We start from the raw sequence: 57,671 nt of genomic DNA, 5'->3' as shown, positions 1-57,671 counted from the left end.
AATTGGAGCTTATATACTTTCAGCCCTTGCTTTTGTTATTTTGGGATTCACCGGCTATTTTGAAAAACTCATTCGTTTAATTCCTGCGAGTGTTGCATCAGCTTTGTTGGCTGGCATATTACTACAATTTGGTATTTCTACTTTTAGTAATATGAGCATCGACCCATTACTAGCAATTACTTTATTTTTTATCTATCTAATCACCAAGAGATTGTCTCCTCGCTATGCGATTGTGAGTGTTTTGCTTTTTGGTATTATCTTTTTAATGCTGCAATCACGTATCGATTTTTCAGGATTAAGCCTTACACTAACTACACCAATATTTACAGCACCAGCATTTTCACTTAACGCCCTATTAAGTGTTGCAATACCATTATTTTTAATTACGCTAACTGGCCAATATATGCCCGGTTTATTAGTGTTACAAAATGATGGTTTTAAAACTCGGGCCAAACCTATTCTTATTGTGACAGGAATTGGTTCAATGCTCATGGCACCATTTGGTTCACATGCATTCAATTTAGCGGCAATCACAGCTGCGATTTGTACTGGTAAAGAATCACATGAACAACCCAATCGACGTTGGATAGCAGGAATTGCAGCGGGTATATTTTATATTTTGGTGGGTATATTTGGTTTAAGCCTTGCAGCATTATTCGCAGCTTTTCCTCAACCATTTATTAGCACACTAGCAGGTTTGGCTTTACTTGCGACGATTGCGGGTAGCTTAGCCAATGCCATTCAAGATAATCACCATCGTGAAGCCGCACTGATTACATTTTTAGCAACGACAGCTAATATTCAATTATTTGGAATTGGAGGAGCATTTTGGGGTTTGGTATTAGGACTCATCGCCCATTGGATACTTAGCTCGACTGTAAAAAAATAATCCGAATGATTTTTTCTAAAATAACATTATGTCCAGCATAATGTTATTTTACGTTTTCAGCGTTACCTCAACCAAAGTCATGATTCTTCGTTCACTGATTCGATAAAAATATAATGTAACTGTTCGATGATTTGTCTCATTTCTTGCTCACTCAATGCTGCAAACCCAAAACGAATGTAAAAATGAGGCTTGGTTGAGTCTGAGAATAACGAACCAAAACTATACTCTGAATCAATATGTAAACTGGACAGCAAGTCAGCATAATGTGGCTGATAAGATAAATTAAATTTTATCCATAATGCCATACCACCTGCCGGTGTCGTTAACTCTACATTATGCTGAAAAATTTGTTGAAATAACTGCACAGCAAAATCACGTCGCGATTGATATATTTTACGCATTTTTCTAGTATGCCGTTTAATTTCACCTTGCTGCATAAGTTCAGCAATTGCCAACTCGGTGATTGAATTCCCTTGTTTATCAATTAACAAAATGTCCTGACACATCGCTTGAATAATCTTGAGATTGGCCACCACATATCCAACTCTTAAACTTGGTGCAAAAACCTTTGAGAGTGAGCCAATGTGTATAACATTTTCAGAATTAGGCAAACTCATTAAAGGTGGAATTGGACGACTGTCATAATGAAATTCGTGATCATAGTCATCCTCAATAATATAAAAATCAAAAGATTGAGATAGTTCCAATAGCTTTAAACGACGATCCATCGACATGGAAACCGTAGTTGGATATTGGTGATGTGGAGTCGTATAGACCGCTGCAACATCATGAGTTTGCAGTAGCTCAACAAGATGTTCTGTATCTAAACCATATTGATCCAATCGCACAGGAATAACCTGATAATAATTAGATAAGAAAGTATCTAATGCTGGTGGATAAGACCACTGCTCTACAATAATCACTCGGCCTTGTAGTTGTTGCTTAGCCAAAACACGAGCTGCAAGAAAAATGCCCATTTGACTGCCACGCACAACACAAATATGCTCAACTGTCGCAGAAATAAAACGTTCCATAGACAGCATAGCTAACAATGCTTGTCGTAACTCTAGACTGCCCTGAGGATCTGCATACCCCATAATTTGTTGACGAGTAACCTGAATCAAAGCCCGACGATATGCACGAGAAAAAAGCTCATAGGGAATGAGTCGAGTATCGGGTATACCATCATTTTTAATACTCAGTTCTGGTAACCTTGGAGTAGATTCATCCCCCACAGTTAAGGTCTGCACTGTAGGCTTTAGTTTTGCTTGCGATTTCAAATCTGGCAAATGCCCAGATACAAATGTACCCTGCCTAGATTTAGAAATTAACCAACCTTGTGCTTCTAAATCTTCGTAAACCAGCTGCACGGTTTTACGATTAATCTCTAGCTCCTCAGCCAAAGTACGTGAACCAGGTAAACGAGTACCTAAGGCGAGTCGACCAGATAAAATTTCCTGAATAATCTGATTGGCCAATTTTAAAAAGAGTGTTTTTTCTTTTCGGGCTGAGAGATGAAATCGAACTTTCCAAGGCTGTTGCATAGCATTCTGGACCATATAAGTTTTTAAAACTGGATATTTTAAACCCTCCAAGGATTTCCTATTCTGACCCTGTTGTATTTACAAATCAACTCAATAGGACATGTTATGGAAACGGCATTACTTAACAAACAGCAATTAATGCAGAAAGCTCAGAACAGTATGCAACAGCTTTTTCAAGACGAATCTTATAGTGACCAACAAAAACTCGCACTGACCTGTCGTATTTTATTTGATCATGGCCATGACGCAGGTCTTGCTGGACAAATTACCAGTCGTACTGATAAAGGCAATACTTTCATCACGCAGCGATTCGGTTTAGGTTTCGATGAAATCACAGCAAATAATCTCCTTGAAGTAGATGAGGACTTAAAACCTCTCAACGGTGAAGGTATGGCAAATCCTGCAAACCGTTTTCATACTTGGATTTATAAACAACACCCTGAAGTAAATTGCATTATTCATACCCATCCAACACATGTTGCTGCATTGTCTATGCTTCGTGTGCCATTGGTCATTTCACATATGGATACCTGCGCCCTATATGAAGATTGCTCATTTGTCGGAGAATGGCCTGGTGTCCCTGTAGGGAATGAAGAAGGGATTTTAATCTCTGGAGCTCTAGGTACAAATCGTGCAGTTTTGTTATCTCATCATGGTCAGTTGGTTACTGGTAAAACAATTGAAGAAGCCTGTAATTTAGCTATTTTAATTGAGCGTGCCGCACGCCTACAGCTTTTAGCAATGGCAGCAGGGCAAATTCAACAGATTCCACACGAACTTGCAAAAGAAGCCCATGACTGGGTCTCAACTCAAAAACGTAATCAAGTCAACTTTGCTTACTACGCACGCAAGGCATTAAAAACTCACAAAGACTGTTTAGAGGGATAATCTCATGAAACTCAACGGTATTATTGCTTATCCCATCACACCTTTTAAAGCAGACACACAAGAGCTTGACTTTGATGCGCTCACCATCACGCTTAATAGTTTACTTGAGCAAGAATGTGATGCGATTGCACCTCTAGGTAGTGCAGGTGAAAGTGCCTATTTATCTTGGTCTGAATGGCAACAGGTTGCTGAAAAAAGTATTGAAGTTGTGAACCATCGAGTGCCTGTGATTTTAGGTATTTCAGAACTGACGACCCAAATGGCCATCCAGAAAGCAAAAATGGCTGAACAGCTAGGTGCTGATGTGATTATGGTTCTTCCTATTTCTTATTGGAAACTCACCGATGAAGAAATATATGAGTATTATCAGCAAATTGCCGCTGCAACAAAATTGCCGATTATGGTCTACAACAACCCAGCGACCAGTGGCGTAGACTTGTCACCAGAACTGATTGTAAAAATGTTCCAAGATATTGAAAACATATGTATGGTCAAAGACAGTACGGGTGATATTCAGCGTATGCATAAATTCTATGAATTAACGCAAGGCAAATTACCTTTTTACAATGGGTGTAACCCACTCGCATTAGAAGCGTTTTGTGCTGGTGCAAGTGGCTGGTGTACAGTTGCACCAAACTTATTAGGCAAGCTCCCTCGCCAGCTTTATCAAGCCATAAAAAGTGGTGATTTAGCACAAGCCCAAACGCTGTTTTATAAACAACTTCCTGTATTACGTTTCGTTGTACAAGGCGGTCTACCGAAGACTGTAAAAGCAGGCTTAAATGAGCTAGGTTTTAGCGTTGGAGATCCACGCAAGCCATTACAAAGCGCAACCCCAGCAGAAATTGAACACTTAAAAACCTTAATCAAACAAGCAACAACTGCCTAAGCCCAAAATACACACCATATAGTGAGGCCAAGACCTTGCTATATGGATGCCTAAAATAATCAAAATGCTCAATTTACGCTCTTGTATCAGTCGAATTTTCAAGTAAAACTCAGTATTAAACCTGTCTTTTGCTGAGTAAAAATAATCACATGTCTGAGATAGTATTTTCAATTATTTTATTTGCGGCATTACTCCATGCAACCTGGAATGCGGTAGTTAAATCGGCACCGAATAAATATTTAACGACTGTATTGGTCACAGGCACGGCTGCATTATGGGCATTAGTTTTATTGCCTTTTTTTCCTGTACCTAGCCCACAAAGTTGGCCATTTATTGCAGGTTCAGTCATTTTACAAATTATATATTTTGTTTTATTAGCAAAGACTTATCAGATTGCAGATATGAGTCAGGCCTATCCTTTGATGAGAGGTAGTGCTCCATTAATTGTTGCCCTGTCTAGTATCGTATTATTTAACGATCAGTTAAATAGCATGGCTTGGGGCGGAATAATAATCCTGTGTATTGGAATATTATTTATGCTCTGTACTAAACACACTATACAAGGTAAAACTTTAATACTTGCGCTGTCGAATGCTGTCGTCATCGCTAGCTACACCCTACTCGATGCAATAGGAGCACGCTATTCTGGCTCAGCTATTGCCTACTCACTCTGGATTTTTTTACTCACAGGACTATGGATGCTCAGTAGTCTGGCCTTAAATCATCAAACTAAGCACTGGCAATACCTCAAAAAATATTGGTACTTTGGTATTTTAGGTGGTATTTGTACAATCGGGTCTTATACCTTAGCACTTTGGGCGATGACCCAAGCCCCTGTCGCAATGATCGCAGCATTACGTGAAAGCTCTATTTTATTTGCCTTAATCATCGCAATTTTTGTACTCAAAGAAAAAGTAGGCCTGATACGCCTACTTTCCGCAGGTATTATTGTACTGGGTATACTCATCCTGCGGCTGGCCTAAATACTTTATCCCAATTCAGTTTCATGCAAAAAATGCGTGTGGTGTGGCGCACGTTTCGTCTTTGTCCACTCTTCTAACATTTCTGTTTTCATTTCTTCAGTAATTCGTGCAATTTTATCAGCAGCATGTGGATCGTTATAAGTCAGTTCAAGCCGATGGCCATTAGGATCAAAAAAGTAAATCGAGTGAAAAATCCCATGATTTGTTACACCAAGTACTTTCACACCATTTTGCTCTAAATGATCTTTTGCAGCGAGTAAGGCTTCCTGATTAGCAACTTCAAAAGCAATATGCTGCACCCACTGTGGCGTATTTTCATCACGCCCCATTTCAGGTTGCGTAGGTAATTCAAAAAATGCCAAAACATTGCCTTGCCCTGCATCTAAAAACAAATGCATATAAGGGTCAAAAGCTTTGGTTGAAGGAACATGATCCTCCGCAAAAGCTAAAATAAAATCCATATGCAACATCGTCTTATACCACTGAACCGTCTCTAGTGCATCTTTACAACGATATGCTACATGATGAATTTTTTGGATTGCAAATGTCATAAAAAACTCCTTTTTTATTCCTGTTATTGCGCATCAACTTGCTGTTCTGGTGCCGCCTGTATAAAGGCTGGAATCGTCATACAGTGTTGATAAATAGATTGAATTTTGGAAAATTTACTTAAGTTGATATCAAAACGCAGTGCGTTATAGACTTGGGGAATCAGACAACAGTCTGCAAAGCTTGGCTGTTGACCAAAACAAAACTGACCATTTGATTGTGTCAGCTGTGTCTCTAAAGACTGAAATCCTTGCTCAACCCAATGTTGATACCATTGCTGTTTTTGTTTTACATCCATGCCCACTTCATCAACTAAATATTGCAATACTCTTAAATTATTCAGTGGATGAATATCACAACAGATTGCCTGAGCGAAACTACGAACCTGAGCACGCTCGGCATAGTCAAAAGGTAACAATGCTGGTGATGAATAGCGTTCTTCTAAATATTCTAGAATGCTCATCGACTGTCCCAATGTTACCGAATCATCAACCCAGGTCGGAACCAATTCACTGGCATTGATCTGGCGGTAAACTGCACCATGCTGCTCCCCACCATTTTTGAGTAAATGGACAGGGATAATGCTATAGTCTATCCCCTTAATATTGAGTGCAATTCTGACTCTATAAGCTGCCGAACTGCGAAAATAGCTATACAGTTGCATGATGAAATTGCCTTATTTGACAGGGAAATTAAAATCAAGTGCTGCTAAAACTTGATTTCGTACTTCCCCAAAACCGACACGGATACCGTCTTTTTCTGCATAACCCTTCATAACAATACTGTCACCATCTTCAATAAAACCACGACTTTTTCCATGGCTGAGCTGTAAGGGTTTAGTATTGTTCCAAGTCAGTTCTAACAAGCTGCCATAGGCATTTGGTGCTGCACCAGAAATGGTGCCTGACCCCATTAAATCACCTACCTGCAAATTACAGCCAGAAACCGTATGATGTGTCAGTTGTTGTGCCATCGACCAGTACATATATTTAAAATTGGTTTGGCAAATAACATCTGCTTGAGTCTCCCCAACAGGAATAATTTCTACGGATAAATTGATATCAAAACTGTTATTTTGATGGTCTTCTTGTAAATAAGCCAAAGGTTGAGGAGCTTGCTGTGGACCTGCTGTTCTAAAAGGTTCAAGTGCCTCTAAGGTCACAATCCAAGGAGAAATTGCACTCGCGAACGTTTTTGAGTTGAATGGGCCAAGGGGAACATATTCCCATTGTTGAATATCCCGTGCAGACCAATCATTCAGAAGTACCATACCAAAAATATGTTCCCAAGCCTGCTCAATTGCTACTGGCTGGCCCAATGAAGTATTTTTAGCGACCACAAATGCTGTTTCTAATTCAAAATCTAATTTTTGACTGGCAGCAAAGGTCGGTCTTTGCTGATCAGCAGCTTTAATTTGTCCTGAAGGTCGAATGATCTCTGTCCCACTCACCACCACTGAACTCGCACGACCATTGTAACCTACAGGTAATTCGCTCCAATTTGCCAATAAAGCATTTTTCGGATCACGAAACATACATCCCACATTTGTTGCATGCTCTTTTGAAGAGTAAAAATCAGTATAACCAGCAACTTGAATTGGTAAATGCAAACAAACCTCAGCCTGTGCAAACAGCACTTTTTTGAGTAGTGCATGATCTTGTTGCAGCTTAGGATTATCTTTAGAAAATAAGCTTTGTAACGCACGGCGTACACGAGACCACTGTTGCTTACCTGCAGCAATAAATGCATTTAAATTAGGCTGAGAAAAATATTGAGTTGTGGTTTCTAAGCCCAGTAAACCACCTTGTTCCAGAGCAGCCAGATCAATAACCCACTCTCCCAAAGCAACGCCAACTCGCCTTGGACCATCTATACGCTCGCTAAAAATACCATAAGGTAGATTGTGCAGTGTGAAATCACTATCTGTAGCAATCTCAATAAATGAAGTAAGTGACGTATCTATCATGAGCGTTCCTTGTCTTATCGCTTTTTTACTATGACTAGCATTGATTTATTTCATCATACGCACTTTTTATAATTACGCAATACATAATAAAATTACAAATAATGTAATTTATGTCTAATTTCTATTGAACGTTTAGCGTCGTTTTGAGATATAGTAAAACCCGATCGTATTATGCAATACATAATTTTACATGGAGTAATTATGCATATGGATAAAAATAACACAGTGCCTAATCAAAGCTCTGGCCAACTCAAAGCAGGCTTAAGTAGTCGACATATTCAACTTATTGCACTTGGTGGTTCAATTGGTACTGGGCTTTTTCTAGGTATTTCTCAATCCATAAAAATGGCGGGTCCTTCCGTTATATTAGGTTATGCGCTAGCAGGATTAATAGCATTCTTAATGATGCGTCAATTAGGTGAAATGGTGGTAGAAGAACCTGTTAGCGGTTCATTTAGCCATTTTGCACAAAAGTATTGGGGCCCTTTTGCTGGTTTTATTTCTGGCTGGAATTATTGGGTATTAAATATTTTAGTCTGTATGGCTGAGCTGAGTGCTATAGGGCTTTATGTTCAATACTGGTGGCCCGAGATCCCAACTTGGGTATCTGCACTAGCTTTCTTTCTCATTATTAATGGAATTAATCTACTGCATGTAAAACTGTTCGGAGAAATGGAATTTTGGTTCTCAATTATTAAAGTTGTTGCCATTTTAGCCATGATTGGTTTCGGTTCATATTTGCTTGCAACAGGAACAGCTGGACCACAAGCTGGGTTTAGTAATCTCTGGGCATTAGGTGGCTTCTTTCCTAATGGTGTGCAAGGCTTAGTCATGGCAATGGCCGCGATTATTTTTGCCTTTGGAGGCATTGAATTGGTGGGAATTGCGGCGGCAGAGACTCATCAGCCTGAGAAAACATTACCCAAAGCAATTAATCAAATCGTCTACCGAGTACTATTATTTTATATCGCAACACTAACTATCTTATTGGCTTTATTCCCATGGAATCACATTGCTCAAGGTGGCAGTCCATTTGTTATGATCTTCGCCACATTAGACAGTGTTGGTGTGGCAACAGCGCTTAATTTTGTCATTTTAACTGCTGCTGTTTCGGTTTATAACAGTATTTCTTATTGTACCAGCCGTATGTTGTTGAGTTTGGCTCAACAAGGTAATGCACCGAAAGCTTTAGCACGTATTAATCAACGAGGCATCCCAACCAATGCTGTACTGGTTTCAGCTCTTGCCAGTGCAATCTGTGTCGTGATTAATTACATCTTCCCTGAAAAAGCCTTTGGCCTATTAATGATGTTGGTTGTTGCTGCGATTGTAATTAACTGGGTGATGATTTCATTAACTCACCTTAAGTTTCGTCAACATATGCAACAACAAGGACGAGCATTAAAATTTGCCAGTTTTGCTTATCCACTGAGTAATTATTTGTGTATCGTCTTTATGTTGGCAATCTTATGTGTCATGGCAATCAGTCCAGACATGCAAATTGCAGTATGGATGTTACCTGCTTGGGTTCTCTGTTTAACAGCCGCTTACTTTATTAAAAAACGGCAAAAGAGTATCTCAAATAATATTATTTTAGATTAGAAGCAAAACCATACGATACGCCTTACATATAAATAAAGCCTTTGTTCTCTATATTACAGAGGCTTTTTTATACTTAGAAGATCACAAATAAAATTATGAATTATGTAATTTAATTATGTATTGCATAACAAAATGGTTTTTAGTAAGCTTTATTCAACAGCTTAATATGCATAGTCCTAATACCATAAAACAGCTTAGAGCGACGGAATTACATTACACATGTGATGCTCAAGTATACAAAAAGTGGACTTCACATATTAGGTGCGCCGAGAGGCAATAACCAACTGATAGGAAAAATATAAATGGATATTTTAGAGAACCCTTTAGAACTGTGCGGATTTGCATTTATTGAGTTTGTGTCTAAAGATGGCGAACTTGATCAGATCTTTAAAACGATTGGTTTTACCAAGGTAGCTCAACATAAATCTAAAAATGCACATTTATGGCGACAAGGTAATATTAATATCATTTTGAATTATCAACCTGAATCGTATGCCTCTTTCTTCTTTCAAGAACATGGGCCTTCGGCTTGCGCAATGGGGTTTAAAACACTTGATGCAGCAAAGGCATTTGATCGAGCCATTCAGCTAGGTGCAGAACCAATCCACTCTAAAGTTGGTCCTATGGAACTTAATATCCCAGCAATTAAAGGTATTGGTGGAATGCCGATTTTTTTAGTTGACCGTGATATTTATGAAAATGACTTTATTTTCTTTAATGATGTTGACCGTCATCCTGTCGGTGTAGGCCTAAACGAAATTGATCATCTCACTCATAATGTTTACAAAGGTCGAATGGAATACTGGTCAAACTTCTACGAGAAAATCTTTAATTTCCGTGAAATTCGCTATTTCGACATTAAAGGTGAATATACAGGTTTAACCTCCAAAGCACTGACTGCTCCAGATGGTCTTATTCGCATTCCTCTTAATGAAGATTCAGATAAAGGCAACGGTCAAATTGCTGAATTCCTCACAGACTTCAACGGTGAAGGTATCCAACATATTGCCTTTATTACTGATGATTTATTAGCAACATGGGACAAATTAAAAAGTCTAGATCTTAAGTTTATGACTGCCCCACCCAATACATATTATGAAATGTTAGAGGAACGCCTACCAGAGCATGGTGAACCAACTGCAGAATTACAAAAACGTGGTATTTTGCTTGATGGACAAACCAAAGATGGACAAAAAAAATTACTGTTGCAAATTTTTTCTGAAAATATGATTGGTCCTGTATTTTTTGAATTTATTCAACGTAAAGATGATGATGGTTTTGGTGAAGGTAATTTTAAAGCGCTTTTTGAATCGATTGAACGTGATCAAATCCGTCGTGGCGTATTAAATACTGATATCTAGTGAATAACCATACCATGCCTAAATACTAAGTAGAGTATTTAGGCATATTTATTCCAAACTCATCATTATAAGCCTCATAGATTAGGGATATATATCAATCACGATATGGTTATCCACCAACTGCCAAATCTTATCTATATCTACATTTCGGACTGCAATACATCCTAGAGTCCAATCCTTTTGAGGTAAATAACTCATCAACCTTGGCGTTAGCTCTAAATTAAAAAAGCCTGACATCCTGTCAGGCTTTTTCATATTCAGTCTTAGGGTCAACTCCTGTCATCCCTCACTATCCTGGTGCTGAACTTATCATTGTTGTTTTATGTTTTGGAACATCCTGTTCTCTATGTGTTCATAATATGTAAATGTGAAAAATCTGTATAGCAGCTAAAATCCCTATTCTGTGTCAGCAAAAGCTTACACCAATCATCTATACTCTATTTCACAATCTTCAACATCAAGTCAAATATGTGGCTGATTTCTTGTCTTGACACATAAAGCAATAATACATGCAGCGATTGCACTCAATATAGCAGCACTCATTAAGTTTTGCTGTAGCCCCATATGATCAACAATAAACCCACCTGTAAATGCTCCCAAGCCAATTGATAAATTAAACATTGATATATTAAAGGCTGATGCGATTTCAACTTGTTTAGGCGCAGCACGCATCATCCATGTCATTAATGATACGGACACACCACCATATGCCATCCCCCAAACCAATAACAGTACAATGCTAATAGACTGAGAGTTTCCATAGGCAGCAAATAACAACAAAGAGAGGCCAGTAAATACTGAGATTGTACATAATGTTTGCCACAAATATTTCTGGGCAAAATAACCTGCGGTGAAATTACCTAATATGCCAAAGAAGCCATAAACTAAAAGTAATGTACTAATATGTTGATCTGAAAATTGAGATACGGATTGCAGTAATGGTCGAATAAACGTATACGCAGAGAACTGAGCCATAACCATAAAAACAGTAATCGCTAAACCAAATAAAATATTCTTTTGTTTAAGCACTCTTAAGCTAGAAGACCAATGTGTAGTAGGATCAGTTGCTAAAGATGGTAATGACCAGTACAACATCAAAAATACAATCGCCACCATAACGGCAATACAAATAAATGCAAAACGCCAGCCCCATAGGTCGCCTAAATAAACACCCAAGGGAACACCAAGTACAGAAGCAGCAGCAATACCACTAAAAATAATTGAAGTTGCTAAACCCACTGCATGTAAGGGAACTAAACGAATGGCTAGACTACCAGCCATACACCAAATTCCGCCCATTGAGATACCAAACAATATACGAGCAAATAACAACCAATGAAAATGAGTTACCCATGCAGCCATTAAATTTGAGCCGAGTAACAACAGCATAAAAAATAATAATAAACCACGCCGATTAATGCGGTTAAAAAAGAGCACAACACAAGGGGCAGTAATTGCAGCAATCCATGAAGGCAATGAAATAATTAAACTACTCTGCCCAACGGATTGATCTAAACTATGTGCAATAGGTGTCAGCAAACCAATAGGTAATATTTCCGCACTCACAACTGCAAAAATTGCTAGCGCCACAGATATCACTGCCAACCAAGCACGGTAACCAACTGGTTGAGGTGAGTTGACCATATTTTCTCTACTCATGTTTTCTTTGTTCATCAGACACACAAAGGAATTGAATCCGCTTGCTTTTAAAATCACTTCAGGGTTTAAGATAATAACAAATGAGATTAGTCACATACTATTTGATCATTGCGATACAGTTTGAGACTTAAGTTTGAATCCAAATTGGAATAAGTATGAATAATGCTTGTCACTTAATCAGAAAAATTCATAGAAAACAAAGTAACTTATAAAATTAGCAGCAATTCCAAAGTGATATGTTATTCAGAAGTTTTTTTAAAACATCAGCATTTGCTGTATTTTAAGATGTCACCACAATACTCTAGGTTTCATGTGGAACACTATCAAGCCAAACATCCTCAATGATTTAATAAAAACTGATTAATACTCTGTACACCTAACTGTAATAATTTCAACTTATCACAGTCATTCTCCAGTGCTAAATAGCTTTCATTGTCCAATGCAGTTAAACAATATTCTATTCCTTGGTGACTATTAAAAATTGGGAAACCGACTGCATTGATTCCCACCAATAAATCACCTTTCACTACAGATTGTTTTTCAGCAATAATCTTCTGTTTCATAATCAAAAAATCGTCCCAATTTGCAGGAACAATTGTGCGAGCATAGGGACTTTCTTGTTGCCATTCCGTTTGCATCATTGGCTTAATCATGGTTTCAGGCATATAAGAAGCAAATAAACGGCCTGCAGCTGAATTGAGCAAAGGCATTACCGATCCAACTTTAGTCACAATTGAAATGGCTTGATTTGACTCAAGAGACTGAATAACCACAGGACCTTGAGGTGACCATTTACAAATTTGAATACCACAACCCACCTGTGCTTGTAATGCATAAATAAGATGTTGTACCAATTGCAATCGATCAGTATGTTGAATACAACTGAGTCCTAAACGCCATGCTTGATCACCTAGGGCATACTGTCCATCATCAAGTTGCTGCGCATAATTCATACGAATTAAACTCACCAAATAACGGTGGACTTTAGCAGGATGCATCGCAAGTTTTTCAGACAATTGCTTTAAAATAATAGGCTGATTATGTTCCAACAAAGCATTTAATACAGACAATCCAACCTCCAGTGACTGTACACCACCGGATATTTTTTCTTCACTCATTTAAATGCCCTTTCAGTACAACAGCTCATTTTTTAGTTTGTCCAATATGATAACAGCCCACTATAGGGCTGTATATCATTTGTTAATTTAGTTATGGCGAAATGTTAATTAAATTTCTTTCTAAAATAAGCAAGAATTTGATCGCGATATTTAAATGCAACTACCAACCATAAAAACCAGAATGGAGCGATATACATACCAATTCGAGTATCTTCTTCAAATAATAATGCAACTAAGGCAAAGCCAAAAAATACTAAACATGCATAAGACAGTGTAATACCAGCGGGCATTTTATATTTAGAGCTTTCATGCAAATCTGGACGTTTCTTACGATAGGACAAATATGCGCATACCATGAGTCCCCAAACGAACAAAATCAAAATCGCGCATAGCGTAGAAAGTAGCGTATAGAGCTGCATTACACTTGGAATAATGACTAAGAGTAAAACACCAATCAACATTCCTATTGCGGAGAAAAATAGACTAGAAAAAGGAATTTTTTTGGTATTCAGCTTCTCAAATACATGTGGGGCATCCTTTTGACAAGCTAAGCCAAATAGCATTCGACTAGTACTAAAAATCCCGCTATTGACCGCAGATAAAGCTGAGGTTAACACCACAAAATTCATGAGTGCGGCAGCAATATGAATACCTGCCAAAGTGAATACCTCAACAAATGGGCTTTTATCTGGAGAAACATATTGCCATGAAGTAATTGAGATAATACAAATCAACGATAATATGTAAAACAACATAATACGTAATGGGATGGAGTTAATCGCTTTTGGTAAGTTCTTCTCAGGATCTTTGGTCTCACCTGCTGTAATCCCTAATAACTCAACCCCCATAAATGAAAAAATTGCGATTTGGAAGCCAGCAATGAACCCAAACGCACCATTAGGGAAAATTGTTCCTTGTTCTACAATGTGTGAAAGTGACGCTGTTACTCCGTTTGGTGAAGTAAAACCAGTAAAGATCATACTAAATCCAACCACGATCAATACTAAAATCGCTAACACCTTGATTACAGCAAACCAAAATTCTACTTCACCAAAGTTCTTCACAGAAAATAAGTTTACACAAACCAAAAACAGCAGAGAACAAACAGCAGGAATCCATAAACTCAAATCAGGGAACCAAAACTGAATATACCCACCAATCACAACGACATCGCCAATACAGCTAATTACCCAACAGAGCCAATAACTCCATCCCAGGAAAAAACCTGCCCAATCCCCTAAATACTCACTGGTAAAATCTACAAATGAGTTATAACTGCTGTTTGATAATAATAATTCACCAATTGCTCTCATCATGAGGAACATAAAGAAGCCAACAACCATATAGGTCAAGATAATTGATGAGCCAGATAAATGAATTGTTTTACCTGAACCCATAAATAAACCTGAACCAATTGCTCCACCGAGAGCAATGAGCTGAATATGTCGGTTATTTAATCCCTTATGTAACTCTGGTGGTGCCTGTGCTAAATCATGTTGTGACTTCTCTGCGTCCATTAAACCCTACCTACAATACCAAACCTTGATGAAATACATCATCTTCTGGGCGCACAGTATAACGCCATACGCAATGGGTTTTAGAATAATAACGAGTTGAAAAAATTAGACCTTAGCCAAAATACCATAGCTAAAACCAATCAATTTATTGTTTTTATAAGTAGAGAAGCCTTTCCATTTGCAAAGCTGTGCTGAAGAAGTGATTTAAACCATCATTAAGGTTCATACTCTGTTAAATACCTCGGTATATTATAGCGTTGGCCATTATATATTAGGACATGACTTCGTTTGTTTTCTATATGGCCTGTCTGTTTACAATCATCATTAACCCAACGATAACTTTCATTTCGTTCTTTGCTATTTACTCTTAAATCGAACATGCCTTGATGTTGAGTGTTTAATACAATGAGGACACTACTTCTACTGTGATTATCGGCATTACAACGTCCATCATTCTCACCTTGATCTAATCCTACTCTCAGATTATTTAAAATTTTCCGATGATTTTTCAAATCATATAAATTCAATATATTGTAGGAATAAGGATTAACTGAAGATGAATTAGCGAAATTAATTCTTAATCCAATTGCTCTTAATTTTGGGTGTAACTGATACGCTGCGGTATCAATCCTTATATCTTGCAGCATCATTGCATCAGAGGTATAGCTATTGGGATCTATATAATGATCAAGTAGTTTCTGTTGTTGAATATCGGCAGTCAGTAAATGTAGCTGATAACTTTGCGCATGTTCAGAATCTTCATTAATATCAAGTTCCCCCTGCTGATAAACAATCAAGGCCTGATCTTGTTGTTGTGGGAGCACCTTACAATCTGCAAGATGTCCTTGAGGGCTAGTCAAGTGAGCTTGTTTTAAAATTGAATTGGTAAAATTAACATCCTCACATGGGGTAGCATAAACCCATTGCCCAACACTAGATAATAATGCAACTAATCCTAATTTAAATTTCACCTGCATTTGTTACTTTCCATTTTAATTATGATTCATACATAACAGATCATGGCTCAAACTCAAAATTATTAATTTCTTCCCACCAATAAATAACATTCAACACTCATGATTTTGAAAACAAACACATATTTTAAAGTCTATTGGTAACCATTAAAATTTGAGTCTCAGATCATATTTAAATGTCAAAAGTTACGTTGCAAATTCAGTGGAATTACAGCACTATCAAACTAATCTTTTCACTCTCTTACGATCTTATTGCCCCACACAGCAGGACGCTGTTTCCTTTAAAATGATTCAGGGTGAGTCATGAACAACCAAAATTATTATCAAACCATTTTTGACAAGGCTGGCGATGCCATTTTTATACATGATGTCGATAGCGCTAAAATTATGGATGCCAATCAAGCAGCAGAACAGCTTACGGGGTTTACACGCTCTCAGTTATTAACTATGGGGGTTGAAGATATTAGTGCGCATAGCCAAGGATTTAATTTCCCCCATGCTATGAGTAGAATCCGTCAAACTGCGCGCAGTGGTGTGATTAAATTTGAATGGATCTTACAATCTACAACTGGAAAACAAATCCCCGCTGAGGTGTGTTTAAAAATCATCTATATAGATCAGCAAGCCAAAGTCTTAGCTTTGGTTCGAGATATCAGTGAAATCAAACAATATCAATATGCATTACAATCGAAAGATGAATATTTTAAATGCTTATTAGAAAGCTCAGCAGATGGAATTGCTATTTTAGATACTCAAGCCAAACTCTTGTATGCGAGCCCCTCGCTTGAAAAAATCACAGGTTATCGTAACCGCCTTGCGTTAAAGAAAAATATACTTCATTTAATTCATCCTGAAGACCGTGCCCAGGTACGACAATTTTTATATCGAGAATTGTTTCATCCGCAAGAACAAACTCAGCATTTAAACTATCGTTTTTTACATCATAGTGGTCAATGGCGTAATCATGAAGCGAGCTGTAAAAACCTATTACTTGACCCTAATATTCAAGGCTTTTTAATTAATTATCGAGATATTACTGAGCGTATCGAAGCAGAAAATATGGTACGTACACGTGAAAAACAATTAGGGCACATGTCACGTTGTAAAACGATGGGAGAGTTATCAACAGCATTAGCCCATGAACTTAACCAACCTCTAGCAGCACTGACAAACTATATTACTGGTAGCATTTTACGCATACAAAATGGACTGGCAAATAATACAGAGACCTTAGATGCCTTGAATGCTGCACTTGAACAGGTACAACGCGTAAGTAATATTATTCGTAGCATGCGACAGTTTTTAAAAAAGGGCGAAGCCAACTTTAAGATATTACAGCTCAATCAATTGATTCATCTTATTGCGCCATTAATTGAACTTAAGGCAGAACAAGGCAAAACTAAAATTTATTATGAATTGTCACCAACGCCTATTTATATTTATGCAGATGAAACCTTATTTAGTCAGGTTGTTATTAATTTAGTTTTCAATGCCGTAGATGCTCTTCAACATCATACTGAAAATGGTGAAGTTTATATTCGAACTTGGCAACACCAAGACCTCGCTCGAATGAGTATTGCTGATAATGGTCCAGGTTTAAATGGCCAAAATCCTGAACAACTTTTTGAATCTTTTTATTCGAGTAAAATAGACAGTATGGGGATTGGCCTTACCCTCTCCCGCAGTATCATTGAAAATCACCAAGGTTATTTATGGGTCTGTGAAGGAACACCTGGCGCCATTTTTAACATTTCTTTAAAAGCACAAGGACGTGAATAATGCATAACGAATTAATTGAACCAATTGTTTATGTCATTGATGATGACCAAGATGTATGTGACTCATTAACTTGGCTCTTAGGCAGTGTACAGTTACAAGTTAAAAGCTTTAACAGTGCGCATGAATTTCTTTCCTATTCTCGTCCAGAAACACCAGCTTGTCTTATTTTAGATATACGGATGCGAGGAATGAGTGGCCTACAATTACAGGCCCAATTATTAGAACAAGGTATTTATATTCCCATTATTTTTATGACTGGCCACGGCGATATTCCAATGTCAGTAACTGCTATGCGGCAGGGTGCATTTGATTTTTTGGAAAAACCCTTCAACCCACAACACATGTTGAATCAAATCCAAATCTGTTTACAACAAGCTGAAATTGATTTTAAAAAACAGCGACAACTCAAATGTAATTTACAAAAACTCAATAGCCTCTCTCCACGTGAACGTGAAATTGTGGAACTATTGGTTGATGGACTTGCCAGTAAGCAAATCGCACAGCAACTCCAAATTAGCCATAAAACCGTAGAAATTCATCGTGCACATATTCGCCAGAAATTAGAAATTGAATCGGTTGCACAGCTGGTTAACCTTGTACTCAATTGTAGAGGAACACGCCTACAGCCCGCAGTATAGACCGCGAGCTGTATAAGTGACGTACTAAAAAAAGCGATCAAAATGCACACTTGTTTGATCAATACCTAATTGATGAGTTAGGCGTTCAATTGACTGCACCATAGGTGGTGGACCAGCACAGTATATTTCACAATCTTTAAGTTGCTCACCTAACTGCTGTTCTAATACATCATGAATATATCCATGGTAGACATTAGGAATGTGTTGATTGGAACTCGCTGCAATATAGTGTAACCGTTGACCTAAGCCTGTCCATTGTTGCAATTGCTCTTGGCTCAACAAATCGCGTTGTTCACGGCCACCATGGAAGAACCAAACAGGTTGTTGTTGCAATAAAGGGTCCATAGCAACACCGCGTGCAATGGAAAGCATAGGAGCTAAACCTGAGCCACCTGCGACACAAACAATAGGACGGTTTTTCTGCTGCAAGTGTGCAGTTCCATAAGGACCATCGAGCTGCAGTACCGCATGTTTTAGCGCATTTTCATCAAACAGCACAGTTGTCATTTGCCCTTGAGGCACCTTACGAATCTGAAAAACCCAATCTCCTGCTGCATTAGGTAAATTGGCCATGGAATAGGCGCGTTGTATCTGACCATTTATCATCAATAAAGCATACTGCCCAGGTAAGAACTCAGCAGCTTGTTGTGCTTGTAAATGAATTTCTAAAATATCATGAGTAATGGCACGTGTTGTAATAAGCTTGACTGATTGTCTTTGGGCTTTAATTTTAGGCAAGCACTGTGGATCTAATCGTAATTTAATTTTACAGTCAGACTTAGGGCGACATTGGCAAGCCAATAATCGTCCTTTACGTTTATCACGCTCACTTAAACCAGGTGCATCCGCCCACAATATATCAACATCACCTTCGAGCAATTCAAACTTACAAGTACCACATCCGCCTGCATTGCATTCATAAGGCAAGGCCAAACCTTGTCTTAATCCTGCCCGTAACAACACATCATCATTGGCACAAAAAAACGTTGTGTCAGAATCTTGCTCTTGTAAAGTAATCTGATGCATCACGTCTACTCCACCAAAAACACTTGACCATGATGGACAACACAAGAATACGTTTTTAAGGCAATGCTACACGGCGCTCCACAAGGTTCACCAGTAATAATATCGAATGCACCAGCATGAAATGGACATTCCACTTCACAACCCTCTACCTCGCCATCAGCCAAAGAAGCATCACCATGGGTACAGGTATCATCTGTAACAAAAAAACGGCCATCCTCAAGATGAAAAACAGCAAGCGTTGGATAACCCACAATATTAACCTGCAATCCAGATGAAGGCTGTACATCCTCAACTTGACACAAATAAGTCTCTGTAATGATATTTAATGGACTATTCATTGGCTGAACTCCTCAATAGGTGAGTCTGTCGCTTCGGGACCCAAAATGTGATATCCCCCATCCGCATGTACAACACTACCAGTCAACAGTTTTGCTCGTGGACTACACAATAAACTGAGCGCTTGAGCAACCTCTTCTGCATCATTAATCCGACCTCGTAAATGAAATCGTCCTGCAATACGGTCAGTCTTGGCTCTATCATTACCAGACAATGCCTGCATGGGCGCAGACCATGTCCAACCTAAAGACAAAGCATGTACACGAATTGAATCTGTAGCAAAATCTAAAGCCATATTGCGCGTCAACTGTTCTAATGTGGCTTTAGAGGCGGGATAAACCCAGCGCTGCTTTTGTGCAATTCCAGCGCTGATACTACTAATATGTATAATTGCACCATCATGACTGTGCTGCAGTAGTGGTCGACAAGCCTGTGATAAAGCAGCATGACCAAATACATTGACATTAAACGTATCTAACCAATCTTGTCGGCTTGAATCAGCGCCATGATCTGCATATAAACAAGCTAAATTGATTAAAATATCCAGTCGTTCTAAGCCTGCTGCTAATTGCTGGATCGATCCATCATCCCTAAGATCTAAAGCAATAAACTGTGCACCCACTTTTTCAGCAACAGCTTGACCTTGCTCATGATGAAGATCGGCAATAATGACTTGAGCACCTTGTTCAACTAAATATTGTGCAAACACTTGCCCCATATAAGTTGCAGCACCACTGATCAAAATCACTTTATCCTGCAACTCGAATGAAAACTGATTCATGAAGCCTCCGAATAAGTCAGTGGCCAGGCATTAAACTGCCCCTGACAAAACAATAAGGGCTGTTGTGTACTCAATCGGCAGTGTTCAATTTCAGCAATGAATACTTGATGATCCCCTGCCTGTAACTGTTGCTGTTTACGACAGATAAATTGCACCACACAGTCTTCTAACACGGGGGCTTTACTGCCTTGGATTAACCACTGACCATGTTGAAATTTATTCTCACTTGGTCGAGCAAACTGCAAGCACACATCTTGTTGATGCGCACTCAATATATTAATGGCAAAGTATTCTGCTTGTTCAAAATGCACACGACTTGGTGACTGATTCACTAAGCTCCACAACACCAAAGCGGGTTGTAGCGATACCGAGCTAAAAGAGTTAATGGTCAGCCCAACCGCCTGTCCCTGTGCATCAAAACATGTCACGATTGCAACTCCAGTTGCAAAACCACCAAAAGCTTGGCGTAACGATTTGGCTTCAGCAAGATTGACCTCCTGCCAGAGTGTGTCAGGCAACAGCATCTTGAAACTCCTGTCTCGCTAAATAACTGGCTGCACCCTCTGCACCAGCAACTGCTGGCCAGAAACCTTGAGGGTGGTTGAAATTGCCCATAAAATCATCAGCAATTACTTGCTTTTGCGCAGCCGCACCAAGCACCTGTAATAAACTCTCACTCGGTGGATTGAGTAACATATTGGTGAACTCAGTAGTATAACGCCCGGACTGTTGCCAGAATTGTTCAAAAACTTCTTGCATCCATTCTTTGCTGTATGTGTCACCTTGATGCGTTAAAATGGCCTGTAAATAATGCTCCACCATACGTGTTGCATTATTTGCGCCTTGCCCTGCAATCGGGTCATTGACCATAACGGTATCCCCAATGCCCCAAACCAAACCGCCATCAGCAAGTTCAACAACTGGGTCACGGACTTCTGGACAAAATGCTCCCTTTAACCAAGCATTGGGATCACTCAACTCCATGTTATCCACCATGCGGAAACTCTGATCTGGCGTGACTATGCTGACAGCCTTTTTCATGGCTGCGAGCATTTGCTCCCCGTCACTGACATGGTCAAACACATCCATTGGCCCATGCTCAATACATTCAAATAAAAAGCTGCGACAGGCCCCATGCGTATGGCTATAAAAAGGCATACTAAAATACTCACCAGCACCTGCGATAAAATTAAAATGTAAAGTTTGTTTAGGCTGACCTGCCCAACTATTTGGTCCACAAAGATCATCCCCCACCACCAAAGCTGCCGCAAGCTTACGTGGTGGAGTCAGATGAACTGAACGCACCTCATTACGCTGAAAGAGACGGGTAATATTGCCTTTGCCAGCTGCTAATAAGGTGAGATCATGTGTTTTAGCAATCTGTGCTAAATCTTCGGGAGAGACATTTTGTAAAATGAGTTTGCCACCACGTTGGCTATATTCTTCTAACCAACGATGGTATTTGCTGCGCTGGTCCATAGCAATGCCATGGTTATTGTGCAAAAACCCCGTGATAGGCAACATAATATTGCCTTGAGGATCACGAAAATCAACATGAATCGCCTCGCCATATTGAGCCTTGGACTCCCAGAAATTAAGCCCCAACTTACGCTCAAAAGCCAAAGTATCAGCAAAAAACATCGTGGTGCTCATCATACGGCCATGTAGAAGTTCTTCTGCTTGGCGATCAATATATAAATTTACATCGTACTGTTGTTCCATCAGTGCAAAAGCCATGAGTAGACCTGCTTGTCCACCCCCAATAATTGCAATTTTTTTCATTGTGCTATCCCTTTCTGTTGTACTCAACCATGTGTGAACAATGAAGTCGCTGTCACTTGAGCTGCTGACAATGCTAGTCAGCTAAAGTGCGACCAAAGCCCGTGACATAATGATGATGAAGGGTCAGATTCAATTCGACCCGATCAAATTTCCAAACACCGTGTTGGTCTGGGCTCAATTGGCATTGATAAAAACCACCCAAACAAAAATCTTTTAGCGCTGCCTGTGGGCGATTTGCCACAGCCTGCGTAGACAATTCCCACAACATCCAACGTGCCTCAGCTGTTTTAGCGTCTAGTGCAATCTGAATATCTGGCTGCGCCATAATATGTAGACTCCACACAATCTGTTGTTGTGCAATTTCAGCAAGACCAGCAACAATCTGGTCACGTCCTTGTAAACTGCCGAAACCATTGGCACACCACTGTGCATGAGGATGAAATAGTGCTTGCATCAACACTGGATCATTCCGTTGATCCGCAGCTGTGGCATAACGCCCAACCAAATTACGAATTGCTTCACTGGCCTCAAGTAACGCTAATCTTTGTTCTAGATAAAGCTGTTCCATCCTCATTCCCTATCCATCTAATGCTGTGCATCGGTACATATCTGCTGTACCAATTCTATGTACGTGGTAGATGGTTTAAATGTTAATTACATCACCGCTTTCATAGATAAAACGTGTTTCTTCAAAAGCAAATGGCACACCAACCGAACCCTTATACAGCTCAATATGTGGAGCAACTTCAGCGAAACTAAGACTCAGCCAGTACAGCGGATAAAGTTCCTCTGGCAACTGTCCTAGAGGGTATTGATCAAGCAAGGCCAAAATGTTGCGCATCTCGGGCAAAATTGCATTGTAAAACTGCGCTAACTGCTCTGAACTCGAATTGAGTCTCTGCATATGACGTTGTTTAGCCGTACCCAAAGCCCATGTAGTAAGCAAAGGCTCAAGCGCTTTAAAATCAGCAGGTAATTGTGAAATTAGTTGAGTCATCTGCTTCTCCTTAAGCACGATTAAGATATTGTTCAAGCACGTGGTAACCATGGCGAATTAAAATTTCTTCGTCCTGTAAGTGCATGACTTTTTTCGCTTTAGACTCTAAGGCAGCCTGCGTATCTTCCATTGTTGCGGTATCTTCTAGCCAAGCATTGCGTTGTAACACCTGTGCAAACTCTTGTGCCCATCGTTCAGAATAACGAGTTGCCTTAGGCAAGTAATAACGCCCTTCCCAACGTGTTTGATTGTGACTGATCGGCCAAAATTGGTGAGTAAACCAAACCCCTTCAGTTACATGCACCAAAATATTAGGGAAAATCACAGACAGCTCAAAAGAGAAGTCATCACGATCATGAGGATTTACAGAAGTAGGTAGCTGCTGACGTTGGTAGTGATTAACCAAAGATGCCCCTGTAATTTCACCTGATAACTGTGCTGCTGGTTTAGGATTGGCATTTTTAGTTAAGCAGACTGCACATGTACGGTGATCTCCAAACAATTGGACTTCTTGCAAACCTGAAGCAAATACATTGGGAAATGACCCTGCATGAATCGTAGCAACATGGTAGGCTTCAGCAAAAGCGTCATGGGCAACTTTCCAATTGCATTCAAGTATGGTGTTATAAGCAAAACACTCTTGCATCTCACCAAACGGATATCCGCCCAAATGCTGTCCAATCCCAGCTAAAAACTCAGTCAGGCTCTGTGTTCCCTGTGCATCAAGATTGACAAAGATAAAACCTTCCCAAACTTCGGTACGGATTTTGGTTAATCCATTTTCTTCTTTCGCAAAACATGGCATAAATTTGTCTTGTTCTGGAACATTGACCAAATCACCCTTTGCGTCATAAACCCAACCATGAAAACGACAGGTCACCACAGCAGCTTTACTAGAACCAAAAGTTTCATTGCCAGTTTCCACAACGACCTTATTGCCACGATGTGAACAAATATTATGAAAACCTCGAATCTGCCCATCTTTACCATGCATCAAAATCACTGAGGTTTTGGCAAAATCGAGACGTTTAACTTTGTAATCACCAGGTTTAGCAATTTCATCTACTCGCCCGACTTTAAGCCAAACTTTACTAAAAACCTTCTCTACTTCTTCATCATAGACTTCAGGTGAAATACAGGGATCAGTTGGAATTGGTGCAGTCCCTAACTCAGGATATAAATCACCCCAACGTAATTTTGCATTACTATTCATATTTAAACCTCTTTCCTTGTGGTTGATTCAAGCTGATAGTGTTGACGGACTAAATCAGCGATACCTAATTGCTCTAAAATAGGCATTGGGCATAAAAAGGTGGCACGGACCGTACCGGGCAATCGACTAATATCAATGGAACCTGTAATTGTGCAGCGGTTTAAAATTTCGTTATAAGCCAACCCTGTTGTCTTGGCTGCACGTTGCAACGCATTTTCTGTTGCATCATTCAAATTTTTTCCCGAACCAATAAATGTAATCGGGGCGCTTTCTTCCACTTGGCTTTGTCCCCAGTGATTAGCCAAAGCATCTATATATTGTTTTTGCTCCGTACTAAATGGTCTTGCCATCGGCGGTAAATCATCCAATCGCTGTAACAAAATGGGGCCATCAAGGGTTAAGCCCTTAATTACTCTGACCTCAAGCTCTGTTTCCCCTGAAACATCAGTTGCATGTCCCGCAATTTCCCCATTGCCTTGTTGTGCATGCATATCGCCCATATAAACCCCAGCACCCGCTATCTTGACTGGACAAATTAAAATACTGCCAGCACGTACCGAATTGGTATCCATATGTCCATCTGTTTTAGCTGCAATTAATTCAGCCTCAGTCATAGCGTAGCGATGTGGAGCATCAATTAAATACTGTCCAAAATCATGGCAATTATGTGAATCTGGTAAATCACGTGCTGGGGTTGTACCAATGTTGCCTAGGAAGGGACGCATATGAGCAGCAACACCCGGCATATCCGCTCGTGCTAACGATAAAATAGAGTGTTGAGCAGCATGTTCGGGTAGTGCAGCAATCTGCTCGGCCTGTCCTGCCAGTCGATTCGCAATACTTTGATCAACCGTAAGGCTCAGTTGATGATCTTGATCAAACACAATCACATAGCCATGTGAAAATTGAAATGCGCTGACTTCAGCTGCACATTGTTTGCAGTGAATGGCATCCTCGCCTATACCTTGCACATAACTTGCAGGTTGTTCTGTACCACATTGAGCACAAAATTTAGCTACAAAAGGATCGCCATGGTAACGCCCTTCTACGAACCGCATCACACCAGAAGAAGTCGCTAGAGATGTTACCGTCATTTTTTTTATTATCAGTGCAACAGCATCTCCTACCTCTGCACCTTCAACCGCAACAGGTAAAGTCACCTCATGACCGCCCTGAAATGCAGGCGTAATCATTGGCCCCCAGCACCCAGGTGGCGTACCTGTGATCAAAGTTCCACCATCTTTGAGTGGGCCCAGCATTTGTACACTAGGACCCACAATACCACCTGAATATTGATTTACATGTATTCGATCAACAGCAATTCCCGAAACCTGATTTACAGGCAGCTGCGCTTTTTTTTGCATAATATTTCCTTATAATGCTTGAGCAAAAATACCGACCATATCGTCTGCATTCCCTGCGGTCCCTACGACTCATTGACTGTTTGATGACAATATGTGCGTGATTTAATGCATTACACCTCGAAAAGTGCTCAGAAAATATTGGGATGATTCCTTGTTGTTATGTGCAAAAACACTGAGCTGAATAATTTAAAATCAGCATCGTGCTATTTATTCTTACTTATTTAAATGAGTATTTATTTATAGATGTATAGGGGAAACTACTTATAGGTATTTATTAAATAAAAATATTGCCACCTCTAGTCTTAAGCATAGTTATCTAAACATCCCCGTGTAGATACCTATGCCCTGAACATTAGGTTTTACACTCCAAGGAATAAAAGAAAAATCATTACCAAAATATGTAAAATTTGACTGGGTGCAAAATAAATAAAGAACTTCCATCCACCTGTTATAAAGGCATTAATACTCTTAGATAAACTGTGGGCACTCAAACCAATAATCATTGCATAAATAAGCGTCTGATTATGCGTATCTCCTTGCATAACAACGCCTGCCATTGCTGCATGGACTTCAAATAATGATGCCAAAAATGTGCCTAAAATAAGCCCTTTATCACCCAATAACAGCGTTGCGCCATATATACCTGCTTGTATAACAGTAAGGCTCACTGCAATAATCACAGCTTCTTTAATACTAAACATTCGACTATCTTTTGCTTGAGTCACTAATTGCTGTTTGGGTTGTGGCGATCTAAAAATTAATAAACCAGCAGCAAGACATAAAATAATAATGCCAGCAAGACAAGGAATAAGGAGGAGTTTAAACCACTCAATACTGACACCCAAAACAATCAAAAGTAATTGTAATAATGTCGCTACACAGGAGATTAATGCAGCTCCCGCATTTAATTTCACATTGGCTTGTTCTGATCTGACTTGTACACCCAAACTGGCAATTGTTGCTGTACTGGATACAAAACCCGAAGCTAAAGCAGATAAAAGAACGGCTTTATCATTCGATAAAAGGCGTTTTGCCACATGAGCCATTGACTGAACAAGCAATATTAAAATTAATAACTTTAAAATGACATAGGGATTTAAAACCGCTCCCCATAACGGAGTATTTGGCATAATGGGTAAAGCAATCAAAATCAACGCGAGCAAAAATAATCCATCTCTTAGCTCATAGCTTTGAATTGTTTCCCCTGCAAAATGATGTAAAGACTTTTTCCCCATCAAAATGATTGTTAATAAAACAGCCATACTCGCTGCAAGCGGAATATTCCACACACAAACTGCACCAATAATATAGGTCATAAAAAAAGCAAGTTCAGTTGTAGAACCAATATCCTTTTTTTGTTGTGATAAACCATAAAGTCCAAATAAACACATTGTTATTGCACCGATTACACCAATATATAGATGTAACAGAAAACTCAATGCTCCCAATAATGCAGTAATCGTAAACGATCTCAAACCTGCGAAACTTTGTTCAGGATTATTATTTTTATTACGTTCACGCTCTAATCCAATTAAAAGCCCGCACCCTAATGCAGACAGCATAATGGTCAGCAATTCTTGAAATGACAAAGTTTGTAGAAGTATATTCAAACGTATTCACCTTTTATTATGACTTCAACATCAAGTAATGACTTGCCGCAAATTTTGAATCTAAGACCAATAACTTAAATCTAATCCCCATATAATGCATCTAAAAAGCCTACAGTATCACCCATAAAGATTAAAATTATTCCTTATATTCCATAAATATAATTTAAATTTCATAATTTAAGTCACACAACTGTAGCCTATTATTTTTACCATGGCGATATTTTAATCATGCAAAGAATATCATGGAAAAGAAATACTTATCACTCATAATGCTGAATGCCACATTAGTATTAACTGCCTGTGGTGACAACAAAGACAGTAGCCAAGGAGAGGCAAAAATCTTAACAAGAGACACAGCATTAGTCTTAGGGAATGACCTATGTTGGCATGCGGGCACACTCACTGAAAAAGGTGCTGACACAAATCACAATGGCATATTAGATGCCAATGAAGTCAAAGAAAAATCTGTACAATGTGGTGCTAATTTATTCGCTAAAGGGGTAGCTCTGCCTTATAGCATCTTAGGATCTTATAGTGCGAATGCGACAATCATCGACAAAAAATTTGATTTACGCCAAGGAGGCTATGGTTCAGATTTAGCAGCACATCCTAGTAATAAAACACAATTTTATGCACTAACAGACCGTGGACCTAATGCTGACTATGACGATGGAATACATGGCGCTGGTAAAATTTTTCCAATGCCAGACTATGTGCCTAAAATTGGTCTATTCGAAGTCCAATCCGATGGCTCGATTAAACAATTAAAAGTCATCACTCTTAAAGACAGAAATGGCAAAGAAATCACAGGTCTCCCCAATACTGCCGCACTTGGTGGAACAGGTGAGACACCATACGATTTACAAGGCAAAGTGATTACTGTAAACGCCAATCAACCCTACGACCCAGTGCACAACCCAATGCGTTTAGATGACTATGGTTTAGATAGTGAAGGTTTAGCGGCATTAAAAGATGGGACTTTTTGGGTGAGTGATGAGTATGGGCCTCACATCGTGCATTATGATGCAAATGGTCGTGAGCTAGAACGCATTAACCCATTTAGTGCTGATAAACGTAATAAATATACGCTGCCTAATGAATTTAGTTATCGTCGTGCCAATCGTGGTATGGAAGGTTTAACTATTACACCTGATCAAAAAACACTTGTTGGTATTATGCAATCCACCATGAACTTGCCTACAAGTGCGGTGAATAAATCGACCTTAACACGTATTATTAGTATCGACTTAGCCAGTGGGAAAATGCAGCAGTACTTGTATCGACAAGAAGGTAATGCATTTTCCAACTCTGCAATAGTTGCCATAAATAATCATGAATTTTTGGTATTAGAACGTGATGAAGGCTTTTATCTTAAAGACCCTCAAAAAGCGATGAAACGCGTATATAAAATCGATTTAAATCAAGCAACCAATCTAAATAGCATAAATGAAAGCAGCGTAATCAAACACGATAAAAAATTAGGTTTAACTATTGCTGGACAAACCTTAGAGCAATTTGTACTCGATAAAGGCTGGGAAGGATTAGCAGCATTCAATATCCTCCCTGCCCCAAAAATGCTGGTTGTCGATATGATCAAACAAGTAAATTACGCACATGACAAAATGGAGGGTATTTGGCTTATTGATGGTACGCGACTTGGTCTACTCAATGATGACGATTTTGGCTTATGGAAAAATGCTCAAGGGCTTGAACAAAAATACTTAGATTTAAATTACACACACCTTGATCGTTCTACTTTATATGTCGTGGATAATTTAAAAATAACCTCACAAAAATAATCCCGTTGTATGAGGCTGATCATCTCTAGTGTAGTGATCAGTCTCATTCCCCTCTCACAATTGTTGATCAGCACAAACTAATATAATCATCCTATAAGTATGATTAATCTTTCGAGTCAAAAAAATAAATATGCTCAATTTCATCAAATGATTAAAAAAATTAAAACCAAAGATAGGTATGAAGTAGGTTTACAGAAAAAATATAAAAACGGCATGATCAAGAGTGTATCGCGTGAAATGTTACGCAGCCTATCAACTTTATTTAAATTTAAAAGTTAATGATTTATTAAAATGCAGGAAGCATAAACTATGTTAATCAATGGTATTGAAACAGAAAATCTCGAAGCTTTTGCACAAAGCGTTAGTCAAAACCCACAAGCTGGCCAAGTCTCTTTCGCTGTAGAGACAGACTGGAAAGGCGGTTGTAAAAGCACAACCTCTGTACATGAATGGCATATGGCAGGTGAAAGAAAGGCCAAAACCTTTCACATTGAGGCAGATGAACCAGCAGAGCTTTTAGGGGAAAATACAGCACCCAATCCACAAGAACTTCTATTGGCTGCAATCAATGCTTGTATGACTGTAGGATATGTTGCTACTGCAGCCATGACGGGGGTAAAAATTCATTCTTTGAAAATTAAAGCTTCTGGTGCCCTAGATCTAAGAGGTTTTCTTGGTCTAGATGATGCTATTGCACCAGGTTATGAACAAATTGATTATGAAGTCATCATTGATGGAGATGGCACTGCCGAACAATATCAGGCAATTCATGAAAATGTGCTTAAAACCTCCCCAAATCGCTGGAATGCTGCGCACCCAATCCACTTAAACGCGACATTAAAACACAATTAATTTAATATATCGGGGCTGTTGGCAGACAACAGCCCTAAAGTTAATTTGAACCAGTAGCTTCAGCTACATCTCCTCAAAAACTTAACGTATTCATCTTTCAAAATTATTTTAAATTCAAAACAAACACACCTTTTTAAATTCAAATTGTTTATCCGTGCTTGTGGATAAAGTTATCCACAAAAAATAATGATCGCACTTTAAATTCAAAACTGCATTATTTATGTGTGTTTATTTAAATTCAAATATACCGATCGCCAACCTGTGGATAAATGCATAAATATGCAAGTTCACAGCATTTATTTTTTGAATTTAAAAATAAAATAGCTGATTCGACCCAATTTTAAGCCAAAATTATTCAGCCTGTTTTTTAAATTCAAAATATCACTACTTCAAACTTCTACATTTAAATTCAAAACAACCATTAAAGAATGAATTTAAAACAGTAGAAAATGATCAATCAGATTTTGAATTTAAAGTTTTATAACACCGATATATCCCATGTTGAGCAAATGAATTTAAAGTTCTTTATTATATTTTCCATACTTTAGCCTCAACATTGTGCTAATTTGTTTTCAAATTTAAAAATAAGCTTGGAATCTTATGTTGCGTCTTTCATTACTGTTTACGGCTGTCGCTCTATTTAACAGCCAACTTCATGCAGACTTGGTTATTAATGGAGCAAATCCAACTCCAGCTGTTAAGGTAACAGCAAGCTCAGACTATAAACCAAATAATAATTTTCAAAGCTGCTTATCAGGGCTTCGCTCTCAAGCAATGGCTGCAGGTGTAAGCGCTTCGAGCTATGATCTTTATACACGCAATCTCACACCCGATTATTCTGTCATTGATAAACTGAATTATCAGCCCGAATTCTCAACACCTATTTGGGATTATTTATCAGGTTTAGTGGATGATGAGCGCGTAGCGAAAGGCCAAGACATGCTAAAACGACACCAAAGTGTCTTACAGCGTGTCTCAGCAAGTTATGGTGTACCAGCAGAAACAGTTGTGGCTGTTTGGGGTGTAGAAAGTAATTTCGGTGATATTTCTGGTAAATATCCACTGTTACAAGCACTTGGAACATTAAGCTGTGAAGGGCGACGCCAAGCCTATTTCCGTGGTGAGTTTTTTGCCACCATGCGCATCTTACAACGCGGTGACTTAAAACCAGAACAAATGGTGGGTTCATGGGCTGGTGCATTTGGTCACACACAATTCATGCCATCGACCTATGAGGAACTTGCTGTCGATTTTGACGGTGATGGTCGTCGTGACCTTGTTTCCAGTACAGCTGATGCTTTGGCCTCAACTGCAAATTTCTTAAAAAAACGTGGCTGGCAAACAGGTATGCCGTGGGGATTTGAAGTCAAAGTCCCAAGTGGAATGTCAATTGCTGGAGAAAGTCGTCGTAATAAGAAAGCATTAAGCTATTGGAGCGGTCAAGGCTTAACACGTATTGATGGTCGACCATTGCTCCAAGGTAACCTCACTTCAGCTACACCAGCTGGACTCATGGCACCAAGTGGTCCAAATGGCCCTGTATTCCTCGTATTTAAGAACTTTGATGCGATCTATGGTTATAACGCAGCTGAGAGCTATGCATTAGCTATTGCTCACTTATCTGATCGTTTACAAGGTGCTGGCCCAATTCAAACTGCATGGCCTACTCCAGATCCAGGAACCTCTCGTGCAGAACGTCGTGAAATTCAAAATTTCCTTTTGAAAAAAGGCTATGACATCGGCGCAGCAGATGGGCTCATTGGTGATAAAACACGTCAAGCAATTCGTTCAGAGCAAACACGATTAGGTTTAGCTCCAAGTGGCCGTGCAGGTCAACAAATTTTAAAAGCCTTCCGTGAAGAAAATGCACGTATGATGCTGAACTAATTTACTATCTAGTAAGAACAAATCCCCAAGATATTTATATCTTGGGGATTTTTTGAATTTTTAACATCCTAAATCAAAACGCGAATTATGTTTTATTCAATAGCCGATTGATCAATCTTCACAGCATCTAAGATATCCCAAAATACTGAGCTTACATCTTGTGTTAGATTAATATTATTAAAAATTTCATAAGCACCAATCGTTACATCAGTATCACTAGGTAACTGCTTTTGTTCTTCTTCAATGAGTTGATGAATTGGTAAAAGTGTTTGCTTGATCTGTAAGTGCAAAACATCGCTAAACTCAACATTTTCCTCTTCGAGTTCAATCATTTGTTTATTGAAAAATGGCAATAAAATCGAATTTAGATAGGGCTGAATTTCAGTAATATCAAAAATTTCAACATCACGACTTTGCTCAATAGTACTGATATGATCATTCACTTCTAGAAGGATATGATAATAACTCACGCTGTTCTCCTACAATTACATAATCTGATACCAACATAGCTAATTTAGCCGAAAAAGCATAGCTTATCTATACAAGCCTTAGCCAAATTCACCATTCTCTTGCTGAAATGAAGCAGAACCATGATAAATATGGGTAACTGAGCAATAAAAAAGGCAAACAACACAATAGGTTGTTTGCCTTTTCTTTATTGCCTTAGATCATTAGATATCAGAAAGATCGATACCAATACGACTTGCAACTTCTTCATAAGCTTCAACCACACCACCTAAACCTTGGCGGAAACGGTCTTTATCAAGTTTTTTCTTGGTGTCTTTATCCCATAGACGGCAACCATCTGGAGAGAACTCATCGCCAAGTACGATACGGTCATGGAACACACCAAATTCTAGTTTAAAGTCAACCAAGATCATATTGCCTTGATCAAACAGTTCTACCAAAACTTGATTGACTTGATAAGTCAATTCTTTCATTTTTTCCAATTGCGCAGCAGTCGCCCAACCTAAAGCAATTGCTTGTGATTCATTTACCATTGGGTCGCCCAATGCATCGTCCTTAAAGAACAATTCAAATGTTGGCGGCGTCAATTGTTTCCCTTCTTCTACACCGAGACGACGGCATAGTGAACCAGCTGCATAGTTACGAATCACACATTCCACAGGAATCATGTCCAGCTTTTTCACCAAAACTTCAGTTGGTGAAAGTAGCTTTTCAAAGTGAGTCTCAATACCTGCTGCAGCCAACTTCTCCATAATAAAGGCATTAAAACGGTTGTTCACCTTACCTTTACGATCTAGTTGTTCGATTTTTTCGCCATTAAACGCTGAGGCATCATCACGAAAGACTAAAATCAAGTGGTCTGCACTATCAGTTTCAAAAACGGATTTAGCTTTACCAGTATAGAGCAAGGTTTGTTTCAACATGGGGGAACCTTTTACAAAAAAAAATTGCCTAGTAAGACTAGGCTGGCCAGTTTTGGTAAATCTGGGTCAGTAGCTCGCTGGCTTTAGCTTTATCAGCGAAACTACTATCGGCATTAAAGATCGCAATATTATTGCTTGAACCTACAGAAGTCATGCGTAGCACGTAAACTTGTTTATCGTTCTTCACAGTGACTTCGTAAGCGTTTTTACTCTTCGCAACAATATTTTGATTTAATGAACTCAGGGTAGCGAGTGCATATTGCCAAATTGTGGCAGGATCTCCACTCACATTTAATAGGGGATTGCCATTACCATCAGTTAATAACTTTACTGGTCCAACGGCTGCATCTTCCACTGTTTGAGAACCAACAGTGTTGCCTTGCTGCTCAGGACGAGGTAATGCAAATCGGTTGCCTTTGCTATTTGCAAAGTTAGGCGCATGTTCCAACGCCATAGGCTCAACAGATGGTGCAGGATATAGTGGCGTAGCTGGTCGAACCAAAGCACCTTCTGGATATTTAACCTCACCCATTTCTGGTGCTTTTTTATACTTCAACGAACCATTGCTAATTCCCAGTGAACTACAACCTGCTAAGCTCATCGCAGCAAGGGAAAGCATTAAACCAAAACGTAACTGCATCATATTTTGCTCTTATTTAATGACACCAACTGCTTTTAATTCTTCACGCAGCGGCGTACGGTATTGTTCAGCCAAAGGCGTCAGTGGTAGGCGAATGCCAGAACCAATTAATCCCATTTCGTATAATGCCCATTTGACTGGAATTGGGTTCGATTCGCAAAATAAAATATTGTTTAAATTTGCAACCTTGCTATTCAGCTGCTCAGTCAATGCTTGATCACCAGCAAATGCAGCTGCACACAATTGACTCATTAAGTCAGGTACAACATTTGCTGTTACTGAAATATTACCTTGTGCACCAAGAGCAATCAATTGAGACGCAGTTTCATCATCACCTGAATAAACATTCATTTGTTTATCACGCAATGCTTCTATTAGAGCCTTACCACGAACCAAATCACCTGTGGCATCTTTGATACCAATAATATTTTTAATGTCTGCCAAACGAATGATCGTTTCATTTTGCATATCTACGCCAGTACGACCTGGAACGTTATACAAAACAATAGGTAAATCAACAGCTGCGGCAACTGCTTTAAAATGCTGATAGAGACCTTCTTGGGTCGGCTTATTATAGTAAGGTGTAACCAATAGTGCAGCATCAGCACCAAGCGCTTTTGCTTCTTTGGTTAACTCAATTGCTTCATGTGTTGAGTTAGCACCAGTACCTGCAATAACGGGAATGCGTTTATTGGCCACACGAATAATTTCTTTAATCACTTTGGCATGTTCTTCCATGCTCAAAGTTGATGGTTCACCTGTGGTACCAACAGCAACAATACTGGCTGTTCCTTGCTTTATATGCCACTCCACCAGCTTTTCGAGGCTCTTCCAATCGACGCTGCCATCTTCAAACATGGGCGTGACAATTGCGACAATTGAACCTTGAATCTGGAGTGCTTGCTGAGTCATTTTAAAAAAAATCCTATTTGTCCATCCAAAGGAAATAGAAATAACGAAAATGTGGATGGGGAGCAGTTTTTTGATTTTAAGCAAAATCAATAAGGTTGATCAATTGAGTAATGCTTACGCAAATTATGACTGATTCAGCGAGACAGAACAATATCATTTAGTCTATGCATGCAAAAACTTTAGCAAAACTCACACAAGATTAAAGCCAAACTTCAATTTATGGTAGTGAATCGACTTGCAATCGATCCTTACCCACAGCAAACATGATTATTGTACAATTTCCGTTTTATCAACTCGGCGCTACAATAGTGTAGAAAACAACCAACATCTAAACTTCATCAAGAGGAAATTACAATGCCAAAACAACAGGGTAGTGTACTGATTGTCGTCGATGTACAAAAAGGATTTTGCCCCGGTGGTAATTTAGCTATTGCTCATGCAAACGAAATTATTCCTAATATCAATAAAATTGCACAGTCTTTCGAACATGTGGTTTTAACTCAGGACTGGCATCCTCAAAACCACATTTCTTTTGCAAGTCAGCATCCTACGCAAAAAGTGTATGATAAGATTCAATTAAGTTACAGTACGCAAACCTTATGGCCAGATCACTGTATCCAAGCAACAGATGACGCTGCATTCCATCCTGATCTCAATATTCCACATGCACAATTAATTTTGAGAAAGGGCTGGCATTCACATATCGATAGTTACTCAGCTTTTTTAGAAGCAGATCATAAAACCAGTACAGGTTTAGCCGCCTATTTACATGCGCATCAAATCACAACAGTATATGTTGTTGGTATAGCAACAGATTTTTGTGTTGCATGGACCGCAATTGATGCGTGTAAGCTCGGTTTTGAATGTTATGTCATCGCTGATGCTTGTAAAGCAATTGACCATAATGGCTCACTACAACATGCGTGGCAGGATATGCGCCAACATGGTGTAAAACACACCTATCTCAAATCTTTTAGCTAAATCCTGCATGCCTAAGGAGTAGTCATGAAATTAGCAGCATTTAGTGCTTTTATTCAAAAAACATTTGCCTTGTGGGTAATATTTTTTGCAGCAATAGCACTGTGCTTCCCCGAAGCATTTATATGGCTCAAGTCCTATATCACGATCATGCTCGGCATTATTATGTTTGGTATGGGCATGACCATGACGCCTGCTGATTTTAAGAGTGTTGTTCATCAACCAAAAGCTGTATTCATTGGAGTCTTGGCTCAATTTATCATTATGCCAGTTCTCGCATATGCACTCTGTCGATTACTTGCTCTACCTAGTGAAATTGCAATTGGTGTCATTTTAGTAGGCTGTTGTCCTGGTGGAACAGCCTCAAATGTCATTACCTACATGGCCAAAGGAAATACAGCTTTATCCATTGCATGTACCTTAGTTTCGACTTTACTGGCTCCCATTCTAACGCCATTTATTTTTTATCTATTGGCTAGCCAATGGATTGAAATTGATGCAAGTTCAATGTTGATCTCAATTTTACAGGTGGTGCTCATCCCCATTTTCTTGGGCCTAATTACACGCATGTTATTTAAACATCAAGTTGAGCATTCAATTCAAGCGATGCCGATTATTTCTGTTGTAGCTATTGTGTTGATTGTTGCTGCAATCATTGCTGCGAGTAAAGCAGCTATTTTGCAATCGGGTTTGTTGGTACTTGCTGTTGTTATGCTTCATAACACACTAGGCTATTTATTGGGCTTTTATGCCGCTCGCTGTTTTAAATTAGAATATGCCGATTGTAAGGCCGTGTCTGTTGAGGTCGGCATGCAAAACTCAGGCCTAGGGGTTGCGCTTGCAACAGTTCATTTTGCAGCATCACCTCTTACTGCATTACCCAGTGCAATTTTCAGCCTGTGGCACAATATATCAGGCCCCGCTTTGGCCAGTTATTGGGCTACGAAAACAAATAAAACACCTCAAAAGGAGTAGGCACAAGATGAAAAAAATAGCTGTAACATTATCAACTAGTCTCATTTGTGCCGCTTCCACTACCGTTCAAGCACAGCAATTTAGCTTTAACAGAAGTTCCAAGCATTTTGATGTCAAAATTGAAATACCATGCCAACAGTCAAAATGCCAAGGGCCAGCCACGATTACCCTGTATGAGAAAGATACAGACCATGTCCTACAACAAATTGAATCTGATGACCTCATCTTGCATCTAGAACAAGACTCACCGAACTCAATACCAAAAAATGAAAAAAACATCATTATGTTTAAAGATTTTAATTTTGATGGCAGTGAAGATCTGGCAATTCACAACGGTAATGCAAATGCCTATAGTGGTCCTAGCTACGATATTTATATTTTTAATGAGCACTGGAAAAAATTTGTTTATAACGAAGAATTATCTGAATTAACCGCAGAAAATTTAGGTATGTTTCAACTCGATCCACATCAAAAACGTATTGTTAGCCAGTATAAATCGGGGTGTTGTTACCGTGTTCGTGCAGAATATCTAATCAAGCCAGAGCAGGAACTTATTTTAGTAAGAGAGTTTATTGAGGACCAAACTTCCAGTTCGAAAAATCAAGTGAAAGTGACGGATCGAGTGTTAATCAATGGCAAATGGACACAGACCGTAAAGTACTATCCAGCCTCAGAATACTATCAGTGACAAGCGATCATGCTAATTGTTGTAAAAATTCTTGCTCACTCATAACCTGAAAACCATGCTGACTCAACAATGCCGCAGTGACCCCTTGGCCTTCTATTTTCTGCCCATTAAAATGACCATTATAAATATGTGTTGAGCCGCAAGAAGGACTATTCGCTTTTAACACAACATGAGTGACCTGATGCTGCAATGCCAATGCCAAACAACGCTCTGCACCTAAGATAAAAGCAGCTGTGACATCTTGCCCCATGCTATCCAAAACTTTTGCCTGACCTGCGAGTACAGCTTGACCATGACCAGCCACAATTTCAGCAGGTAGCCGAGGGGTACTTAGCCCACCCGCTACCTCTGGACAAAAAGCAACAGCTTGACCTGTTGCAAGTAACTGCTGTAGTTCATGCACCAAACAATGTCCACCATCATAACGGACTGCTTGACCAAGTAAACATGCACTGATCAGATACTTCATTGTCCAATCCTTATTACATAGTGATTGAGTTTACAACTCAATCTGCATATCAGCGGTTAATGCTAAAGGTTCAGGCAAAATTTTTGCTAACTGCTGACATAAATAAGTAAGTTGTGCGCTGTCTGTTGGCATTAACGTAATATGACCAATTTTACGACCAGCTCGCTCTGTCTTGTTGTACAAATGCAAATGTGCACCCGACAACGCTAACACAGCTGCTGTTTCAGGATATCGACCTATGACATTAACCATTACAGTTGGGCGAACAAGCTCAGTTGAGCCTAAAGGTAAACCCGCTACAGCTCGAATATGATTCTCAAACTGCGAGCATACTGCTCCCTCAATAGACCAATGCCCTGAGTTATGTACACGAGGTGCCATCTCATTTGCATACAACCCTTGTTCTGTTACAAACAACTCAAGAGTCAATACACCAACATAGTCGAGATGATTAAGTAATCGAGTGATATAGTCTTGTGCAACACCCTGTAATTCAGCACTATTTGGTGCAGGTACAATCGAATGCGACAAAATTCCGTGGTAGTGGTGGTTTTCTGCTAAAGGCCAAGTTTTTACATTACCATCTTGGCCACGAACAGCAATAATAGAGACTTCTCGACTAAAGCGAACAAAACTTTCTGCTATTAGGCTTTTTGCAGGCCCAAGCTCTGCCCAAGCCTGAGAAATTTGATCTTCTGAACGAAGTACAAATTGACCCTTTCCATCATAACCACCTGTCGCAGTTTTCAGTACAATAGGCAACCCCAGATCACGTACAGCTTGTTCTAAACTTTGTAATGAATCAACTGCACGATAAGCAGCAACAGGGATTTCAAGTTGATCGAACAACGCTTTTTCTAACAATCGATTTTGTGCAATAGCGAGTGCTTGACGAGGAGGGTGAATCTGTTTCTTCTTCGTCAATTGATCAACATCAGCTAGCGGCGTATTCTCAAACTCAAGACTAAAGACATCTGCACTATTGATAAAAGTTTCAATCGCTTGATCTGCTTCACTTTCAATTACTTGACCAAGTTGAGCTGCTGGACAGTCTTGTTTGGCCTCAAAAAAAGTACATTGAATATTCAGTGGCAATGCTGCTTGAGCCATCATACGACCCAACTGACCGCCACCAAAAATACCGATGGTTTTATCCATGATCTCGATCCTTAGATTTGGCCAGGTATATTGTTGTTTGAAACTTTTTCAGTTTGCGCGGTTCGAAAAGCTGCCACATTTGCTGCAATTTCAGGGCGAGTTAAACCTAAAATCTGTGCTGCCATAATGGCTGCATTACTTGCACCTGCTGGACCTATTGCTAAAGTACCCACAGCAATACCTGCTGGCATTTGTACAATGGACAACAAAGAATCTACACCATTTAAAATCGAAGATTTCACTGGCACACCCAATACAGGCAAATCTGTTTTTGCTGCACACATACCAGGTAAATGTGCAGCACCTCCAGCACCAGCAATAATCACCTGTATACCACGATCACGTGCTGTTTCAGCATATTCAAAAAGTCGATCTGGAGTACGATGAGCAGAGACTACTTCAGCTTCAAAAGGGACACCAAGTTGCTTAAGCATATTGGCAGTGTGTTCGAGAGTTGCCCAATCAGATTGAGAACCCATGATAATTCCGACAAGAGGTTGCGTGTTTGTAGCTGCGTCCGCATTCATTGCTAATGTTCCAGAGACTAAGTGAGTCGTGTTAAATCTCGACGAGAGCCAAGCTTTAAATGAATTAGAAGCTCACCATTATAAACTGATTCTGCCTATAAGAACGGCTATACAATCAACTAAATGTGATTTTTTTATGACAATCTTATTTTTGACCATGACGCAAAAAAAAACCTAAACATGTCAGAAGATCATGTCTAGGTTTAATCTTTAAAGTCAGATGAGTAAATTACGCCTCTCTCCGACTCAATGAAATTTAACAATTCAAGAAGCTGATTTCGCTTGTAAAATCTCTGTACGCATTTGCTCAACTAGATTCGCACTTTCACTGTTCATACCATTAATCATAAAGGCATGACGTGTAAGCAAATTAGATGGATTTGGCATCACGACTAATTGATACTGTTCATTGACTTGTTTTAATAGATCATTGCTCAAATACAAAGCCATTTCTTTGGCAATTAAATGATGTGTCAAACGCTGTGCAGCCTGTACTGCATTTAATTGCATTGCTTCCACTTCGCTACTTACAGCACAACGTGTTTGCAGTACAAATCGTTTATCTGCTCTGTAACGTTTGTATAAAACATCAGATAAAAGCTGAAAAACAGAACCAATAAGCACCAAACATTGCGCAGCTTGTGGATGAACTGAATCTATATGAATAGTCGCACCTTGCTGATTAAATGCTTGATCGAGCAAAATATCTTGTGGGTTTAAATCAAAGTGTTGGGCACAATTTTCAATACTTTTATTTAGAAAAATCTGGCATAAATTAAAATATGGGGTCGATACAGATTTATTGACTGTGTTTAACAGCTGTTTAGGGTCATAGAATTGAATATTTAATGCAACACAAGTCTGATTACCATCGAATGTTACTACTGGCGTTTTGGGTTCAAACTTCTCTTTGATTTGCTGTTGTGCTTGGGCAATCGCAAGTGCTTTGCTGGATTTTTCTAGCGCTAATGCCTCTGTTAGCTGTTGTACTTCGTGTTTGAGACGTGCCTCGGTATTTAGACGTGTAAGATATTCACTACGTGTTGGACGAGCAATCCCACGATAAGCTAGAAATAATAGACCATGTACCAACAAAGATAACAATATAGTGAGCCATTGTGTACGTAGAATCTCACCAATACTCGGCTGAATCAGTACAATTTCAACACTGCCAACCTTTTTATCGTTTAAAATCGCATCACGTGAGAATACTTCACCTTGGCGTGTCTTGGCTAAACCACTGGTTGCTAACACCTGTTTATTCGCATCTAGAATACGAATTGAGGCTACACTCGGATTCGTTGCATAGCGATTTGCTAACAATGCCAACGAAACTGTATTTGCAGGCTGTAGTTCAACTATACTGTCTGTCACCAATTGACTAGTCATTAACTGGCCCTGATTGGTACGATTTTCATTCAGTTGATGAGTCGTTGCTAACACCATCAAACAGGTATGTAAAGCAAAGCTAATAATTAGTAGGCTAGCAAATAGCCCTTGTCTTGGCGCATTCAAGTTAAACTTCCAAAGAAAATATATTGAATTTCGATTATGATTCTAACAATTGTTGCAGCTCAGACTCGAGTCAATTCATGCGAGAAATCATTCTTATATCATTTTTAGGACCTGACCAACCGAATCAGTTTACCCGATTAATGCAGGTGTTGTCCGTACATTCTTTACAAATTTTGGACGTAGGGCAGGCTGTTATTCACAATCAGTTAACCCTCGGCATTGTAGTTTCATCCAATGACCAGACCGCAACTGCTCTAGCAATGAAAGACATCCTCATTCTAGCACATGAGATTGGTCTCACCGTTCGCTTTAAACCCATCTCATGCACAGATTATGATCAATGGGTAAGTGAAGGTGGTCGTACACGCTATATCGTGACTGCTTTAGCGCCTGAACTCACTGCAGCACACTTGCAAGCAGTGACTAATATCGTTTCAAGCCAAGGCTTCAATATTGAAACTGTGACCCGTCTTTCAGGCCGTCCTGATCAACATGCAAACAACAGTGAACCTAAACGTTCATGTGTTCAATTTGGTCTTAAAGGGCAAATGCTTGATGCTCAAGCAATGCGTGCTGCCTGTTTAGGACTTTCCTCTGCATCAAATATTGATGTTGCTGTACAAGAGGACAATGCTTACCGTCGTAACCGCCGTTTAGTATGTTTTGATATGGACTCTACACTCATTGAGCAAGAAGTCATTGATGAACTTGCTATTGAAGCTGGGGTAGGAGAGCAGGTCGCTGCAATCACTGAGCGAGCGATGCAGGGAGAACTAGACTTCCAACAAAGCTTCCGTGCCCGTGTTGCCTTACTTAAAGGCCTTGATGCAAGTGTATTGCCTAAAATTGCTGAGCGTTTAACCATTACAGAAGGTGCTGAGCGCTTGATCTCAACCTTAAAATCTTTAGGTTATAAAACGGCAATTTTATCAGGTGGTTTCCAGTTCTTTGCTGAGTATTTACAGGAAAAACTGGGTATAGATGAGGTACATGCCAATATCTTAGATGTTCAAGATGGTATTGTAACTGGTGAAGTTAAAGGCGCGATTGTTGATGGTGCTCGCAAAGCGGAATTACTCCGTGGCCTTGCCCAGAGAATGGGGATCTCTTTAGAACAAGCGATTGCTGTTGGTGATGGTGCCAATGATTTGCCAATGTTATCTATTGCTGGGCTTGGGGTTGCCTTCCGTGCTAAGCCATTGGTCAGAGAAAATGCGAACCAAGCTATTTCTAGTGTAGGTTTAGATGGTGTGCTGTACCTTCTAGGTGTACATGATAAGGACTTAAGTCGCGCTTAAAAAAGAAAAACTAACATCACAGCAAGAATAGTAACGACTCCTTTACATTCTTGTTGTGAAAACTACTTATCTTTATCTATTTACAGCTTTTTTCATATATGAATAACAAATCAACAATGTCATCATCAGTCTAAAAAAAAGCGCTATCTACGTGAAAATTACTAGGTATTTTTATGTAATGACACGCCAATGCCGATTAGAATTATCTTCAACAGGGAATGAGTATAAAAAAAAATGTAATGACAAAAGAATGTTGCGACAGCATGTGTCGCCTTAGACAGAAGTCGCTCTTTTTTTATCGTAGAAACGCTGCATAATGCACAACATACACGGCGAAGACTCGTAAGTATGCAGCCTAACAAAATGAATAGAGACGTATTTGAGATCCGGTAGAAATTTGAGCCATCATCAAAGTTGACGGAGGTTTTTATGGTAACAGCAGTATTTACAACGATCATTGGATTCGCTCTGATTGGTGTAGCGTTGATCGCTGTTTTTTTCTCCCCTTACCGTCATTGGCTGGGGTTTATGTGTGCAGGGATGTTATTTTGGGGTTTAATTGAAGGACTCCGCTTTGGTGTACACAACATTTTTCAGATATCTATTGCTTATAGCTATTTGGCTGCGATTAGCACAGCCATGCTTGGATTAATTGCATTCTTACTGTTTGCGGATAACCGAGCACAAAAAGCAATGGCGGACCGCCGCTATATCGAACACACACCTGTTTACGAAGATGAGTGATTTGATAAAGTTGAGTCAACCAAAATGAACAATAGATAATCTAAAACAACAATATAGATCCTCTCCTCAGAGGATCTCTTTTAAATTTTTGCCCACCAAAGATAAAGATTTTAATTTTTATCTAACGGAATCAATCGAAAAAGCAGAGGGAATTGACCATTTTTCATTGATTTTTTGTTATATAAAGCATTGATTGTATAGATCTAACTTATGTTAGGATGGGTGATATATTTTTGAATTAAAACAACAGGCGTAATGCTCATGAAACTTTCTTCAATTCCTGTGGTGAAGCTACCAATCGTAGATGTTAGTACTGATCCGCTCGACTTATTGGTACTCGGTCTTGCATTACGCATGAAGCAGCTTGCTAAAACCAGCCCCAAATTTATTGAATTAATTCACGACCGTCAGTTCCGTATCCAAATCAGTACAGATCTTGGTTTTGCACGACAAATTATTATTAACAATGGCACTATTGATACTGTCTCAGGTCAAGAAACACCTGCCGATTTCATCCTTCAATTTTCAGACAGTGAGCATGGGGTCAAAACCTTAGCCAAAGGTGATCCAACTGCATTTATGACTGGTATGCAAGATGGCAGTATTAAAATGGAAGGTGACTTTAGCCTATTAGTTTGGTTCAATCAGGCTTCACGTCTACTAAAACCACAACTACCAAAACCAATTAAAGAAAAGATTAAAATTGCACGTCAATTTATTAAAGAAAAAACAGGTCGTTAAGTCAGGCTCATTGCCATAATTTTGACCTTTTCTTGACATCCTCACCCCCTTAAATGGGGGTAATTCCTACTGCTAGACGCTTATGTCCAAGCGCAAGTATATTCAGTGCGGAATTTATATCCCGATCATGGAATGTACCACATTCCATGCACTGCCATGCTCTTATTCCAAGCCCTGATCTACCTTTCGGACTACTGCTTGATATACTCTTGCAGTGCGAACAAGTTTGGGTGGTATAGGATTCATTGACTTCTTCAAACGATGCCCCTGCGTTCTCGCATTTATACTTGAGCATTGTTTTTAGTACCGAAAAACTAGCATCTAAAACAGACTTTGCTATTTTAGTTTTTACCAGTTTGGCAGCACTTAAATTACCAACGACTATCAGTGCATTATTCTTAACAAGCATCGTACTTGCTTTATGCAAATGGTCTTTACGACAGTTTGCAATCTTGGCGTGTAAGGCACGTACACGCTTTTTATTCCTTGCTCGTTGAGCAATCCCGAGTCTCTGTTCATATTTTCGATAGAATTTAGGATTAGATATGACTGTGCCATCAGAACAAGTCGCCACATCTTTTAAGCCCAGATCAATACCTATAGATTGCTTTGCAGTGGATTGTTCCTGCTTCGGTGAGTCAACAACAAGGCAAACATACCAACGCCCTCGGCTATCCTCAACAAATGAGCCAGTCCTAACACTGTATTTGCTTAAGCCGTAGCTATCCCATACTTTGAATTGACGCTTGCCATATTGAACAGATCCATCCGTGCATTTAATCGCAGCCTTTTTAAAAGGTATCCATCCAAGTGAACGTCTAGCCGACTTCTTATTACTCACACGCCATTTAAGTTTTGCTTTTTTGAATTGCTTTCTACGTGTAACCAATTCCTCTGTAATTGCCTGAACAGTTTGGCTATGCAAATTACACAGTTTTGATGTACCTGAAGTATATTCATTGACATCGTAGGCACTAAAAAAATGCCCTGTACGTTTAAGTTGTTTGAAACACAAATCATTAACATAGTTCCAGACAAAATTAACCTCTGATGCAAGTTGATCTAGCATCTTACAATGTTTGTCTTTTATGCGTAATTTAAGGGTTTTCATAACCAAATTATAGCAATTTAATATACTAAAAGCCTTATAGCATAAGGTTAAGCGACGAAATGTGTCATATGGCTTACGCCAGTCACTTATATCCTCATCCTGAACGATGAGGTTTTACGCTCCATCGGATAAACATCAAAGTAAAGAAAAGAGCGCCTAAGTAGCGCTCTTTTTACTGTATCGTGTTTATTCAACTTCGAGTTGAAAAGTCACTGGACCATCATTGATCAAATGTACTTTCATATCAGCTGCAAAAATACCAGTCTGCAATTGAGGGAATTGACTACGTGCATACTCAACTAACTGCTGGTACAACTGCTTTGCGGCCTCAGGGGGCATTGCTGGGCCAAAATCTGGACGTAAACCCTTTTGAGTTTGAGCCATTAAAGTAAACTGTGAAACTAACAATACGCCGCCTTGGGCTTGATTAACATTCCACCCCATTTTGCCTTGCTCATCATCAAAGAATCGATACTTCAAAATCTTATCGATGAGTTTTTTCCCTTTTTCTAAATCATCTTGTTGTCCCAAGCCAAGAAAAACCAGCATCCCATGTGCTATTTCACCACAAACTTGTCCTTCGACTTCCACTTTAGCGGTAAGTACCCGCTGTAATAAAGCACGCATCTATTCCACGCTATCGACAAAAAAATCGGCCAAAGTGTAACAGATTTACAATGTACTATTCACACAACAGTTGTATAAAAATCTATAGGCCAAAACCAATTAAGATCAGCCTTCCATAACATTAGCATCACTTTTTATTTTCACTATTCTTTGTTGTTTAATCGAATTTTTAACCCTAATTAGGACTTATTTCTCCAATAACTTTTCATAAGTTCAGCTAAACATGCAGTTTTTTCTCTGCAAATTGTGTTTTAATGCCTGAAGCTGATGAAAAACGCGTGCTCATATGTCTCCAATTATCCAGTCACTACTTGATACTGATTTATACAAATTTACCATGCTACAAGTGGTATTACATAAATTCCCTCAGACACATAGTGTTTACCATTTCCGATGTCGTAATCTTGAAGATACTCATTATCCTCTGACCGATATTTTGGATGAACTCAATGAGCAACTAGACCATCTGTGTACATTAAAGTTTACTGAAGATGAACTGCAATACCTCCGCAGTATGCGCTTTATTAAGAGCGATTTTGTTGACTACCTTGAACTCTTCCAATTAAAACGCCGTTTTATTCAAGCTGGTATTGATAAAGAAGGTCGTTTAGATATTTGGGTAGAAGGCCCAATGGTTCAAGCCATGATGTTTGAGATATTTGTTCTCGCCATTGTGAATGAATTGTACTTTATGCGTTTACATAGTGCAGAAGTATGGGCAGAAGGCGAACGTCGTTTACAACAAAAAATTCAACTCATTCAAACCTATGAAAAACTGCAACGCCCATCTGATCCACCATTACTCATTTCTGACTTTGGTACGCGTCGTCGTTATAGTATGCAGTGGCAAAGCCATGTTGTGCAGTCCTTTCAACAGGCTGTGCCACAAGTCTTCCGCGGCACTAGTAATGTCTATTTAGCTAAAGCGCTCAATATCACCCCAATTGGTACAATGGCGCATGAGTTTTTACAAGCTTTCCAAGCCCTTGATGTGCGTTTAAGAGACTTTCAAAAAGCAGCTTTGGAAACTTGGGTACAAGAATACCGTGGTGATCTTGGAATCGCTTTAACAGACGTTGTGGGAATGGATGCATTCTTACAAGACTTTGATTTGTATTTTGCCAAATTATTCGATGGATTACGTCATGATAGTGGTGACCCGTATGAATGGGGTGATAAGGCCTATAAGCACTATAAGCGATTAAAAATTGACACTAAAACTAAAATGTTAACATTTAGTGATGGTCTAGATATCACCAAGGCTTGGGATCTACACCAATATTTCAAAGATCGCTTTAAAGTGAGTTTTGGAATTGGAACAAACCTAACCAATGATATGGGACTTACACCATTAAACATTGTCCTTAAATTGGTAGAATGTAATGGGCAATCCGTGGCAAAAATTTCTGACAGTCCTGGCAAGACCATGACAGATAATGATACCTTCTTGGCTTATTTACGTCAGATTTTTCATATTGCTGAAGATCAAACGACATCATAACCAAAAGATCGTATACCAAGCGCTATATCTGATATACAAGAATAGCGTTTTGTTCACTAATACATAATAAAAAAAGCATAGTCACTAAAAGGCGAGGCTTAGAGACTATGCTAATATTTACACCTATCACGATCTAATAATAAGCGATAATTCATGAGCACCGATTTAGACTTTGCCTTACTCATCGAACCTGAGCAACTTTATGCGCAACTCAATCACCCAATGCTACGTATAGTGGATCTAAGCCGTAGCTCGGTACATGCTCAGTTACATTTACCTCATGCAGTTCACATTAAACCGAACATGCTCGTTCAACAAAATGACTATGCAACAGGGATGTTGCCTGATACAGCAGCTTTACAACATCTGATCGAACAACTCAACATCTCAAAAAATCACCATGTTGTCGCCTATGATGACGAGGGTGGTGCTTGGGCCAGCCGTTTACTATGGACACTCCATTGCCTTGGCTTTGAACGCACAAGTTTACTTAATGGTGGCATTCATGCTTGGTTAGCTGGAGGTTTCACGACCAGTTCACAAGTCGTCACGCTTCCACCAATTGACAATCTCATTGATATAACCCAGCTTCAAAACTATCCATACCGTATTGAGTATGCACAACTCATACAACAACTTGAGAAAAAAGAACTACAGCTCTGGGACTGCCGTACCAAAGAAGAATATACCGGTCAGTACCTTGCTGCACGTCGTGGCGGACACATCCCTGGTGCATATCATTTCGAGTGGAGTACTGCACTTAATCGTGAAAATCATTTAAAATTACATACATTACAGCGCACTCAACAACGCTTAGCGCATATCGGACTACGAGCTGATCAGCCTGTCGTAGTCTATTGCCAATCTCATCATCGTTCAGCCTTAGCCTATATCATCTGTAGATTATTAGGATGGCAAGTCTTGGCCTATGATGGTGCGTGGAGTGAGTGGGGGAATCATCCCAACAGCCCAATCGTAAGCGGAGAGCATCCATTTTGACTATTGAAAACCTAAAAAAACAATTGTTCATTCAAGCACAACGTGTTGTGCCTCAGCACAAACTTAGCCGTTTAGTTGGCAAAGTTGCTGCCAGTGAAAATTTTATTGTTAAAAATGCAGCAATTCAGGCTTTTAAAGCAAAATATAAAATTGATCTCAGCATTGCCGAACAAACAGATGCTTTAAAATATAAATCATTCAATGAGTTCTTTACCCGAGCACTTAAAACTGGGGTACGTGCAGTCGATCAAGCGACAGATAGTATTGTTTGCCCTGCAGATGGTGCAATCTCACAAATAGGTACGATTGAGTCTGGTGAGATTTTTCAAGCAAAAGGTCAACATTACTCAGTTGAAAAACTCATTGGTGACCCACAACTTGCTGCGGCCTTTAAAGAAGGTCAGTTCGCCACTGTTTACCTCTCTCCCCGTGATTATCACCGTGTACATATGCCATTTTCAGGCACATTAACAGAAACCCTTTATATTCCAGGTGAGTTGTTCTCTGTAAACCAAACAACAGCTGAAACTGTACCAGGATTATTTGCACGTAATGAGCGCATGGTATGTTTATTTGATACCGATATCGGCCGTATGGCAGTGGTTTTAGTTGGAGCAATGATTGTTGCTGGTATTGAAACGGTTGCCACTGGTAAAGTGAAACCTTCTGGTCGTCTTGAGCTTAATCATCACCAATTAGAATTAGAAAAAGGAGATGAACTCGGTCGTTTTTACTTGGGCTCAACTGCCATTATTTTATTTGAAAAAGATAAAATGCAATGGGATGAACAATTTAAAGCGAATGATTTAACTGCAATGGGTGAACGTCTAGGAACAGTAAAAGCCTAAACCGACGTGCAAAATTATTCATAAAAAAAGCCTTACATTATATTAATGTAAGGCTTTTTATTTGAGTATCCTTAGTCTGCATGGTCTACACAATAAAGTTGTTGCTTAGGAAACACTGCCTTAAAGGTTGAGCCTTTATTTTCCACAGAATTAACTTCAAGATGAGCACCATGCTGCATCAAAACATGTTTTACAATCGCTAAACCTAAACCTGTTCCACCGCTTTGGCGGCTTCGTGCACTATCAACACGATAAAAACGTTCAGTCAAACGTGGTAAGTGTTTAGGATCAATTCCTATTCCATTGTCTTCGACAATAAAATAGCCATGATCTTGGTCATCATACCAACCAATACTTATAATTCCGCCTCGTGGTGTGTATTTGATTGCATTGGTAATGAGGTTGCTAAAAGCACTAGCAATTTCCATATCTGAACCAATCAAGTCATAGTGGCTGTCAATATTCAAGTTCAGTGTATGGCCATAATCAACATTGTACGCCTGAGCATCATCAAAAAGCTGGTTCATTAGATTTGGCATATCAATAATCTGATTTTTCGCTATCTGTTTATCATTTTCCAAACGAGATAACAGCAATAAATCATTCACCAAAGCATTCATACGTCGAGTTTGTGACTGCATTTGTTCAAATGCACGTTTCCATCTTGGGCTAATTTCTTCCTGATCGATAAATGTTTCCACATACCCACTTAGCACTGTCAGAGGTGTTCGTAATTCATGTGAAATATTATCAACAAAATCTTTACGCATCTGTTCAAGATTTTGCATACGTGTTACATCATAAGCAACCAACAAGTGGCTATCACTACCAAAGGGAGTAAGCTTAATTTGTACGTATTGCTCTTCATGAATTGAAGATTTAATTTTGATACCATCAGGGGATTTATCAATATCATTAAAATATTCAATAAAACGAGGTTGTCGTAAAATCGATAATAAATTGCGTCCCCGATCTAGATATTGGATACCCAATAACTTTTCCGCAGCGGGATTGGCCCATTCGATTTGATTTAGTTCATCAGTCAATACAACCGCTTCTGCTAACGCAACCAACGAAGACTGAGCCCGATCAATCAATCCCACCATATCAGCCTGTACAACCCGCTCCTGACGCTGTGAACGGTACACATTGAACAGTAGTGCCCCCCAAATACCATTTAAGTTGGGTGGAACATCATAGGGACGATTTGAAATCCACTCGTTTACCAAATACAGTGAACGAAGCTGCAAAAATAAGAAAAATGCAAAGGCCACTAATAAACAACTGGCCAAATACCCAGTACCGTAACCAACTAAACCACCAATCAACAAGAAAAATAACAATAGTTTTAGATCTTGTTTAGCAAAATTCCATAAGCTGCTATAGCGGAACTTTTTATGATCTCGAGCTAAGTCGGGAACGGGATAAGGTTCATACATATAATTAGTCTTAACTTAGAGCAACATCGGCTCGTGTTGAGAAACGATAGCCAGTACCACGAACCGTTTGTACAAAACGGTCAACACCATAAGGCTCTAACACTTTACGTAAACGACGAATATGCACATCAATCGTACGATCTTCAATATAGACGTTTCCGCCCCAAACTTGATCAAGTAATTGAGCGCGAGTATATGCACGTTCTGGATGAGTCATAAAAAAGGCCAATAAACGATACTCTGTAGGCCCCATTTCTAAAATGCTTTGTCCAAAACTTACACGTTGACTCACTGGGTCTAAAATAAGCCCATTTGCATCAATCGTTTTTTCACCACTGAGCGCATTAGCACGGCGCAAAACCGCTTTAATTCGTGAAACAAGTTCACGAGTAGAAAATGGTTTTGTCATGTAGTCATCAGCCCCAGCATCGAGACCTTGTACTTTATGATCTTCTTCACCACGAGCAGTCAACATAATGACTGGTATTTCAGACAAGTTCTCATCACGTTTTAAACGACGGCAAAAATCGACACCACTTACACCACCTGGCATCATCCAGTCTAAAAGAATCAGTGCTGGTCGCTGATCAACAACCATTTGATGTGCTTGTTTAGCATCTTCTGCTTGTAAACATTGAAAACCTGCCATATCCAAAGAGGTATGGATCATCTCGCGAATTGGAAGTTCGTCATCGACGATTAGAATGTAGTCATCTTTCACAACGCAATATCCTATGTATGTACGAACGGTGACCCGTTTGATTGTTTATGACAGGCTTATTACAAAGATTAATTATGACAGTATCATTGCAAAAATGATCTATGCAGTTATTTTTGCAATTATTTGTGACAAAACATCGTGAAACGCATGACAAAACGATGACCTCCGCATCTTAAAGTTAAAATAGAGGTTGCATATCACTTCATCAGAAGCGCTCTTATTTATCCATAAACTTTGCAATCATTGCTTCAAATACAATTTCACAAGCAGCAATAATATCTTCTTGTGATTGTTTAAAGCCTCCCATAACCCAACGTATCGCAACTTGAGTAACATAGCCATTCAGGCCCGTTGCGACCAACGAAATTTCTGCTGGACTTTTTTGTAATTTAGGTAAGAGTAACATTACAAAAGACTGAATCATACGATCAAAACGTCCCATTGACTCTTGAATCGTCGCCTGATTATGTAATTCTCGCACCAGCATTGCGTCTACATAAAGAATACGGGCGATACGTGGATCGTTTTTTAATAACTCAAATAATGCTGTAAGACCAGAACGTACCATCAAATGTGAATCTGGGGCAGCTGCAAAAATCGCCTGCATGACGGTTGTTTCTAATTTCTCAACTAATTGTAAAAAAATGCTCTGAAATAAGTGCTCACTTTTCTTAAAAGACTCGTAAAAATAACGTTCAGTGAGTTTTGCTTCATTACAAATATCTTTGACCGTAACCGAAAAAAAACCTTGTTTCCCATACACCTCAATGCCAGCCTCAATGAGTTTTTCACGACGTACTGTTTTTCTTTCAGCCAAAGATAAGCCCTTAAATTGGCGCTCCTTTGTTGCAGAATTTACTGCTGCAGAGTCATCTAATATGCATGAATGGTTCTGGGTCATTGTCAGTAAAATTTCCTATTGTTGATATTCAAGTATTCTAGCAAGGTTCAACATTGAAACCTATGCAAGAACGGTATTGATGATCATACCCGTCATTTTTAATATTTGACAATATGTATTGTCAAATTTATAGTAAATCCTAACATGCCACACTTAACCACAATGTGACTGAGCATAGTTCCCAATAACTAAGGATGAACAATGAAAAATTTTGACAATAAAGTAGCTGCAATCACGGGTGCGGGTTCAGGCATTGGCCAACAACTTGCGATATTACTTGCCAAACAAGGCTGCCACCTCTCTCTTAGTGATATCAATGAACAGGGCTTAGCAGAAACCGTAGAAAAATTAAAACCTTATCAAGTCCGCATCACAACAACACGTCTAAATGTAGCAGACCGCGATGCAGTACGAGCATGGGCTGAAGAAACTGTAAAGAATCACGGTTCTGTCAATATGATCTTTAACAATGCGGGTGTTGCATTGGCTTCTACAGTTGAAGGAGCGAGCTATGAAGAACTGGAGTGGATTGTAAATATTAATTTCTGGGGTGTGGTTTATGGGACTAAGGAATTTTTACCCTACATCAAGCAAACTCACTCAGGGCATATCATCAACATTTCCAGCCTATTTGGCTTAACTGCTCAACCTAGCCAATCGGCATATAATGCAACTAAATTTGCAGTACGTGGTTTCACTGAATCACTACGTCAAGAATTAGACATGCAACAATGTGGTGTTAGTGCGCTATGTGTACACCCAGGGGGAATTCGTACCAACATTGCAAGATCAGCACGCTCTAATACCAGTCTCGATAGTTTGGGTATGAATGCAGAAAAATCGATTGCTTCATTTAATAAATTACTACGCACCCCACCTGAAGATGCAGCACAGCAAATCTTAGATGCTGTAATAAAAGACAAACGTCGTCTTCTTATTGGCTCAGATGCCAAAGCAATAGATCTCATGCAGCGTGTATTACCAACTGGATATCAAAAGATCACTAAAATTGTAATGGGTTTAGGTAAGAAGCTTTAACCTTCAGCGATAAAATCCCCCTTTAACGTTGTGGTTAAAGGGGGAAATACTTTAGATCAAAACTTTAATGGTCTTTTTCTTCCACACAAACTGGTAGTATGTAGCTTGCATCATACAGAGCATGAAAAATGCCAGTGCGTAAGCATACCAAATCCCTGTTAACCCCCATCTATTGCTAAAACCATATGCACATGGCAACTCAATCAAAACAATCGCAGCAATATTAATAAGCATAGGCACAGTAACCGTTCCACTGCTACGCATAATGGCAGCAAAAATTGCAGCAGCACCAAAAAACAAGTACGACCATAAGACAATAAATAATAGATTTTGCCCTAATTCCATGACATTGGGATCAGTAATAAATAGCGCCATCAGATATTTTGAAAATAAATACGCTAAGATCACTAAAACCCCAGTAAAGAATATATTCATCTTCAAAGCGGTCTTGGTCACTTTACTTAATAACTGAGCTTTACCAGCACCAATGGCTTGAGCTGCAAAAATTGAAGCTGCTATTGAAATGGAAATTGCTGGAAACTGAATATAATTGAGCACTTGGTTAACCGCACCATAAGCTGCCGTTGCATGAGCACCATGCTGATTGACCAAACCAATCACCACCAGACCTGCCATTGCATTGGTGACCATTTGAATACCCGTTGGAATACCTAACTTTAAAACCATAGCGGTATTCTCAGGGTGATAGCGAATTTGTTTAATTAGCTCACGATCAAACTGTAATGGATGTTTTTTCTTACGTAAGAAATAATATAAAAAAACCAGCACAGCCAAATAACCAACAATACTCGCAATTGCTGGAGAAATAATGCCAAGGCGTGGTAAAAAGCCATAACCATCAATCAGAGCAGGGGTAATGATCAAACCCAATACACTGGTTAAACTCAAAGCAATTAATGGAGTAACACTATCGCCAACACCCCTTAAAATTGATGTCAGAATAATATATACAAATAAGATTGGGCTACTAAACAACATCCACTGCACATAAGGCAAAGTCAAATGCATAATTGAAGGGTCCACCCCCAATAACAGCAATAGAGGCTGCGCAAATGCTCCTCCTAATACCGCGATTACAGTGCCACCGACTAAAGTCAAAAACAAAGTAGAACCAATAATAGAGCGAACTTTATGTAGATCTTGAGCGCCCCATGCTTGACCAATCAAAACCATCGTACCAGCAGATAACCCAATCACAAATGCCAAAAGAAAAAAGATAATTGGGAAAAAAACTGAAATTGCAGCAACAGCTTTAACCCCCATCATTTTTCCAACAAAAATGACGTTAATAGTGCCAGATAAATTTTGCAAAATATTGGTTGCAATTAAGGGCAATAAAAACAATAAAAAAGTTTTTCCAAATTGAGGTTGATCAATCAGGCTGTGACGAGGTGGCATATTTATTTTCAGGTCCAATAGATTTGCGCTAGGGTCATATAATCAACGAGCAGCGACAGATATTGAGAGCAACATCTCTAAAAGATGTGCTCCACTAAACTGATATTTAAAAGCAAAAGAAAGCTCTATAGCCGGCTGGTTTCACTGAACAAGCCATTAGAGCAACATATAATAATCAATATTTACCAGTATGTGACTGGTGTAAGAATCATTGTAATTTTATGATGTTCTAGCGTAGATGTATAGCATTGAGTTTATGCTCTAGCATGGAAAAGCCATTTTGAATTTGAAAAAATGAACTAAATGAACCAATCAAATAATGCACGAATAATCCCTAAACTCAAACCAATAAATGCCCCAACAACCACACCATTGACACGAATCATGTGTAAATCGCCACCAACTTCATTTTCAATCTTGTTAATCATTTCAGTAGAATCCCACTCATGAATACGCTCACTAATAAACAAAATCACCTTTTCACTGTATTGGTCACTCAATTGAATTGCTAAACCTGTCATACGTAGGTTAAGTAAATCTCGTACAGCTTGATTTTCTACCAAATTTTCACCAATTTGCTGAATGGCAGCACGTAAATTTTCTGCGATACCTGAGTCTGGCTTTTGTAAATCGGCCTTTATAACATCACATATAATCACAATTGCCCCACGAATAAAGTTGAGTACAGCATCACTATCGAGTAAGGCATTTTTAGTTTGATTGAGCTGAATACTTGCGGCACTATTTGAATCTGCAAGCTGTAACATGAGTTGCTGTGCAAACTCTTCAATCTGTTGACGATAATGATGCTCTGGATCAGCCAACATCGACTCAACTTTCTCCAAAAAACTGTCCACTGTACGTTGTTGTACATCTATGCCAAACCAACTCATTCCTTTTGCAAACTTCCAAACCCCAAGCTCTTTTAACAATTTTCGCGTCAATTGCTGCGCTTTTTCTGGATGTTGAACAATCCATTGATGCAAAACATCTAAACCACGTTGTAAAACATCTTGATGGAAATCATTTTCAAGTACAGCACGCAACATCTGGCTACTTAATTGATTAATTTGAGTATGACGTAGCCATTGCACACTATTATTTTGAATAAAATTTGCAATCTGTTGTTGCCCAACAAACTCAAAAACCTTAGGTAATATTTGCTGAACCATTTCAGTTACTTGAGTATTGTTTTTGGGGTTAGTCAGCCATTTCCCTAAAGCCATACTCAAATCGGTACTGGCTAAACTTTTTTCTACAATTTGTGGAGATAAAAAATTTTCTTGTACAAAGCGCCCCATTGATTCGGCAATGCGTGCCTTATTACGTGGAATAATTTCAGTATGATCTTTTAAAAACTTAGGGATTGGAATATGGCCAAAAGGATTGCGGAATAACACAGTAACAGCATACCAATCAGCCAAACCACCAACCATACCCGCTTCAGCAGATAAGACCAAAATATGAATCCACCAACTCTGTTCAGGGAATACTTTAGCCATCACTAACAGAAATACCCAAGTCAGCGCTGCCATGATCAAAGCAACATTGGCAAAAAAACGGCTCTTTTGTAAACCAGAACTTGGATTAGATGACATTAAAATTCCTCAAACACGAATACAACAAGTTACTTTCCACACATCGCTTCATCAAATCATTTGGCTTTTGTCTGAGGCGCTTCTACAGGCAATACATCACCTGTTGGACCAACACCATATTTTGGCCCTAGAGATTGTAAAATCAACCGAGCCTCAAAAGCGTCATTTGGCGCCGATGCTTTGTTTTTAAAACACTCAATACTATAAGACACCTCTGTTGGGTCTATTTGTACAATTTGTGGTTGATTGTAGAAAAATGGGTCATAAAATGGTGCATGACGGCCACGATAATATCCGTAAGGATAAGGGTTATAAGTTGGTGCTGGATACACAACGGCCTGACGAGGTGCTTTCTGATTACGATTACTAGGATCGTCTAGGACTTTAAAGAAAGCGAAACCATTTTTCACCGTTGTTTGAGCGGACTTTAACAGGGCAATTTCTTCTGCTGTGCCATAACTTAAACTACGATCTGTCTTAAAACTAACGCGATAAATCTGCGTGCTGAGTTGATAAGCTTCAAAATGCCCTAATTGATCAAACCGTAATGGCTTAGAGGGTAAAGTACTACAAGCACTTAGTGATCCCATCGCGACGAGTAATAAACCAATATAAATTTTTTTCATTTCTAGAATCCTCGTATCTGATCCTTAACCTATTGATAAGAATCATCACTTATTCAATTAAAAATGACTATTGGGTTGTCGTAAAAACTCCAACTCTTCAGCACTTGATATTCGTGATAACACTTGATTCCGATGTGGATATCGGCCAAAGCGGTCAATAATTACTTTATGTCGAATCTCAAAATCCAAATTCACTGGATTTCCAAGTTTTTCAAATAATTTAAGTGCTTGCTCATGAATAAGTGCAGACTCACTATGCATAAATGGCATATATAAAAACGAGCGCTGTTCGGGTGCAAGTTGTTGATCTAAACCTTGCTTTATAGCCTCTTGGCTTAACACTAATGCCACACTGTCCTGTGCGAAAGCACGCGGATCATCACGATATAAATTTCGTGAGAACTGATCCAAAATGATAATCTCGGCTAAACATCCCTCTGCACAACTACGCCACGACCACAATTCTGCTTTACAAGCTTGATCAAAAATATCTTGAAACTTATATCGTAATTTTTGGTCAAAATCTTCACTCTTTGTAAACCAAAATGCTTTATTTTCAACATCAAACCAAAAGTCTAAAATATCTTGTGCTGTTGTCATGTGCTTACCTACTTTGGGGCATTTTAACTAAGCATATAATTTTTTTGATGTCTTGAGCTCCACCTTATGATAAAAAATTGTAAAACTATCCACTAAATTCCCATCGCTTGTTTTTTGCTATGCAGCTTCGGCTGAAGATTCCAAGTATACTGTCAACCGTACAATTTTTATTTCATCTAGAATGAACAGAGAGCCATCGATATG

General features: G+C 39.1%; 57 protein-coding genes and 1 pseudogene (2 of these 58 cut by a window edge). 22 read left to right on the top strand and 36 right to left on the bottom strand.

What is annotated here, in order from left to right:
• A protein-coding gene (locus RFH42_RS06260) for a benzoate/H(+) symporter BenE family transporter (RefSeq protein WP_308974737.1) crosses the window boundary here: on the top strand, positions 1-889 show its 3' portion. The gene continues 302 nt to the left of window position 1, outside the view; 889 of the gene's 1,191 nt are visible here — the last part of the coding sequence; the start codon falls outside the window, past its left edge; it ends in the stop codon at positions 887-889.
• Positions 890-966: 77 nt separating this feature from the next.
• On the opposite strand, the gene pdxR is transcribed toward RFH42_RS06260, so the two are convergent.
• Complete coding sequence (pdxR, locus tag RFH42_RS06255) at positions 967-2,433, bottom strand: MocR-like pyridoxine biosynthesis transcription factor PdxR (protein ID WP_374990817.1); 1,467 nt, start codon at positions 2,431-2,433, stop codon at positions 967-969.
• 105 nt (positions 2,434-2,538) lie between these two features.
• Here pdxR and RFH42_RS06250 point away from each other — a divergent pair, with 105 nt between their 5' ends.
• The 3 genes from RFH42_RS06250 (at position 2,539) to RFH42_RS06240 (ending at position 5,193) form a co-directional block, all read left to right on the top strand.
• Complete coding sequence (locus RFH42_RS06250) at positions 2,539-3,321, top strand: aldolase (protein ID WP_308974735.1); 783 nt, start codon at positions 2,539-2,541, stop codon at positions 3,319-3,321.
• 4 nt (positions 3,322-3,325) lie between these two features.
• Complete coding sequence (locus tag RFH42_RS06245) at positions 3,326-4,210, top strand: dihydrodipicolinate synthase family protein (RefSeq protein ID WP_308974734.1); 885 nt, start codon at positions 3,326-3,328, stop codon at positions 4,208-4,210.
• A gap of 149 nt (positions 4,211-4,359) precedes the next feature.
• Positions 4,360-5,193: an SMR family transporter gene (locus RFH42_RS06240; RefSeq protein ID WP_308974733.1), complete on the top strand. Its 834-nt coding sequence runs from the start codon at positions 4,360-4,362 to the stop codon at positions 5,191-5,193.
• Between the two features lie 5 nt (positions 5,194-5,198).
• On the opposite strand, the gene RFH42_RS06235 is transcribed toward RFH42_RS06240, so the two are convergent.
• Genes RFH42_RS06235 through fahA form a run of 3 tightly spaced genes read right to left on the bottom strand, consistent with a single transcriptional unit; the run spans position 5,199 to position 7,705 of the window.
• Positions 5,199-5,744, bottom strand: coding sequence for a VOC family protein (locus RFH42_RS06235; protein WP_308974732.1), 546 nt, complete (start codon positions 5,742-5,744; stop codon positions 5,199-5,201).
• A 23-nt stretch (positions 5,745-5,767) separates the two neighbouring features.
• Positions 5,768-6,406: a maleylacetoacetate isomerase gene (gene maiA / locus RFH42_RS06230; RefSeq protein WP_308974731.1), complete on the bottom strand. Its 639-nt coding sequence runs from the start codon at positions 6,404-6,406 to the stop codon at positions 5,768-5,770.
• 12 nt (positions 6,407-6,418) lie between these two features.
• The gene (fahA, locus tag RFH42_RS06225; protein ID WP_308974844.1) at positions 6,419-7,705 is read right to left on the bottom strand and encodes a fumarylacetoacetase; all 1,287 of its coding nucleotides are present in this window, start codon (positions 7,703-7,705) and stop codon (positions 6,419-6,421) included.
• Positions 7,706-7,915: 210 nt separating this feature from the next.
• Between fahA and RFH42_RS06220 the strand changes: the two genes are divergently transcribed.
• Together RFH42_RS06220 and hppD are read left to right on the top strand one after the other, a co-directional pair.
• Positions 7,916-9,310, top strand: coding sequence for an amino acid permease (locus RFH42_RS06220; protein WP_308974730.1), 1,395 nt, complete (start codon positions 7,916-7,918; stop codon positions 9,308-9,310).
• A gap of 302 nt (positions 9,311-9,612) precedes the next feature.
• The gene (gene hppD, locus RFH42_RS06215) at positions 9,613-10,671 is read left to right on the top strand and encodes a 4-hydroxyphenylpyruvate dioxygenase (protein WP_308974729.1); all 1,059 of its coding nucleotides are present in this window, start codon (positions 9,613-9,615) and stop codon (positions 10,669-10,671) included.
• 81 nt (positions 10,672-10,752) lie between these two features.
• Here hppD and RFH42_RS06210 read toward each other — a convergent pair.
• From RFH42_RS06210 to RFH42_RS06190, 5 genes and pseudogenes are all read right to left on the bottom strand, one after another.
• Positions 10,753-10,863, bottom strand: a pseudogene (locus RFH42_RS06210) (L,D-transpeptidase family protein); the annotation flags it as partial.
• A 270-nt stretch (positions 10,864-11,133) separates the two neighbouring features.
• Positions 11,134-12,345 (bottom strand): MFS transporter, encoded by a 1,212-nt coding sequence (locus tag RFH42_RS06205; RefSeq protein ID WP_308974728.1) that lies wholly within the window; start codon positions 12,343-12,345, stop codon positions 11,134-11,136.
• 323 nt (positions 12,346-12,668) lie between these two features.
• Complete coding sequence (locus RFH42_RS06200; protein ID WP_308974727.1) at positions 12,669-13,448, bottom strand: IclR family transcriptional regulator; 780 nt, start codon at positions 13,446-13,448, stop codon at positions 12,669-12,671.
• A 104-nt stretch (positions 13,449-13,552) separates the two neighbouring features.
• Complete coding sequence (locus RFH42_RS06195; protein ID WP_308974726.1) at positions 13,553-14,965, bottom strand: amino acid permease; 1,413 nt, start codon at positions 14,963-14,965, stop codon at positions 13,553-13,555.
• A gap of 215 nt (positions 14,966-15,180) precedes the next feature.
• On the bottom strand, positions 15,181-15,942 hold the full coding sequence (locus RFH42_RS06190; RefSeq protein ID WP_308974725.1) for a hypothetical protein: 762 nt from the start codon (positions 15,940-15,942) through the stop codon (positions 15,181-15,183).
• Between the two features lie 300 nt (positions 15,943-16,242).
• Here RFH42_RS06190 and RFH42_RS06185 point away from each other — a divergent pair, with 300 nt between their 5' ends.
• Positions 16,243-17,718, top strand: a complete 1,476-nt coding sequence (locus RFH42_RS06185; protein WP_308974724.1) for a PAS domain S-box protein — start codon at positions 16,243-16,245, stop codon at positions 17,716-17,718.
• Positions 17,718-18,356 carry a response regulator transcription factor gene (locus RFH42_RS06180; RefSeq protein WP_308974723.1) on the top strand — a complete coding sequence of 213 codons (639 nt, stop codon included), beginning with the start codon at positions 17,718-17,720 and terminating at the stop codon, positions 18,354-18,356. Before RFH42_RS06185 ends, RFH42_RS06180 begins: the two co-directional genes overlap by 1 nt.
• A gap of 24 nt (positions 18,357-18,380) precedes the next feature.
• Here RFH42_RS06180 and RFH42_RS06175 read toward each other — a convergent pair whose 3' ends face one another.
• The 10 genes from RFH42_RS06175 to RFH42_RS06130 form a co-directional block, all read right to left on the bottom strand.
• Entirely contained in the window at positions 18,381-19,382 is a 1,002-nt protein-coding gene (locus tag RFH42_RS06175) for a 2Fe-2S iron-sulfur cluster binding domain-containing protein (protein WP_308974843.1), read from the bottom strand.
• 5 nt (positions 19,383-19,387) lie between these two features.
• Entirely contained in the window at positions 19,388-19,720 is a 333-nt protein-coding gene (locus RFH42_RS06170; protein ID WP_308974722.1) for a non-heme iron oxygenase ferredoxin subunit, read from the bottom strand.
• Positions 19,717-20,499, bottom strand: a complete 783-nt coding sequence (locus tag RFH42_RS06165) for an SDR family oxidoreductase (RefSeq protein WP_308974721.1) — start codon at positions 20,497-20,499, stop codon at positions 19,717-19,719. Before RFH42_RS06165 ends, RFH42_RS06170 begins: the two co-directional genes overlap by 4 nt.
• Entirely contained in the window at positions 20,496-21,023 is a 528-nt protein-coding gene (locus RFH42_RS06160; RefSeq protein ID WP_308974720.1) for a flavin reductase family protein, read from the bottom strand. Before RFH42_RS06160 ends, RFH42_RS06165 begins: the two co-directional genes overlap by 4 nt.
• The gene (locus tag RFH42_RS06155; RefSeq protein ID WP_308974719.1) at positions 21,010-22,281 is read right to left on the bottom strand and encodes a styrene monooxygenase/indole monooxygenase family protein; all 1,272 of its coding nucleotides are present in this window, start codon (positions 22,279-22,281) and stop codon (positions 21,010-21,012) included. The genes RFH42_RS06160 and RFH42_RS06155 overlap by 14 nt, the downstream gene beginning before the upstream one ends.
• Before the next feature lie 73 nt (positions 22,282-22,354).
• Positions 22,355-22,849 carry a nuclear transport factor 2 family protein gene (locus RFH42_RS06150; RefSeq protein WP_308974718.1) on the bottom strand — a complete coding sequence of 165 codons (495 nt, stop codon included), beginning with the start codon at positions 22,847-22,849 and terminating at the stop codon, positions 22,355-22,357.
• 75 nt (positions 22,850-22,924) lie between these two features.
• Complete coding sequence (locus RFH42_RS06145) at positions 22,925-23,278, bottom strand: hypothetical protein (RefSeq protein WP_308974717.1); 354 nt, start codon at positions 23,276-23,278, stop codon at positions 22,925-22,927.
• Between the two features lie 10 nt (positions 23,279-23,288).
• Entirely contained in the window at positions 23,289-24,491 is a 1,203-nt protein-coding gene (locus RFH42_RS06140; protein WP_308974716.1) for an aromatic ring-hydroxylating oxygenase subunit alpha, read from the bottom strand.
• Positions 24,492-24,493: 2 nt separating this feature from the next.
• On the bottom strand, positions 24,494-25,855 hold the full coding sequence (locus tag RFH42_RS06135) for an acetamidase/formamidase family protein (protein ID WP_308974715.1): 1,362 nt from the start codon (positions 25,853-25,855) through the stop codon (positions 24,494-24,496).
• 359 nt (positions 25,856-26,214) lie between these two features.
• Positions 26,215-27,465: an MgtC/SapB family protein gene (locus tag RFH42_RS06130; RefSeq protein ID WP_308974714.1), complete on the bottom strand. Its 1,251-nt coding sequence runs from the start codon at positions 27,463-27,465 to the stop codon at positions 26,215-26,217.
• A gap of 242 nt (positions 27,466-27,707) precedes the next feature.
• On the opposite strand from RFH42_RS06130, the gene RFH42_RS06125 reads away from it, so the two are divergent.
• From RFH42_RS06125 to RFH42_RS06115, 3 genes are all read left to right on the top strand, one after another.
• Entirely contained in the window at positions 27,708-29,264 is a 1,557-nt protein-coding gene (locus tag RFH42_RS06125) for an esterase-like activity of phytase family protein (RefSeq protein WP_308974713.1), read from the top strand.
• Between the two features lie 309 nt (positions 29,265-29,573).
• On the top strand, positions 29,574-30,116 hold the full coding sequence (locus RFH42_RS06120) for an OsmC family protein (protein ID WP_308974712.1): 543 nt from the start codon (positions 29,574-29,576) through the stop codon (positions 30,114-30,116).
• Between the two features lie 600 nt (positions 30,117-30,716).
• Positions 30,717-32,003, top strand: coding sequence for a lytic murein transglycosylase (locus tag RFH42_RS06115; RefSeq protein ID WP_308974711.1), 1,287 nt, complete (start codon positions 30,717-30,719; stop codon positions 32,001-32,003).
• Between the two features lie 92 nt (positions 32,004-32,095).
• Here the strand turns inward: RFH42_RS06115 and RFH42_RS06110 are convergent, their stop codons facing one another.
• The 4 genes from RFH42_RS06110 to dapA all read right to left on the bottom strand — a co-directional run bounded on the left by RFH42_RS06110 (position 32,096) and on the right by dapA (position 34,946).
• Positions 32,096-32,473 (bottom strand): hypothetical protein, encoded by a 378-nt coding sequence (locus RFH42_RS06110; protein WP_308974710.1) that lies wholly within the window; start codon positions 32,471-32,473, stop codon positions 32,096-32,098.
• A 201-nt stretch (positions 32,474-32,674) separates the two neighbouring features.
• Complete coding sequence (gene purC, locus RFH42_RS06105) at positions 32,675-33,394, bottom strand: phosphoribosylaminoimidazolesuccinocarboxamide synthase (RefSeq protein ID WP_308974709.1); 720 nt, start codon at positions 33,392-33,394, stop codon at positions 32,675-32,677.
• A 37-nt stretch (positions 33,395-33,431) separates the two neighbouring features.
• Complete coding sequence (locus tag RFH42_RS06100; RefSeq protein WP_308974842.1) at positions 33,432-34,034, bottom strand: lipoprotein-34 precursor (NlpB); 603 nt, start codon at positions 34,032-34,034, stop codon at positions 33,432-33,434.
• A gap of 12 nt (positions 34,035-34,046) precedes the next feature.
• On the bottom strand, positions 34,047-34,946 hold the full coding sequence (gene dapA, locus RFH42_RS06095) for a 4-hydroxy-tetrahydrodipicolinate synthase (protein WP_308974708.1): 900 nt from the start codon (positions 34,944-34,946) through the stop codon (positions 34,047-34,049).
• Positions 34,947-35,300: 354 nt separating this feature from the next.
• Here dapA and pncA point away from each other — a divergent pair, with 354 nt between their 5' ends.
• The 3 genes from pncA to RFH42_RS06080 are packed head-to-tail and all read left to right on the top strand — an operon-like array spanning position 35,301 to position 37,587.
• Positions 35,301-35,927, top strand: a complete 627-nt coding sequence (pncA, locus tag RFH42_RS06090; RefSeq protein WP_308974707.1) for a bifunctional nicotinamidase/pyrazinamidase — start codon at positions 35,301-35,303, stop codon at positions 35,925-35,927.
• 24 nt (positions 35,928-35,951) lie between these two features.
• The gene (locus RFH42_RS06085; RefSeq protein WP_308974706.1) at positions 35,952-36,899 is read left to right on the top strand and encodes a bile acid:sodium symporter family protein; all 948 of its coding nucleotides are present in this window, start codon (positions 35,952-35,954) and stop codon (positions 36,897-36,899) included.
• Between the two features lie 7 nt (positions 36,900-36,906).
• Positions 36,907-37,587 (top strand): XAC2610-related protein, encoded by a 681-nt coding sequence (locus RFH42_RS06080; RefSeq protein ID WP_308974705.1) that lies wholly within the window; start codon positions 36,907-36,909, stop codon positions 37,585-37,587.
• Positions 37,588-37,594: 7 nt separating this feature from the next.
• Here RFH42_RS06080 and RFH42_RS06075 read toward each other — a convergent pair whose 3' ends face one another.
• The 4 genes from RFH42_RS06075 to RFH42_RS06060 form a co-directional block, all read right to left on the bottom strand.
• Positions 37,595-38,056: a DUF523 domain-containing protein gene (locus tag RFH42_RS06075; RefSeq protein ID WP_308974704.1), complete on the bottom strand. Its 462-nt coding sequence runs from the start codon at positions 38,054-38,056 to the stop codon at positions 37,595-37,597.
• A 30-nt stretch (positions 38,057-38,086) separates the two neighbouring features.
• Entirely contained in the window at positions 38,087-39,214 is a 1,128-nt protein-coding gene (locus RFH42_RS06070) for a 5-(carboxyamino)imidazole ribonucleotide synthase (protein ID WP_308974703.1), read from the bottom strand.
• An 11-nt stretch (positions 39,215-39,225) separates the two neighbouring features.
• Positions 39,226-39,741: a 5-(carboxyamino)imidazole ribonucleotide mutase gene (gene purE, locus RFH42_RS06065; protein ID WP_308974702.1), complete on the bottom strand. Its 516-nt coding sequence runs from the start codon at positions 39,739-39,741 to the stop codon at positions 39,226-39,228.
• 264 nt (positions 39,742-40,005) lie between these two features.
• On the bottom strand, positions 40,006-41,256 hold the full coding sequence (locus RFH42_RS06060; protein WP_308974701.1) for a hypothetical protein: 1,251 nt from the start codon (positions 41,254-41,256) through the stop codon (positions 40,006-40,008).
• Positions 41,257-41,333: 77 nt separating this feature from the next.
• On the opposite strand from RFH42_RS06060, the gene serB reads away from it, so the two are divergent.
• The 3 genes from serB to RFH42_RS06045 all read left to right on the top strand — a co-directional run bounded on the left by serB (position 41,334) and on the right by RFH42_RS06045 (position 44,039).
• Positions 41,334-42,554: a phosphoserine phosphatase SerB gene (gene serB / locus RFH42_RS06055; protein ID WP_308974700.1), complete on the top strand. Its 1,221-nt coding sequence runs from the start codon at positions 41,334-41,336 to the stop codon at positions 42,552-42,554.
• 429 nt (positions 42,555-42,983) lie between these two features.
• Positions 42,984-43,298: an AciT family ciprofloxacin tolerance protein gene (gene aciT / locus RFH42_RS06050; RefSeq protein ID WP_308974699.1), complete on the top strand. Its 315-nt coding sequence runs from the start codon at positions 42,984-42,986 to the stop codon at positions 43,296-43,298.
• 261 nt (positions 43,299-43,559) lie between these two features.
• Entirely contained in the window at positions 43,560-44,039 is a 480-nt protein-coding gene (locus RFH42_RS06045) for an SCP-2 sterol transfer family protein (RefSeq protein ID WP_308974698.1), read from the top strand.
• A 49-nt stretch (positions 44,040-44,088) separates the two neighbouring features.
• On the opposite strand, the gene RFH42_RS06040 is transcribed toward RFH42_RS06045, so the two are convergent.
• Together RFH42_RS06040 and dtd are read right to left on the bottom strand one after the other, a co-directional pair.
• On the bottom strand, positions 44,089-45,150 hold the full coding sequence (locus RFH42_RS06040; RefSeq protein ID WP_308974697.1) for an RNA-guided endonuclease InsQ/TnpB family protein: 1,062 nt from the start codon (positions 45,148-45,150) through the stop codon (positions 44,089-44,091).
• A 186-nt stretch (positions 45,151-45,336) separates the two neighbouring features.
• Positions 45,337-45,777 (bottom strand): D-aminoacyl-tRNA deacylase, encoded by a 441-nt coding sequence (dtd, locus tag RFH42_RS06035; RefSeq protein WP_308974696.1) that lies wholly within the window; start codon positions 45,775-45,777, stop codon positions 45,337-45,339.
• 286 nt (positions 45,778-46,063) lie between these two features.
• On the opposite strand from dtd, the gene pncB reads away from it, so the two are divergent.
• From pncB to asd, 3 genes are all read left to right on the top strand, one after another.
• Entirely contained in the window at positions 46,064-47,278 is a 1,215-nt protein-coding gene (pncB, locus tag RFH42_RS06030; protein ID WP_308974695.1) for a nicotinate phosphoribosyltransferase, read from the top strand.
• Positions 47,279-47,431: 153 nt separating this feature from the next.
• Positions 47,432-48,277: a sulfurtransferase gene (locus tag RFH42_RS06025; protein ID WP_308974694.1), complete on the top strand. Its 846-nt coding sequence runs from the start codon at positions 47,432-47,434 to the stop codon at positions 48,275-48,277.
• A complete protein-coding gene (gene asd / locus RFH42_RS06020; RefSeq protein WP_308974693.1) occupies positions 48,274-49,125 on the top strand; it encodes an archaetidylserine decarboxylase in 852 nt (283 codons plus the stop codon). Before RFH42_RS06025 ends, asd begins: the two co-directional genes overlap by 4 nt.
• A gap of 71 nt (positions 49,126-49,196) precedes the next feature.
• Here the strand turns inward: asd and phoR are convergent, their stop codons facing one another.
• The 3 genes from phoR to RFH42_RS06005 form a co-directional block, all read right to left on the bottom strand.
• Positions 49,197-50,564, bottom strand: a complete 1,368-nt coding sequence (gene phoR / locus RFH42_RS06015; RefSeq protein WP_308974692.1) for a phosphate regulon sensor histidine kinase PhoR — start codon at positions 50,562-50,564, stop codon at positions 49,197-49,199.
• Between the two features lie 10 nt (positions 50,565-50,574).
• Entirely contained in the window at positions 50,575-51,285 is a 711-nt protein-coding gene (phoB, locus tag RFH42_RS06010; RefSeq protein WP_308974691.1) for a phosphate regulon transcriptional regulator PhoB, read from the bottom strand.
• 217 nt (positions 51,286-51,502) lie between these two features.
• Positions 51,503-52,186: a TetR/AcrR family transcriptional regulator gene (locus RFH42_RS06005; protein WP_308974690.1), complete on the bottom strand. Its 684-nt coding sequence runs from the start codon at positions 52,184-52,186 to the stop codon at positions 51,503-51,505.
• A 201-nt stretch (positions 52,187-52,387) separates the two neighbouring features.
• On the opposite strand from RFH42_RS06005, the gene RFH42_RS06000 reads away from it, so the two are divergent.
• A complete protein-coding gene (locus RFH42_RS06000) occupies positions 52,388-53,224 on the top strand; it encodes an SDR family NAD(P)-dependent oxidoreductase (RefSeq protein ID WP_308974689.1) in 837 nt (278 codons plus the stop codon).
• A 51-nt stretch (positions 53,225-53,275) separates the two neighbouring features.
• On the opposite strand, the gene RFH42_RS05995 is transcribed toward RFH42_RS06000, so the two are convergent.
• The 4 genes from RFH42_RS05995 to RFH42_RS05980 all read right to left on the bottom strand — a co-directional run bounded on the left by RFH42_RS05995 (position 53,276) and on the right by RFH42_RS05980 (position 57,467).
• A complete protein-coding gene (locus RFH42_RS05995) occupies positions 53,276-54,643 on the bottom strand; it encodes an MATE family efflux transporter (RefSeq protein WP_308974688.1) in 1,368 nt (455 codons plus the stop codon).
• A gap of 299 nt (positions 54,644-54,942) precedes the next feature.
• A complete protein-coding gene (locus RFH42_RS05990) occupies positions 54,943-56,241 on the bottom strand; it encodes a DUF445 domain-containing protein (protein ID WP_308974687.1) in 1,299 nt (432 codons plus the stop codon).
• A gap of 56 nt (positions 56,242-56,297) precedes the next feature.
• Positions 56,298-56,867, bottom strand: a complete 570-nt coding sequence (locus tag RFH42_RS05985; protein ID WP_308974686.1) for a CC0125/CC1285 family lipoprotein — start codon at positions 56,865-56,867, stop codon at positions 56,298-56,300.
• Positions 56,868-56,924: 57 nt separating this feature from the next.
• Entirely contained in the window at positions 56,925-57,467 is a 543-nt protein-coding gene (locus tag RFH42_RS05980; RefSeq protein WP_308974685.1) for a DUF924 family protein, read from the bottom strand.
• A 201-nt stretch (positions 57,468-57,668) separates the two neighbouring features.
• Here RFH42_RS05980 and gshA point away from each other — a divergent pair, with 201 nt between their 5' ends.
• Positions 57,669-57,671, top strand: the start of a protein-coding gene (gene gshA, locus RFH42_RS05975) for a glutamate--cysteine ligase (protein ID WP_308974684.1). The gene runs 1,575 nt beyond the window's last position; the window shows 3 of its 1,578 coding nt (coding positions 1-3); the start codon lies at positions 57,669-57,671; its stop codon lies beyond the right edge, outside the window.

This window comes from Acinetobacter rudis, from assembly GCF_031157835.1.
GTDB classification, from domain to species: domain Bacteria; phylum Pseudomonadota; class Gammaproteobacteria; order Pseudomonadales; family Moraxellaceae; genus Acinetobacter; species Acinetobacter rudis_A.
This window is presented reverse-complemented; position numbering and strand designations above follow the sequence as displayed.

Bases quoted from the DNA above. Each gene is read 5' to 3' on its own strand.
- pdxR (WP_374990817.1), bottom strand. From the start codon at position 2,433: ATGCAACAGCCTTGGAAAGTTCGATTTCATCTCTCAGCCCGAAAAGAA.
- RFH42_RS06250 (WP_308974735.1), top strand. From the start codon at position 2,539: ATGGAAACGGCATTACTTAACAAACAGCAATTAATGCAGAAAGCTCAG.
- RFH42_RS06245 (WP_308974734.1), top strand. From the start codon at position 3,326: ATGAAACTCAACGGTATTATTGCTTATCCCATCACACCTTTTAAAGCA.
- RFH42_RS06240 (WP_308974733.1), top strand. From the start codon at position 4,360: ATGTCTGAGATAGTATTTTCAATTATTTTATTTGCGGCATTACTCCAT.
- RFH42_RS06235 (WP_308974732.1), bottom strand. From the start codon at position 5,744: ATGACATTTGCAATCCAAAAAATTCATCATGTAGCATATCGTTGTAAA.
- maiA (WP_308974731.1), bottom strand. From the start codon at position 6,406: ATGCAACTGTATAGCTATTTTCGCAGTTCGGCAGCTTATAGAGTCAGA.
- RFH42_RS06220 (WP_308974730.1), top strand. From the start codon at position 7,916: ATGGATAAAAATAACACAGTGCCTAATCAAAGCTCTGGCCAACTCAAA.
- hppD (WP_308974729.1), top strand. From the start codon at position 9,613: ATGGATATTTTAGAGAACCCTTTAGAACTGTGCGGATTTGCATTTATT.
- RFH42_RS06205 (WP_308974728.1), bottom strand. From the start codon at position 12,345: ATGAACAAAGAAAACATGAGTAGAGAAAATATGGTCAACTCACCTCAA.
- RFH42_RS06200 (WP_308974727.1), bottom strand. From the start codon at position 13,448: ATGAGTGAAGAAAAAATATCCGGTGGTGTACAGTCACTGGAGGTTGGA.
- RFH42_RS06195 (WP_308974726.1), bottom strand. From the start codon at position 14,965: ATGGACGCAGAGAAGTCACAACATGATTTAGCACAGGCACCACCAGAG.
- RFH42_RS06190 (WP_308974725.1), bottom strand. From the start codon at position 15,942: ATGCAGGTGAAATTTAAATTAGGATTAGTTGCATTATTATCTAGTGTT.
- RFH42_RS06185 (WP_308974724.1), top strand. From the start codon at position 16,243: ATGAACAACCAAAATTATTATCAAACCATTTTTGACAAGGCTGGCGAT.
- RFH42_RS06180 (WP_308974723.1), top strand. From the start codon at position 17,718: ATGCATAACGAATTAATTGAACCAATTGTTTATGTCATTGATGATGAC.
- RFH42_RS06175 (WP_308974843.1), bottom strand. From the start codon at position 19,382: ATGCATCAGATTACTTTACAAGAGCAAGATTCTGACACAACGTTTTTT.
- RFH42_RS06170 (WP_308974722.1), bottom strand. From the start codon at position 19,720: ATGAATAGTCCATTAAATATCATTACAGAGACTTATTTGTGTCAAGTT.
- RFH42_RS06165 (WP_308974721.1), bottom strand. From the start codon at position 20,499: ATGAATCAGTTTTCATTCGAGTTGCAGGATAAAGTGATTTTGATCAGT.
- RFH42_RS06160 (WP_308974720.1), bottom strand. From the start codon at position 21,023: ATGCTGTTGCCTGACACACTCTGGCAGGAGGTCAATCTTGCTGAAGCC.
- RFH42_RS06155 (WP_308974719.1), bottom strand. From the start codon at position 22,281: ATGAAAAAAATTGCAATTATTGGGGGTGGACAAGCAGGTCTACTCATG.
- RFH42_RS06150 (WP_308974718.1), bottom strand. From the start codon at position 22,849: ATGGAACAGCTTTATCTAGAACAAAGATTAGCGTTACTTGAGGCCAGT.
- RFH42_RS06145 (WP_308974717.1), bottom strand. From the start codon at position 23,278: ATGACTCAACTAATTTCACAATTACCTGCTGATTTTAAAGCGCTTGAG.
- RFH42_RS06140 (WP_308974716.1), bottom strand. From the start codon at position 24,491: ATGAATAGTAATGCAAAATTACGTTGGGGTGATTTATATCCTGAGTTA.
- RFH42_RS06135 (WP_308974715.1), bottom strand. From the start codon at position 25,855: ATGCAAAAAAAAGCGCAGCTGCCTGTAAATCAGGTTTCGGGAATTGCT.
- RFH42_RS06125 (WP_308974713.1), top strand. From the start codon at position 27,708: ATGGAAAAGAAATACTTATCACTCATAATGCTGAATGCCACATTAGTA.
- RFH42_RS06120 (WP_308974712.1), top strand. From the start codon at position 29,574: ATGTTAATCAATGGTATTGAAACAGAAAATCTCGAAGCTTTTGCACAA.
- RFH42_RS06115 (WP_308974711.1), top strand. From the start codon at position 30,717: ATGTTGCGTCTTTCATTACTGTTTACGGCTGTCGCTCTATTTAACAGC.
- purC (WP_308974709.1), bottom strand. From the start codon at position 33,394: ATGTTGAAACAAACCTTGCTCTATACTGGTAAAGCTAAATCCGTTTTT.
- RFH42_RS06100 (WP_308974842.1), bottom strand. From the start codon at position 34,034: ATGCAGTTACGTTTTGGTTTAATGCTTTCCCTTGCTGCGATGAGCTTA.
- dapA (WP_308974708.1), bottom strand. From the start codon at position 34,946: ATGACTCAGCAAGCACTCCAGATTCAAGGTTCAATTGTCGCAATTGTC.
- pncA (WP_308974707.1), top strand. From the start codon at position 35,301: ATGCCAAAACAACAGGGTAGTGTACTGATTGTCGTCGATGTACAAAAA.
- RFH42_RS06085 (WP_308974706.1), top strand. From the start codon at position 35,952: ATGAAATTAGCAGCATTTAGTGCTTTTATTCAAAAAACATTTGCCTTG.
- RFH42_RS06080 (WP_308974705.1), top strand. From the start codon at position 36,907: ATGAAAAAAATAGCTGTAACATTATCAACTAGTCTCATTTGTGCCGCT.
- RFH42_RS06075 (WP_308974704.1), bottom strand. From the start codon at position 38,056: ATGAAGTATCTGATCAGTGCATGTTTACTTGGTCAAGCAGTCCGTTAT.
- RFH42_RS06070 (WP_308974703.1), bottom strand. From the start codon at position 39,214: ATGGATAAAACCATCGGTATTTTTGGTGGCGGTCAGTTGGGTCGTATG.
- purE (WP_308974702.1), bottom strand. From the start codon at position 39,741: ATGAATGCGGACGCAGCTACAAACACGCAACCTCTTGTCGGAATTATC.
- serB (WP_308974700.1), top strand. From the start codon at position 41,334: ATGCGAGAAATCATTCTTATATCATTTTTAGGACCTGACCAACCGAAT.
- aciT (WP_308974699.1), top strand. From the start codon at position 42,984: ATGGTAACAGCAGTATTTACAACGATCATTGGATTCGCTCTGATTGGT.
- RFH42_RS06045 (WP_308974698.1), top strand. From the start codon at position 43,560: ATGAAACTTTCTTCAATTCCTGTGGTGAAGCTACCAATCGTAGATGTT.
- RFH42_RS06040 (WP_308974697.1), bottom strand. From the start codon at position 45,150: ATGAAAACCCTTAAATTACGCATAAAAGACAAACATTGTAAGATGCTA.
- dtd (WP_308974696.1), bottom strand. From the start codon at position 45,777: ATGCGTGCTTTATTACAGCGGGTACTTACCGCTAAAGTGGAAGTCGAA.
- pncB (WP_308974695.1), top strand. From the start codon at position 46,064: ATGTCTCCAATTATCCAGTCACTACTTGATACTGATTTATACAAATTT.
- RFH42_RS06025 (WP_308974694.1), top strand. From the start codon at position 47,432: ATGAGCACCGATTTAGACTTTGCCTTACTCATCGAACCTGAGCAACTT.
- phoR (WP_308974692.1), bottom strand. From the start codon at position 50,564: ATGTATGAACCTTATCCCGTTCCCGACTTAGCTCGAGATCATAAAAAG.
- RFH42_RS06005 (WP_308974690.1), bottom strand. From the start codon at position 52,186: ATGACCCAGAACCATTCATGCATATTAGATGACTCTGCAGCAGTAAAT.
- RFH42_RS06000 (WP_308974689.1), top strand. From the start codon at position 52,388: ATGAAAAATTTTGACAATAAAGTAGCTGCAATCACGGGTGCGGGTTCA.
- RFH42_RS05995 (WP_308974688.1), bottom strand. From the start codon at position 54,643: ATGCCACCTCGTCACAGCCTGATTGATCAACCTCAATTTGGAAAAACT.
- RFH42_RS05990 (WP_308974687.1), bottom strand. From the start codon at position 56,241: ATGTCATCTAATCCAAGTTCTGGTTTACAAAAGAGCCGTTTTTTTGCC.
- RFH42_RS05985 (WP_308974686.1), bottom strand. From the start codon at position 56,867: ATGAAAAAAATTTATATTGGTTTATTACTCGTCGCGATGGGATCACTA.
- RFH42_RS05980 (WP_308974685.1), bottom strand. From the start codon at position 57,467: ATGACAACAGCACAAGATATTTTAGACTTTTGGTTTGATGTTGAAAAT.